This window comes from Mesorhizobium sp. C268A (assembly GCF_040324475.1).
GTDB lineage: Bacteria > Pseudomonadota > Alphaproteobacteria > Rhizobiales > Rhizobiaceae > Mesorhizobium.
In genome coordinates this window covers 1,582,101-1,639,771 of the sequence record NZ_JAMYVX010000001.1, presented here as the reverse complement: position 1 = coordinate 1,639,771, position 57,671 = coordinate 1,582,101, and the positions used below count along the sequence as shown (strand labels likewise).

The 57,671-nt window shown below is 64.5% G+C and carries 46 protein-coding genes and 1 pseudogene (2 of these 47 cut by a window edge); 14 read left to right on the top strand and 33 right to left on the bottom strand.

Annotated elements, in window-relative coordinates; genetic code table 11:
- The 8 genes from NKL06_RS08120 to tagH (NKL06_RS08085) all read right to left on the bottom strand — a co-directional run.
- On the bottom strand, nt 1-851 hold the 5' portion of the coding sequence (locus NKL06_RS08120; RefSeq protein ID WP_245267101.1) for a caspase family protein. It extends 754 nt beyond the left edge of the window; only the first 851 of its 1,605 coding nucleotides appear in the window; its start codon is at nt 849-851; the stop codon falls past the left edge of the window.
- 265 nt (nt 852-1,116) lie between these two features.
- Nucleotides 1,117-3,513, bottom strand: a complete 2,397-nt coding sequence (locus tag NKL06_RS08115) for a M23 family metallopeptidase (RefSeq protein WP_023692198.1) — start codon at nt 3,511-3,513, stop codon at nt 1,117-1,119.
- Complete coding sequence (locus NKL06_RS08110; RefSeq protein WP_023667922.1) at nt 3,510-3,971, bottom strand: DUF1036 domain-containing protein; 462 nt, start codon at nt 3,969-3,971, stop codon at nt 3,510-3,512. Before NKL06_RS08110 ends, NKL06_RS08115 begins: the two co-directional genes overlap by 4 nt.
- Before the next feature lie 11 nt (nt 3,972-3,982).
- Nucleotides 3,983-6,394 (bottom strand): serine/threonine-protein kinase, encoded by a 2,412-nt coding sequence (locus tag NKL06_RS08105; RefSeq protein WP_023692197.1) that lies wholly within the window; start codon nt 6,392-6,394, stop codon nt 3,983-3,985.
- Nucleotides 6,391-7,149, bottom strand: coding sequence for a PP2C family protein-serine/threonine phosphatase (locus NKL06_RS08100; RefSeq protein WP_023692196.1), 759 nt, complete (start codon nt 7,147-7,149; stop codon nt 6,391-6,393). Before NKL06_RS08100 ends, NKL06_RS08105 begins: the two co-directional genes overlap by 4 nt.
- Nucleotides 7,150-7,306: 157 nt before the next feature.
- Complete coding sequence (gene tssM / locus NKL06_RS08095; RefSeq protein WP_023692195.1) at nt 7,307-10,828, bottom strand: type VI secretion system membrane subunit TssM; 3,522 nt, start codon at nt 10,826-10,828, stop codon at nt 7,307-7,309.
- Complete coding sequence (tssL, locus tag NKL06_RS08090; protein WP_023692194.1) at nt 10,825-12,351, bottom strand: type VI secretion system protein TssL, long form; 1,527 nt, start codon at nt 12,349-12,351, stop codon at nt 10,825-10,827. The genes tssM (NKL06_RS08095) and tssL overlap by 4 nt, the downstream gene beginning before the upstream one ends.
- A 249-nt stretch (nt 12,352-12,600) precedes the next feature.
- A complete protein-coding gene (gene tagH / locus NKL06_RS08085) occupies nt 12,601-13,623 on the bottom strand; it encodes a type VI secretion system-associated FHA domain protein TagH (protein ID WP_023692193.1) in 1,023 nt (340 codons plus the stop codon).
- Between the two features lie 376 nt (nt 13,624-13,999).
- On the opposite strand from tagH (NKL06_RS08085), the gene NKL06_RS08080 reads away from it, so the two are divergent.
- The 3 genes from NKL06_RS08080 to NKL06_RS08070 are packed head-to-tail and all read left to right on the top strand — an operon-like array spanning nt 14,000 to nt 17,940.
- A complete protein-coding gene (locus NKL06_RS08080; protein ID WP_023692192.1) occupies nt 14,000-16,333 on the top strand; it encodes a type VI secretion system Vgr family protein in 2,334 nt (777 codons plus the stop codon).
- A 1-nt stretch (nt 16,334) separates the two neighbouring features.
- Entirely contained in the window at nt 16,335-16,769 is a 435-nt protein-coding gene (locus NKL06_RS08075) for a DUF6484 domain-containing protein (RefSeq protein WP_023692191.1), read from the top strand.
- Nucleotides 16,747-17,940 carry a hypothetical protein gene (locus NKL06_RS08070; protein ID WP_156933885.1) on the top strand — a complete coding sequence of 398 codons (1,194 nt, stop codon included), beginning with the start codon at nt 16,747-16,749 and terminating at the stop codon, nt 17,938-17,940. The genes NKL06_RS08075 and NKL06_RS08070 overlap by 23 nt, the downstream gene beginning before the upstream one ends.
- Before the next feature lie 30 nt (nt 17,941-17,970).
- On the opposite strand, the gene NKL06_RS08065 is transcribed toward NKL06_RS08070, so the two are convergent.
- The 18 genes from NKL06_RS08065 to tssA form a co-directional block, all read right to left on the bottom strand.
- A complete protein-coding gene (locus NKL06_RS08065) occupies nt 17,971-19,023 on the bottom strand; it encodes a hypothetical protein (protein WP_023692189.1) in 1,053 nt (350 codons plus the stop codon).
- Complete coding sequence (locus tag NKL06_RS08060) at nt 19,011-20,096, bottom strand: DUF2169 family type VI secretion system accessory protein (RefSeq protein ID WP_023692188.1); 1,086 nt, start codon at nt 20,094-20,096, stop codon at nt 19,011-19,013. Before NKL06_RS08060 ends, NKL06_RS08065 begins: the two co-directional genes overlap by 13 nt.
- Before the next feature lie 6 nt (nt 20,097-20,102).
- Nucleotides 20,103-20,591 (bottom strand): hypothetical protein, encoded by a 489-nt coding sequence (locus NKL06_RS08055; RefSeq protein ID WP_023692187.1) that lies wholly within the window; start codon nt 20,589-20,591, stop codon nt 20,103-20,105.
- A complete protein-coding gene (locus tag NKL06_RS08050) occupies nt 20,591-20,983 on the bottom strand; it encodes a hypothetical protein (RefSeq protein ID WP_023692186.1) in 393 nt (130 codons plus the stop codon). Before NKL06_RS08050 ends, NKL06_RS08055 begins: the two co-directional genes overlap by 1 nt.
- 3 nt (nt 20,984-20,986) lie before the next feature.
- Nucleotides 20,987-21,796: a DUF4150 domain-containing protein gene (locus NKL06_RS08045; protein ID WP_198024917.1), complete on the bottom strand. Its 810-nt coding sequence runs from the start codon at nt 21,794-21,796 to the stop codon at nt 20,987-20,989.
- A gap of 29 nt (nt 21,797-21,825) precedes the next feature.
- On the bottom strand, nt 21,826-22,368 hold the full coding sequence (gene tagF / locus NKL06_RS08040) for a type VI secretion system-associated protein TagF (RefSeq protein ID WP_023692184.1): 543 nt from the start codon (nt 22,366-22,368) through the stop codon (nt 21,826-21,828).
- A complete protein-coding gene (gene tssM, locus NKL06_RS08035) occupies nt 22,350-25,889 on the bottom strand; it encodes a type VI secretion system membrane subunit TssM (protein ID WP_023692183.1) in 3,540 nt (1,179 codons plus the stop codon). The genes tagF and tssM (NKL06_RS08035) overlap by 19 nt, the downstream gene beginning before the upstream one ends.
- Nucleotide 25,890: 1 nt before the next feature.
- Nucleotides 25,891-27,216, bottom strand: coding sequence for a type IVB secretion system protein IcmH/DotU (gene icmH / locus NKL06_RS08030; protein WP_023692182.1), 1,326 nt, complete (start codon nt 27,214-27,216; stop codon nt 25,891-25,893).
- 4 nt (nt 27,217-27,220) lie between these two features.
- A complete protein-coding gene (gene tssK / locus NKL06_RS08025; protein ID WP_023692181.1) occupies nt 27,221-28,555 on the bottom strand; it encodes a type VI secretion system baseplate subunit TssK in 1,335 nt (444 codons plus the stop codon).
- A gap of 158 nt (nt 28,556-28,713) precedes the next feature.
- Nucleotides 28,714-29,166 carry a type VI secretion system lipoprotein TssJ gene (gene tssJ, locus NKL06_RS08020; RefSeq protein ID WP_023692180.1) on the bottom strand — a complete coding sequence of 151 codons (453 nt, stop codon included), beginning with the start codon at nt 29,164-29,166 and terminating at the stop codon, nt 28,714-28,716.
- 3 nt (nt 29,167-29,169) lie between these two features.
- Nucleotides 29,170-30,639 carry a type VI secretion system-associated FHA domain protein TagH gene (tagH, locus tag NKL06_RS08015; protein ID WP_023682614.1) on the bottom strand — a complete coding sequence of 490 codons (1,470 nt, stop codon included), beginning with the start codon at nt 30,637-30,639 and terminating at the stop codon, nt 29,170-29,172.
- Complete coding sequence (gene tssG, locus NKL06_RS08010) at nt 30,636-31,679, bottom strand: type VI secretion system baseplate subunit TssG (RefSeq protein ID WP_031208428.1); 1,044 nt, start codon at nt 31,677-31,679, stop codon at nt 30,636-30,638. Before tssG ends, tagH (NKL06_RS08015) begins: the two co-directional genes overlap by 4 nt.
- On the bottom strand, nt 31,643-33,517 hold the full coding sequence (gene tssF, locus NKL06_RS08005) for a type VI secretion system baseplate subunit TssF (RefSeq protein WP_023682613.1): 1,875 nt from the start codon (nt 33,515-33,517) through the stop codon (nt 31,643-31,645). The genes tssG and tssF overlap by 37 nt, the downstream gene beginning before the upstream one ends.
- Nucleotides 33,518-33,520: 3 nt before the next feature.
- Nucleotides 33,521-34,276 (bottom strand): type VI secretion system baseplate subunit TssE, encoded by a 756-nt coding sequence (gene tssE, locus NKL06_RS08000; protein ID WP_023692179.1) that lies wholly within the window; start codon nt 34,274-34,276, stop codon nt 33,521-33,523.
- Nucleotides 34,263-34,712, bottom strand: a complete 450-nt coding sequence (locus NKL06_RS07995) for an Hcp family type VI secretion system effector (protein ID WP_023673716.1) — start codon at nt 34,710-34,712, stop codon at nt 34,263-34,265. Before NKL06_RS07995 ends, tssE begins: the two co-directional genes overlap by 14 nt.
- A 52-nt stretch (nt 34,713-34,764) precedes the next feature.
- Entirely contained in the window at nt 34,765-36,270 is a 1,506-nt protein-coding gene (gene tssC, locus NKL06_RS07990) for a type VI secretion system contractile sheath large subunit (RefSeq protein WP_023682611.1), read from the bottom strand.
- Between the two features lie 3 nt (nt 36,271-36,273).
- On the bottom strand, nt 36,274-36,810 hold the full coding sequence (gene tssB / locus NKL06_RS07985) for a type VI secretion system contractile sheath small subunit (protein ID WP_023673718.1): 537 nt from the start codon (nt 36,808-36,810) through the stop codon (nt 36,274-36,276).
- 6 nt (nt 36,811-36,816) lie between these two features.
- Nucleotides 36,817-37,995 carry a type VI secretion system protein TssA gene (gene tssA / locus NKL06_RS07980; RefSeq protein ID WP_023692178.1) on the bottom strand — a complete coding sequence of 393 codons (1,179 nt, stop codon included), beginning with the start codon at nt 37,993-37,995 and terminating at the stop codon, nt 36,817-36,819.
- A 324-nt stretch (nt 37,996-38,319) separates the two neighbouring features.
- On the opposite strand from tssA, the gene tssH reads away from it, so the two are divergent.
- Complete coding sequence (gene tssH / locus NKL06_RS07975; protein ID WP_023692177.1) at nt 38,320-41,139, top strand: type VI secretion system ATPase TssH; 2,820 nt, start codon at nt 38,320-38,322, stop codon at nt 41,137-41,139.
- A 27-nt stretch (nt 41,140-41,166) separates the two neighbouring features.
- Here the strand turns inward: tssH and NKL06_RS07970 are convergent, their stop codons facing one another.
- Complete coding sequence (locus NKL06_RS07970) at nt 41,167-41,706, bottom strand: Lrp/AsnC family transcriptional regulator (protein ID WP_023687041.1); 540 nt, start codon at nt 41,704-41,706, stop codon at nt 41,167-41,169.
- A gap of 48 nt (nt 41,707-41,754) precedes the next feature.
- Here NKL06_RS07970 and NKL06_RS07965 point away from each other — a divergent pair, with 48 nt between their 5' ends.
- The gene (locus NKL06_RS07965) at nt 41,755-42,933 is read left to right on the top strand and encodes an MFS transporter (protein WP_023692176.1); all 1,179 of its coding nucleotides are present in this window, start codon (nt 41,755-41,757) and stop codon (nt 42,931-42,933) included.
- A gap of 60 nt (nt 42,934-42,993) precedes the next feature.
- Nucleotides 42,994-43,413, top strand: a complete 420-nt coding sequence (locus tag NKL06_RS07960) for a GNAT family N-acetyltransferase (protein ID WP_023692175.1) — start codon at nt 42,994-42,996, stop codon at nt 43,411-43,413.
- Here NKL06_RS07960 and NKL06_RS07955 read toward each other — a convergent pair.
- Nucleotides 43,410-44,525: an anhydro-N-acetylmuramic acid kinase gene (locus NKL06_RS07955; RefSeq protein ID WP_023709179.1), complete on the bottom strand. Its 1,116-nt coding sequence runs from the start codon at nt 44,523-44,525 to the stop codon at nt 43,410-43,412. The genes NKL06_RS07960 and NKL06_RS07955 overlap by 4 nt on opposite strands.
- A 213-nt stretch (nt 44,526-44,738) precedes the next feature.
- On the opposite strand from NKL06_RS07955, the gene NKL06_RS07950 reads away from it, so the two are divergent.
- The 5 genes from NKL06_RS07950 (at nt 44,739) to NKL06_RS07930 (ending at nt 49,501) form a co-directional block, all read left to right on the top strand.
- Complete coding sequence (locus NKL06_RS07950) at nt 44,739-45,422, top strand: SDR family NAD(P)-dependent oxidoreductase (protein WP_023668581.1); 684 nt, start codon at nt 44,739-44,741, stop codon at nt 45,420-45,422.
- 172 nt (nt 45,423-45,594) lie between these two features.
- Nucleotides 45,595-46,449, top strand: a complete 855-nt coding sequence (locus tag NKL06_RS07945; RefSeq protein ID WP_023668580.1) for a MetQ/NlpA family lipoprotein — start codon at nt 45,595-45,597, stop codon at nt 46,447-46,449.
- A gap of 83 nt (nt 46,450-46,532) precedes the next feature.
- Nucleotides 46,533-47,621, top strand: a complete 1,089-nt coding sequence (locus tag NKL06_RS07940; protein WP_023687042.1) for a methionine ABC transporter ATP-binding protein — start codon at nt 46,533-46,535, stop codon at nt 47,619-47,621.
- Nucleotides 47,602-48,258 carry a methionine ABC transporter permease gene (locus tag NKL06_RS07935; protein WP_023668578.1) on the top strand — a complete coding sequence of 219 codons (657 nt, stop codon included), beginning with the start codon at nt 47,602-47,604 and terminating at the stop codon, nt 48,256-48,258. The genes NKL06_RS07940 and NKL06_RS07935 overlap by 20 nt, the downstream gene beginning before the upstream one ends.
- A 136-nt stretch (nt 48,259-48,394) precedes the next feature.
- The gene (locus NKL06_RS07930) at nt 48,395-49,501 is read left to right on the top strand and encodes an isopenicillin N synthase family dioxygenase (RefSeq protein WP_023687043.1); all 1,107 of its coding nucleotides are present in this window, start codon (nt 48,395-48,397) and stop codon (nt 49,499-49,501) included.
- A gap of 161 nt (nt 49,502-49,662) precedes the next feature.
- Here NKL06_RS07930 and fba read toward each other — a convergent pair whose 3' ends face one another.
- The 3 genes from fba to mtnK all read right to left on the bottom strand — a co-directional run bounded on the left by fba (nt 49,663) and on the right by mtnK (nt 53,401).
- Nucleotides 49,663-50,727 carry a class II fructose-bisphosphate aldolase gene (fba, locus tag NKL06_RS07925; protein WP_023687044.1) on the bottom strand — a complete coding sequence of 355 codons (1,065 nt, stop codon included), beginning with the start codon at nt 50,725-50,727 and terminating at the stop codon, nt 49,663-49,665.
- 314 nt (nt 50,728-51,041) lie between these two features.
- Nucleotides 51,042-52,136, bottom strand: coding sequence for an S-methyl-5-thioribose-1-phosphate isomerase (mtnA, locus tag NKL06_RS07920; RefSeq protein WP_023668575.1), 1,095 nt, complete (start codon nt 52,134-52,136; stop codon nt 51,042-51,044).
- Nucleotides 52,133-53,401 (bottom strand): S-methyl-5-thioribose kinase, encoded by a 1,269-nt coding sequence (mtnK, locus tag NKL06_RS07915; RefSeq protein ID WP_023668574.1) that lies wholly within the window; start codon nt 53,399-53,401, stop codon nt 52,133-52,135. The genes mtnA and mtnK overlap by 4 nt, the downstream gene beginning before the upstream one ends.
- 137 nt (nt 53,402-53,538) lie before the next feature.
- Between mtnK and NKL06_RS07910 the strand changes: the two are divergent.
- The 3 genes and pseudogenes from NKL06_RS07910 to NKL06_RS07900 all read left to right on the top strand — a co-directional run bounded on the left by NKL06_RS07910 (nt 53,539) and on the right by NKL06_RS07900 (nt 57,217).
- A pseudogene (locus NKL06_RS07910) lies at nt 53,539-55,048 on the top strand (sugar ABC transporter ATP-binding protein).
- A 74-nt stretch (nt 55,049-55,122) separates the two neighbouring features.
- Nucleotides 55,123-56,118 carry an ABC transporter permease gene (locus NKL06_RS07905; RefSeq protein ID WP_023668572.1) on the top strand — a complete coding sequence of 332 codons (996 nt, stop codon included), beginning with the start codon at nt 55,123-55,125 and terminating at the stop codon, nt 56,116-56,118.
- Between the two features lie 46 nt (nt 56,119-56,164).
- Complete coding sequence (locus NKL06_RS07900) at nt 56,165-57,217, top strand: substrate-binding domain-containing protein (RefSeq protein WP_023692173.1); 1,053 nt, start codon at nt 56,165-56,167, stop codon at nt 57,215-57,217.
- A 70-nt stretch (nt 57,218-57,287) separates the two neighbouring features.
- On the opposite strand, the gene NKL06_RS07895 is transcribed toward NKL06_RS07900, so the two are convergent.
- Nucleotides 57,288-57,575, bottom strand: a complete 288-nt coding sequence (locus tag NKL06_RS07895) for a type II toxin-antitoxin system RelE/ParE family toxin (RefSeq protein ID WP_023692172.1) — start codon at nt 57,573-57,575, stop codon at nt 57,288-57,290.
- Nucleotides 57,568-57,671: the 3' end of a ribbon-helix-helix domain-containing protein gene (locus tag NKL06_RS07890; RefSeq protein WP_023668569.1), read on the bottom strand. The gene runs 172 nt beyond the window's last position; the window shows 104 of its 276 coding nt (coding positions 173-276); its start codon lies off the right edge, out of view; the stop codon is at nt 57,568-57,570. Before NKL06_RS07890 ends, NKL06_RS07895 begins: the two co-directional genes overlap by 8 nt.

The following is a 57,671-nucleotide window of genomic DNA, read 5'->3' as shown; positions in this document are numbered from 1 at the left end:
GGCGGTTCTCTGGTGACGGGGGCAGGGGCGGGCGCTGTCGCGGCGTTAGCGTCGTCGGCGGCCACCGGCACGGCTTCGGCGGCCGGTTTGCCAAGGAAGACCTCGCGGCCCAGCGATGCGTTGTGCCATGGCCGCTGGCGGCCTTGCGTGGTCTCGGCCACTTCGCCGCGCACCCGCGTCAGCGCGCTCTGGATCTCGACGCCGGGTTCGGTCAGGTGCCTGGCGAGCGCGGTCGAGTAGGGGCTGTCGACGCCGTTGCCGTCAAAGGCGATGGCGCCCGGGTCGGTGGCATAGGCAATCAGGATGCCGCCGGTGCCGACGCCCTCTGATTTAGGGTCGATCGGCGCCAGGCCGGTGCCCAGCGCGGTGGAGCGGGTCTTCGGCATCGCGGCCGCCAGTGTGCGTGCCAGCGGATTGTCGCGGCAGGCATCGAGGATGATGACGCCGACCGCCGGGTCGGGTGGCAATGCGGCCATGAAGTCGTCGATCTGGACGGTGCGGGTCCTGAGATAGGCAGGTGACGTCAATTCGGCGTCGACCGGGATCAAAAAGTTCTTGCCGTCCACCTGCATGCCGTGGCCGGCGTAGAAGATGACGGCGAGGTCGGCATCGTAGGACTGCTCGGTGAATTTGCTGATCAGGCTGTGCATGCCGGCATTGTCCTGGTCGACACCCTCGATCACCTCGAAGCCGGCATTGCGCAGCGTCGATGCGATGAGATGCGCGTCATTGGCCGGATTGGGCAACTCGACGGAATGGACGTATTTGCTGTTGCCGATGACCAGCGCGACGCGTTTGACGCCACCGGCATCCGGCGCCGCCGCCTGGACGGTGCCAAGCGCGGTCAGCATTAACAGAAAAAATCCGCTCAAAAGGACGGCAAACGCTTTCATGGGATCGGCCCTCCGCCCCAATGGGGCGCGTTATTGATGGCTGTGCATGCTAAATTTCACCAGCGACTGTATCGCTTCTGCCAAAATGGCTGTTGGGCGTATGTGATCCCAGCCACAGTTTTGGTTCACAAGGACCCAAAAACCTTCCCAAATATCCGCAAACATACCATTCGCCGGCCTCAGAACCAATCGGCTTGGCGAAAGCCGGGGCGAACTGCCAGCTCTAGCCCGGCTCAAGAGTATTTTGGATCGAGCCGACCATTGCCGTTATCGCCTGCTTGTATTTTTCGAACTCCGGCGATGTCTGGCGGACTTCCGTCGTCGTCTGCTGGCCCGCATCGGTGGTGGCGGGCGTCGGCAATTTGCGGCCCATCTTCCGTTCCGCCCAGTCGACGACGTAGCTGGCGGTCTTGCCGGCAAGAAACGGGTTGGCCTGGATAACGGACGAGCCGAGCACGGCGCTCAACTGCGCCGATCCCGGCGACGCCAGCACCTGATGGGCGCCTTCCATACCGAGGAAATGGCAGAGATAGAGCCGGCCGGCGGTGATCTGGTGGCCACGCGCCTTGAGATAGGCTTCGCCCTCGCGCGCCAGATTGCGCACCATCTCACGCGAGATGGTGGCGTCGTAGCGCAAAGCGAGCAGGTCTGCGGTCGACAGCGAGCGCGCCAGTTCGGGACGATAGGTGTTCATCATCCGGATCCAGGTCTTGGATATGAACTGGCCGGCGCCTGTCGCCGAAGACAGCGGGTTCTTGGCCCGCGCGCTACCGCCCGATTCGACGTGGACGATACGGTCGGTCAGCGTTTCGACGGCGGGATCGCTGGAAGTGACGGCGATTGCAGCGGTCACTGTTCCGAGCGGATCGATCGCCTGACCGCTCTGATAGAGTTCGAAATGCAAATGTGGCCCGGTCGACAGGCCGGTGGTGCCGATATAGCCGATAATGTCGCCGGCCTTCACCTTGGTGCCGACACCGCTGGCAATGGCGAATTTCGACATATGCGCGTAGCGCGTCTCGCGGCCGCCGCCATGGGCGATCTTGACCACATTGCCGTAGCCGCCGCCGTCGCCCTGGAAGATGATCTCGCCGTCGAAGGCTGCTGCGATCGGGGTCCCCACGGGTGCTGCCCAGTCGACGCCCTTGTGGATGCGAACAACGCCCAGGATCGGATGCTTGCGCGGCCCGAAGGTCGACGTCATGACACCGTTGACCGGCGTCACCATGCCGTTGGCCACCGTCAGCGAGCGCACCTGGTCATCGCCCGAGACGCAGGAAAACTGGCCGTCGCTCTGCTGGAAAACGAAACAATCCAAGCTCTTTTGCGTGCCTTGGATACCGACATAGAGCACCCGTCCGTCGGTCTCGTTCTTGCCGCGCGGCGTCTGCGAATAGATCAGCACAAGACGCTGGTCCTCGCTGGCGAAAGCATCCAGATCCTGTCCCCGCGACAGATACATGATGGCTTCGCCGATGATGCCGCTCGGCACATTGTTGCGGGCCGCCGTCGAATAGATCGCGTCGAGCAGGCGGTATTGCCGTTTCTGCGTGCCTTCGGTCTCGGCGCCCGAATAATTGAACAGGTCCTCGCGCACCCAGGGGTCGACGCCCGACACGAAGGCGCCGGCCGCGTTGCGTGTCAGCGTGCCGACAAAGACGTTCCTGGCATAGATCGAGACCTGCATCAGCGACATCGTCGTGGTCTCGCGCGTCGGCCTGAAGCCGCGCATCGCCACGACATAACCAGGCTGCAGGCCGTCCTTGTCGAACAGCGCCTTCAGCGCCTCGCCGGCAAGCTTTGCGTCGTCGGCGGAAAAATGCGCATCGAGCGCCACGCTGTCCAGGCTGCGGTCGTTGAGGATTTTCACGAAAATGTCCTGGGTCGCCTCGAAGCGCTGGTATTCCGAGCTGACGGTGGCAACGCTGGTGTTGTTTTCGACCGGTGTCTTCTGAAAGGCGGGGAGTGCTGCTTCGCCCTCATCGATGGTCTCGCCCCAGCCGGCCTCGGGGTCATCGGCCGCCGCCGATGCACCCGGAGCGGCTTGCGGGTCAGGAGCTGGGCCGGAGGCCGCCGGAGCCCCGTCCGCGCCAGGCGATGGTTGAAGATCGTTCTGCAGGTCATTCTGCGGATCGCTGGGTTCGGCGGGTGGCGCGACCGCGGTCTTCCGCTGCGCCTGAAAGAAAGCGAAATCCTCTTGCGTCGAGGGGATCGTCGTCATGAATTTTTCGCTGGCGCTCAGCATCACGTCGGAGAGAACCATGATCTGAGGGGAGATACCGGCCTGGTCGAGCTCCGCCGGGCGCGGCATCCCGCTGCTCTTCGCGGCGCCGGCCTCCGGCGCCAGTGTGATCCACATCGGGTCGCCGGCAAGGTCGATGATGGCCGGCACGTAGACCGATGCGTCGGCCGGCACGTCGTCCGAGCCTTCGACGGCATGCAGTTCCTCGTCCTCGTCGCCGAACGACCAGTAGTCGGCGGTAAGATAGAAGCCGGTGGCAATCGCGGCGAGGACGATTGTCGCCAGGCCAGCCGCCAGCCCGAGCCAGATCCTGCGCCTGCGCAGCGCGGCGCGCGCCTGCTTCTTTGCTTTGAAGCTGGTGTCGATGCTGTGCGTCACGGCGCGCTTCCGGTCAGGAAGAAGGTCCAGCGCACCTGTTCCTGGGTGTCGACTTCGAGAAACTTCGCCGCGATATGGCCGCGCTGCCAGCATTCATCGATGCCGCGGATCGAGAACCGCCGCCGCTCGATGCACATGTCGGTGGAGCCTGCCAGAATGGCGTGGCCGAACACATCCGTCGCGTAGATGTAGATGTAGCGGTTGGTCAGCTCCTCGCGGATGACGTTGACGCATTGATTGGCGCCGATGGTCCACCAGCCATCGGTCTGGTCGGCATCGTCGACCTTTTGGCCGACGGCAAGATTGACGACATCGAGCGTCTGGTTGCAGACGGTGAATTCGGCGCGCGCTTGCCCGGTGGAAAGAAGCGCCAGCAACAGCGTCGCGACCGCGCTCGCGGCGAGCTTCACCCGCACGTTCCGGGCAAGCAGGACGGGATCTCGGCGACGACGTTGCATCGGCGTCGGTGCTAGCCGCCGAGGCGGAAATATTTGGCGGTCGCCGAAAATGCCGAACTCCTGGCGCCGATCTCGTCGAGTATCCTGGGCAACAGCACCGAGGCCGGCGTCGGCGTTGTGAAGTCCGCCGCCTTAATGTCCTGCGGCCCGGTGATCACCATGATGATCTGCGGCAACGCCTTGCCTGCCGCCTTGTCGGCGGCGCCGAGCCCGATCGGGATCGAGAAGGTCGCCTTGTCGGCTTGTACGACAACATGATCGTCGAGGTTGAAGGCGATGCCCCTGTGGTCGATCAGGAACACGCTCGACACCAGCCCGCCATGCGTCATCAGCGTGCCGTCGATCGGCGAGCCGTCCGGCACCGATGTCTGGTCGAGGACAAGCTGCGGCCTGTCGGCCGTGCTCGCGCCCATGAAACGCAGGAAGCCGGTGATCCCGCATTGCGGGGGCTGGATAAGGCGGACGCTGATATCCGGCTCGACATGGAACTTCGCCTGGAATTCCCCAAGCAACTGTTCGAAGGGTGGCACCGACGTGCCGAAGCCCTCGATCGCGACGCCCTTGTCGGCGGCCGACGTCACCGTCGCAAAAAAACAATCACCACCATTGAAGGCGCGTACCCAGGTGACCCGCTCCGCGGCCGCATCGGCCGGTGGCGGCACCTCCGGCTTGGGCACGTTCATGGCAATGTCGGGCTCTGCCGGCTTGTCGGCCTGCTCACCGCTGGCGATATCGGGCTGGCTCGGCTTAGGCTCCGCGGTCGGTTCAGGCGCCTGCGTGTCCGGCTTGGGCGCCTGCGCGGTCGGTTCAGGCGCCTGCGCCTTGGGCTCGGGCGCTTGAGCGGTGGGTTCCGGCGTCGGTGCTGTGGGTTTGGGGGCCTCGGCCGTCGGTTCAGGTGTTTGCGTGGCTGGCGCTGTCGCCTTGGGCTCTACCGGCGGACTGACAGGCTCGGGGTTCTTCGCGGCATCGGACTGTGACGGGCCGGATGGCGGTTGCAGCGCGACGGTCTTGTCGGTTGGTGCGGCCGGCAGCGGGGCCGTGGCGCTCGACGCGACTGGCGGCGTCGGCTGCGGCTCGACCGGCGCTTTGGCCTGATCTTCAGCCGGAGTCTCCGCTGGTTGCGGCTTTGGCACCGTCTTCTCGACCGGCGCAGTGTCCGAAACGGGCTTGTCAGCGACGATCGGCTTTGTCAGTTCGGGTTGGAGCGGCTTGCCGGTGTCGGTGACGCGAGGCCGGTCTCCGAATCCCACGATACCCGATGCATAGAGCCCTCCAAGCGATACCACGGCCACCGCCGACAGCACCGCGATCGTCAGATTTCTGCCTGTAGTAGCACGCTTCGGTGGTGTGCTTGCTCGCTTGGGAGTTTCAGCAGCCGGTTTCGGGTGCGACAGGTGCGCCGGGCGCACGTGCGGCACGAAAGACGGCTCCGCCGTGCCGCTTGGCGGGGCCGAACCGAAGCCTTGGGCCGGCGAGTCCCCGACCTTCGAGACAGGCCCTGCGGTCTGCCCGGTTCGCGGCAGACCGGGCCGGGGCGCGAGCGATGCCGGCGGCAAGGTCGCGTCGCTGTCGTCGCGCGTCAACCGGGCGATTTCGGCCATGCTGGCCGGTCGATCATCCGGGTCAGGCTGCAGCATCGCTTCGACAATGTCCCTGAAATCGGCATCGATGCCGGAGAGATCAGGGACGGTCCGCCGTTTTTCGACGATCTCGTATTGCGAGCCGCCCATATCGATCGGCTTGCCGCGCAGCGCCGCCGCCAGCACCAGCCCCAGGCTGTAGATGTCGGACTGTTCGCTGACCTCGCCGCCATAGAGCCCGAGTTGCTCGGGGGAGACGTAATTGTATTTTCCGGCAAACTTGCCGCCGATCAGCGTCTCGCCACCGACCGCGGCCGATCGCGCAATGCCGAAATCGATGATCTTTGCCCGCTCGACCCGGCCGCCCGGCAGGATGATGTTGTCGGGCGACAGATCGCGGTGGATGGCGCCGGCCTGGTGCACGGCGCTCAGGCCCGAGGCTAGCCGGTGGCACAGTTTGCGCACATCCGGAGTCGCCATCGCCCCGCCGCGCATGACGTCGTACAGCGACTGGCCGTCGACGAATTCCATCGCCAGATAGGGCCGCCCGATGCCGGGATCTATGGTGAAGACGTGGTAGCGCACGACCGCGTCATGCGACAGATGGTTGAGGATCGAGGCTTCCTTGCGAAACAGCGACAGGATCGTCTGATCGCGGGCGAATTCCGGCAGCACGATCTTGATCGCGACATGATCGCCGGTCTGGATGTTGTGGCCGCGATAGACTTCGCCCATGCCGCCCGACGCGATTCGTTCGTCGAGCTCGTAGATGCCGCTGAGCTGCGTGCCGACGCTGGTATCCGCCATGTTGGGCAATAGCCGGGTCTTGTCGTCGGAGCTCATCGGTCGCGGCCTTCTGCTCGGGACAGGCCATTGCCTTTGTCTCTGATCTTGACCAGAACGATGGTGACGTTGTCCGTGCCGCCGCGCTCAAGCACCATGGAAAGCAGCTTTTCGCAGGCAGCCTGCGGCGCTGCCGAGAGCACTGCAGCCGCAATCTCCGCGTCACTGACATGCGCCGTCAGGCCGTCCGTGCTGAGGATGAAAATGTCGCCGGCAAGGGTCTCTCCCTGCTGGAAGTCGATGGCGATTTCGTCGTTGACGCCGATGGCGCGGGTGATGACGTTGCGGCGCGGCCAGTTCTCCGCTTCGGCCGCGCTGATCGCGCCGCTGTCGAGCAGTTCCTGGACCTCGGTGTGGTCGCGCGAAATCTGCGAGATCGCGGCGTTGCGCACGAGATAGACGCGGCTGTCGCCCGACCACAGGCAGGCGAACCTGCCGTCCATGGCCAGCAGTGCGGCAACGGTGGAGCCGATGGTCACGCCGCGTGAGCGCGAAATCCGGCGGATCTCGGCATGCGCCCGGTTCAGCCGATCCTCAAAGCGGGCGCGCAGATCCGGCGCCGAACTGGCGATGCCGATCGTCGCCAGATGCTCGACAATGCTTGCCGAAGCGACTTCTCCGGCCTCGTGCCCGCCCATGCCGTCGGCCACCACCCAGAGGCCGATCCGCGGCTCGACCAGGAAGCTGTCCTCATTGTGGTCGCGCACGCAGCCCTTGTGGCTCACGCCGTAGCTCTCAAAGGCGGCATCGTTCACTTGCCTACGCTCCGCAACGCCTTGGCTGACGTGCCTGGCCAGTCTGCCACAGCCCCATTCATTAGAGTATCGAAATCTAAGCCGCTGATGACGGACCGTGTGGTGCCGCCGCTGTCTCTGCGTCCTGCAATCGCTGGTCCTGCCATGCAATTCCCCATCAGAAAGCCTTCGGACAGCTGAACGCGGAAAGCGCCGGCAGCGTGAATGGGTTGCCGTCCTCCCCGGTCTTGATCGTGTAGGCGACATCCCGTCCGCCGATGACGAAATGCGCTTCGAGACTATCGCCATTGGCGGTGACCTGCCCCTTGTCCAGCAATCGTTTCAAAGCCCAGGGACCGTCGAACTTGATTGCGGACTCGCGGCCGGGCAGCTCCGGCGTCAGGCTGAGACTGGCCGAACCGGTCTTGCCCGGCCACGGAATCAGTCCCGGCGTGTTGCCGGCCTGGGTGGCCTGCAGCACCTGGCCGTCGATATTGAGCAGCGCCATGTCGGCATCGCCATGCAGCGACAGCGGCGTGAAGGTGATGTTGATCGACGGCACCGGCCCGCCGAGCGGAAAGAAAGCCGCGCGGATTTGTGCCGCGAGCTGAAAGTTCTTCAGCGTCGATTTCGCCAGATTGCGGCCGAACCTGGTGTCCTGCTTCCAGTCCCAGTCCTGGCCGCTCATGTCGACCAGCGACGCCAGGTTCTGCGCGAAGAACCGGTCGAGAACCCCGCCTGGAGAAAACAATCTGGCAAAATCCGCCATGGCGACATCGTCGGTACCGGCGGGGGCGAATGGAAAGCGCCCGGCAATCATCTCTTCGCACGGACGGCCGACGGTCTCCTCCAGCATCTCGTTGAGATGCGTGGTCGATGTTTCGGCGACGGTGCCCTCGAAATCGTCCGCCGCCGCGCTCACCATCCTGGCCAGCGCCTTCGGCAGCCGCGAGGCGTTGGCGCGTAGAGTCGATATCTGCAGCTGCAGATTGGCGTTGGCCTGGTCCGTCTGGGCGGGGACATCGGCGGCCAGCCGCACGCTCTGATAGATTTCGCGGAAATTCTGGGTCAGGGCGTCGAGCGGCCGCTGCCCCGGCGCCCCGGCCACCAAAGCCTGGAAAGACCGGAACTGGGCTTCGATGTTGGCGCCGGGATCCTGGTTTTGGGTGCTGACAAAGGCGGTCCCGGCCCTGCTCTGCGATTTGCGCGCCGCAATCTCGATGCCGATGCGGGCGAGGCCCTTGGCGCGCGCGGCGATTTCCTGGTGGCTGTCTTGAGACGGCGCAGCCGGATTGCGCTCTTGCGTCAAAGCTGTTTCGCGCGCGATCGCCTCGAACAGCTGCATCAGCGGCGAACTCGGTGATCCCGCTGCGGACAGCGCCAGATATTGCGGTTTGTCGGCGGCCATTGCCTTGAACTTCAACCTGTCGAGCACCTCGTTCCACGCCGCCGCAAAACTCTTGCCATAGCGATCGAGCAGCTCCGGGCCGAGCTTGAGCAATTCCTGGTCGAAACCGCCTTGCTCGCCGCTCGAGCCGATCACCCATTGATCGTCGACCAGCGCCTGCGCGCTCCTGGCAAGTTGCGCCAGATAGAAGTCGAAGCCGGCATGGGTGTAGAGACCGGGGACGCGAAGGCCGGCGAGATCGTTTCCGTCATTGCGCTCGAACAGCATCGGCGCCTCCGCGCCGGCTTGCGATGACACCGAAAAATCGTCCAGCGCCGCCGCATAGGTGGCCGACTGGATGAGCGCGGTGGCGCGATCGGCAAGGCTCATGCGGCCGAGCGAGCGCTGGGCGGATTCGACCAGCGCGCGGTTGAGTTCGAACGAGGGATCCTGGTCATCGTCGAGCGCCAGCATGGCGCGCAAATGCTTCTCCAGTTGCGCCCGGCCGTCGCGATTGTGGGCGCCGGGATAGCGGTTCTGTTCCCAGTCCCGCTTCAGCCAGGTGACGACCAGCTCGTCATCCACTTTCGGCGCCTTGCCGCCCAGCATCAGGTAAATCTTCAACGGCTCGTACAGCGCCATCGGATCGGCCATCCTGGCCTCGATCGTGCGTTCGAGCTGGAACAGCAGGCGCGAGCGGAACATCCGCTCCAGCCCCTGCCGGTAGGCGGTCTCGGAGGCCGAAAGGATACGCTCACGCTGGCTGAGGCCGAACGTCGCCGTGGCCGGGGTGGGCTGGTCTCTCGTATCGTAGCCGGCCGGCAGGCCGCGCAGCGCATCGAGCGCGCCGATGACGGTTTCGAGGTCGGCATCCGACACCGTCGTGCTGGCCAGCAGCGGCGCGGCTGTCGCGCGGTATTGGCCTGCCGCCTGGCCGGTCGCGGCGACCAGCGATTTGTTGGTCGTAAAGCTCAGGCCGAGAACGCCAAGCGCGGCGATCGCTATGGCCGCGATCGCTGTCAGGCCGGCGTAGCGGGCGATCGCAACGCGCCTGTCGGCCGCCCTGTCATAGGACACCCAGCCGGACTCGGCGAAAATGACGCGGCTCAACAGATCGTGCAGGAAGAAGCTTTTGCCGGTGCCGGAAAGATGCGCCTGGGCACTCCTGCCGAAACTGCGGCCTATGCTGCCCAGCAACTGGTCGATCGGCGTGCCTTCCTGCGTGCCGGAAGAAAAATACAGGCCGCGCAGGGGGGCGTTCAGCTGCTTGCGCGTCGGCTCGAAAACGCCCTCGAGGAAATGCACGATCCGGCCTTTCAGCGCGCCGAGCTGCGCGGCGAAGCCGAAAATGGCGATGCGCGCGACCGGATCGGTCTCCGCCTGCAGCCGCTCGCTCATCTCTTCGGTCAGGCGCTTCACCAGCGCGTCGAATTCGGCTGGCGCTTCCGCGACCATGTTCAGGCCGCGCTCGGCGGTCTGGAAGGTCGCGCCCCACACCTTGCGCCGGCGTGCTTCGTCGAAACCGCCGAAATATTCCATGAATCCGGAGACCAGGTCGGCCTTGGTGAACAGCACATAGACGGGAAAGCGGACCTTCAGGACCTCGTGGATTTCCTGCAGGCGGCTGCGGATCTCGGCGACACGGGCCGCCTGCTCGCCGTCCGCCATCAGATCGGCAAGGCTGATCGCCAGGATGACGCCATTGATCGGCTGACGCGTCCGGTGCCGCTTGAGCAGCGACAGGAACGCCAGCCAGCTTTTGCTGTCGGTCCGTGCATGGGAATCCTGCGTCGTGTAGCGCCCGGCCGTGTCGATCAGCACCGCCTCGTCGGTGAACCACCAGTCGCAATTGCGCGTACCGCCAACACCCGCCACCGGCTGCGCCTGGCCCGACCCGGCAAGCGGAAAGTTCAGGCCGGAATTGACCAGCGCGGTGGTCTTGCCGGCGCCCGGCGGGCCGATGACGATGTACCAGGGCACGTCGTAGAGGAAGTTGCGCTTGCCGCTCGATTGCCTGAGCGTCGCGACCGCTTCGTTCATGCGAGCTTCCAGCACCTTTGCATCGCTGCCGTCATCCTCGGCGCTGGCCATGGCGGCCTCCAGCGCCTTCTGCGCCTTGCGCCTGCGCCGGAACCGGATTGCATAGATGATCGCCACCGTTCCGACGACGATGCCGATGATCGCTGCCCGCAGCCAGATGGGATCCAACGGCCGGGCGCCGGCAAAGCGGATCAACGGGCCGGCGTACCAGACCGCGGCTGCAAAGCCGGCGAGCGCGAGCGCGCTGAAGATGCGCAGCAGCCAGCCGGTCACAGCATCTCCTCCCGCGGGATCATTACATCGACACGGCGGTTTTTGGCGCGGCCGTCCGGCGTTGCATTGTCGGCGATGGGCTCGTCCTCGCCCTTGCCCTCGACCTTTGTCCGCGACGGATCGCTGAAATGCGCTGCGATCATCTTTTCCACCGACTGGGCACGTGCGACGGAGAGGTCGAAATTCGATTTGAAGGCGCTGGTCTTCTTCGGTTTGACGTTGTCGGTGTGGCCGACGATCCGGATCGGCCCGCGCTCCGCGTCGAGAGCCGCCGCGATGCTGGCGGCCACCGGCTCGAACTCCGGCTTGACCTCGGCTCGTCCCGACTGGAACAGCAGGGCGTTGCTGATTTCCACGATGATGAAATCACCCTTGGTGCCGACGCTGACGCCGCCGCCTTCGATCTCCTTGGCCAAGGCAGTGCGGATGCGATCGACCTGCGCAATCGTCGTTGGCGCTGCGACGACTTTCACCTCCTCGGTCAGCGGCACGAAACCGGTGCGCTCGATGGTGACCGGCGTCGCCGGATTGAGCGCCAGCAACTCGCCGGCAACAGCCTCGCCATCATTGGTGATGAGCACGCGCAGCGTGAAAAAGGCTGCGGTCAAAACTGCCGCGGTTGCAGCGGCTATGGCCCAGAGCGGAACCCGCCTGGAGCCTTGCGCCGATGTGACCGACAAGCCTTGCCAGCGCGGCGAAATGTCGTCGTCACCGAGGACGCGGAAATAGGCTGATGTCTCGTAGGCGTCGCGGCGGACCCGTTCGAGGCTCTCGCGCGGCTGGCCGCGATACTGGCCTTCGAAGCCAAGCGACAGGCAGACATGCATCAGCTCGATGAGATTGCGATGAGGTTCCGGCGTCGCCAGCACCGTGTTCAGCGCCTGGAAAAAACCGGCGCCGGTGGGTTTGACCTGGAAGAAGCGCTGCAGCATGGCGTGCTGCGCCCACGCATCCCGGCTGGAACCGGGCAGATTGGCGACGATATCGTCGGCGGTTTCGCAAAGCACATAGCTGGCGATGCGCGCATCCTCTTCCGAGGTATCGGTCCTGGCGATCTTGCGGTCGAAATCCTCGATCAGGCCGGCGACATGCTGCGCCAGCGGCTCGGCCGGTCTTTCGACAGCCATCAGCCGCAGATGCCCAAGCAGTATCAGCAAGGGCGCCGCGGCAGCGACGATCGGGTTGGCCGCGCCATAATCGACGGCATCGCTGGCGCCGTGCAGCGCATCCCATGGCGTTTTCCCCGCCGTCCCGGCTGAGCCGTGAACGGGCGGATCGGCCGGCGCGTTGGCGAAGGGCGTTCCCTGATAGATCACCGTCCCCGTGACGTCGGGTGGCGGCTGGCGGCCGGCGTTGGGATCGAAAACCGTGGGTTCCGGGACGCTGGCAGGGGCGATCACCGTACTGCCGGGGGCCGGCGCATCGCGGGCGAGAACCGTCTTTTGCTTGCGGCCGGGATTGGGGCGGCTGGGGCGGATGACGGTTTTGCCGGTCGGATCGAAAGGATCATCCTTCGAGCTCATCGCCGATCCCTGCCTCTACGCCCGCGCGCCGCGACGCACAGCGCCATGTCCGCGCAAACGCGGACCGCAGGACGCTATCTCGCCGTGACATGACATGTGCCGCAGACCCCCGAGGTCGACCAACCGTACCCGCGTGCTCAATCGTCGTATGTGATCGTAGTCTCAGAAGGTTGCGATGGAAACCCGGCGCAATTTGGTGGCCGGCCCGTGCTCGGGTCGCCTTCACGGTGTCTTCAGCGGTGCGCGGGCTTAGCCCTTGCCGGTCTTCTGTTTGGCGGCCTTGGCATAGGCTTCACTGAAATAGGTGAGGAATATGTCCAGCATGCCGTTCTCGTGCGCTTCCTCCTTGGCCCGCCAGGTCGCGACCAGCGCGTCCCAGGCGCGCGTCTTCTTCGAGGCAAAGGAGGATGGCGGCAGTTTTTTCGCAATCGCCTCGGGCGACAGATCGTCAAGCAACCGCGACAGCGCTGCCTGCATGGCGGCGAAGGTGGCGAATTCATGTGTTTTGAGGTCGTGGAAAGCGTCTTCGATGCTGTGCCTGGCATCGAGATAGCCGGCCCTGCGCCGCGCGAACATGATGTCGAGGATTTCGTCTGTCCCGGGCACGAACTTCAGCGGATTGTTGTCGGCGGAATTGATCATGGTCCGGTCGCTGGTCTTGGCCAGGACTTTTGCAGCGGCGCGCGCCTTCAACAGCAACACCAGCTCGTCGACGACGATGCGCAGCACCGCGCCGATCTCGCCGGCTACCTCCTGCGGTTGGCGCAGCAAAAGCACCTCTGGCGGAATGCCGGCGCCGGCGGCAATCGCGCGCAGGATCTCGTCGGCTTGCTGCGGCCGGCTGGAGACCGAAGCGGGTGGCGCGGTCGGTGACCGTGGCGATGCGACATGGTCTGGAAAGGATCCGGCAACTGGCATCTGCCGTTGCGTCGAACCATGGCCACCGAAGGCTGGGTTCCCGTCATCGATCGACACCGAGACGATATAGCGGCCGATCCGGAGCCGGTCACCTTGCGCCAACCGATGCGGGCCGGTCAGGCGCTGGCTCGACCCGTTGACGAATGTGCCGTTGCGCGAGACGTCGTGGAGAAAAAAGGCGCCGCCTTCGTAGCGGATTTCGCAATGTCGGCCGGAGATGAACTTGTCCGGATCGGGCAAGGTCCAGGCGCAGTTCTCCCGCCCGATCTCGAAGCCGCGGTCGCGCGATGCGTAGCCGGGCGGCAGCCCGGCAGGCAGGACATCGACATTGCTGATCTGCAGACTGATGAACATGCGCTATGGACCGTCGACCGCTGCCGTTTCCATTGATCCGATGTGCCACAGTCTAGCAGCTTGCGGGCACAGCGGGAGAGCGGCGTTTCACACTGGCGAAAGCGGCGCAAACAGCAACGGCCTGCCGCTTGTCCTCTTTGGTCTGCCATAGAACATGTGGTAGGCTCAACATGGCTTGGGTGGCAAGTTGCGAAATATCCCTGAACGTGAGGTCGTTAACACAAGAAGGGCTTCGAACCTGCCACACTAGAGCCTGTTCCATCCCGACAGATCGGGAGGGGGTTCTATCTGTTTGTTCGAGCATGATCTTGTCCGAAAACCGGTCCCACTTCTAGGGATCATGCTCTAGAGGCCGCGTCCAGGAGGGGCACGACCCATGCCGAGTGAACAACGCGCCGCGCTTGTGCAGACGCCGGTCGGCGCCGAGCTGTTGACCTTTACGCACCTCGTCGGCCGCGACGAGATCAGCCGTTGTCTGGCTTATACCGTGGGATTTGTCTCGACGAATACGGATATCGATCCACTGAAGATGCTGGGCGGCGTCGTCTCGATCGAAGGCGAGGCCGACCCGAAGCGCTGGTTCAGCGGTCTCATCGCCGAGTTTCGCCTGACCCGCATCGAGGATCGGCTGGCTCACTACGAAGCGGTCGTCAGGCCGTGGCTGTGGTTCCTCGGCAATACCACCGACTGCCGCATCTTCCAGGACAAGACCGCCGTCGAGATCGTCGAGGAAATTTTCTCCAAATATGGCGGCATCGCCAAGTTCGAAAAGCGCCTGCAGGGGTCCTATCCGCCGCGCGAATATTGCGTGCAGTATGACGAGAGCGACCTCGATTTCGTGCAGCGGCTGCTCGAGCATGAAGGCATCATGTACTTCTTCGAGCACGCCGAGGGCGAACACACGCTGATCCTGGCCGACGCCATGAGCAAGCTCAAGCCGGCGCCGGGCTATGAGACGGTGCTCTATCAGTTCGAAGGGCAGGGCTCGCGCCGCGACGTCGAGTACATCACCGACTGGATCCCAGGCAGCGCGGTGCGCCCCGGCGCCTATGCCCACACCGACTATGACTTCGAAAAGCCCGCCGCCGACCTGATGGCGAAGTCGGCGCAGCCCTTCGGCCACAAGCAGGCCGCCGGCGAGAATTATCGCCACCCCGGTGCCCATCTGGAAGTCGGCCGCGGCGACAGCCTGGCGGCGGTAAGGCGCGAAGAAATCCAGGCGCCGCACATGCGCATTGCCGCTGTCGGCACCGTGCGCGGCCTGTTCTCAGGCTGCACCTTCAAGCTCGACGGCTTTCCGCGCAAGGACCAGAACAAGGATTATCTGGTCGTCAGCGCCGAATACCGGCTGTTCGATCCGGGCTATCGCGCCGGCGTCGACACCGACGGCGAGAATTTCAAGGTGGTGCTCGGCTTGGCGCCGACCTCAGTTGCCTATCGGCCGCCGCGCATGACGCCAAGGCCGATCATGCGCGGGCCGCAGACGGCGACGGTGGTCGGTCCGTCCGGCGAGGAGATATTCACCGACAAGTATGCCCGGGTGAAGGTACAGTTCCACTGGGACCGCCTCGGCAAGAAGGACCAGAAAAGCTCCTGCTTCGTGCGGGTGTCGCAGACCTGGGCCGGCAGCGGCTGGGGCTTCATCCAGATCCCGCGCATCGGCCAGGAAGTCATCGTCGATTTCATCGAAGGCAATCCGGACCTGCCGATCATCACCGGCCGGGTCTACAACGCCTCGCAAATGCCGCCCTACGGCCTGCCTGGCAACGCCACGCAGTCGGGCTGGAAGTCCAATTCGTCGAAAGGCGGTGGCGGCTACAACGAACTGATGTTCGAAGACAAGGCCGGCTCGGAGCTCGTCAACTTCCAGGCGCAGAAGGACCATCACCTTCTGATCAAGCACGACCGCAACAAGACGGTGCAGCACGACCAGTCCGACCGCATCGACCACGACGCCAAGCACTCCGTCGGCCACAATCTCGACGAGGACGTCGGCAACAACAAGACGGTCAAGGTCGGCGTCGATCAGACGACGAATATTGGCTCGAACGATACAGAGACGGTGGGCAAGAATCGCTCGCTGACGGTGGGGGTCGATGAAACGATCGGCATCGGGTCGAACTCGACGGAGACCATCGGCGCCAATCACACGCAGACCGTGGCGATCGTGCAGACGATCACGGTGGGCGCGGCCCGCGTCGACAGTGTCGGCGCGGCAGAGACCAGAAGCGTCGGTGCGGTGCAGACGAACCAGATCGGCGCATCGCGCTCGATGACGGTGGGCGCCGGACAGACGCACACAATAGGCGCGGCGGACAGCTGGACAATCGGCGCCGCCCAGAGCGTGACCGTTGGCGCGGACCAGAGTTTCGCTATCGGCGGTGCGCAGTCGTCGCAGATCGGCAAAGCCAGGTCGGCAAAGATCGCCGCCGACGATGCGACCGATGTCGGAGGTGGGTACGCGCTCAAAGTCGGCAAGGGCAGCGGCATCCAGGTTGCCGAAGACAGCACCATCAAGGTCGGCAAGAAGCTGATGATCGATGCCACCGACGAGATCACGTTGGTATGCGGCGATGCCTCGATCAACATGAAGAAGGATGGCACGATTTCCATCAAGGGCAAGGACATCCGCATCCAGGGCAGCGGCGATGTTCAGGTCAAAGCTGACGGCGACGTCAAGATCAAGGGTAGCAATGTCTTCAACAACTGAAATGACTGGACGCGACGAATCGGTTGAACGCATCGACGGGGTCGTCATCGGGCTGTTGATCGGCTTCGAGGATGGCGCGCCGCTGGTGGTGTTCGTCGGCAATCCCGGCGAGACGGCGCTCAGGGCTCGCAGCCTGGCGAGGCTCGACTCCTCGGCAGTCGGCGCGGAGGTGGCGCTGCTTTTCGAAGGCGGCGATCCGAGCCGCCCGCTCGTCGTCGGGCGCATCGTGGAACCGACACACACGAGCGAACAAGTGCAGGTGGTTCGCGACGGCGAAACCGTGACGCTGAAGGCCAAGGAGCGTATCGAGCTGCGTTGCGGCCTGGCCTCCATCATCCTGGAGAAGAACGGCCGCATCTCGATCCGCGGCAGTCAGTTGAGCAGCCAGGCAAGCGGTGTGAACCGTGTGCGGGGTGCGGCTGTTCATCTCAACTGAGACGTCCATGCAGCAAATTGCGACAATCCCGGCGATTATCGAGCAGCATGTCGAGGATGCCGCGTTCCTGTGGCACCGTCGTGCAAAGGAGATCGACGGTCCCGTGATGGGCGCTTTCGACATCGGCCGTATTGACCAGCGGCTCGACGCCAATCTCGATGGGCTGTTCGCGGCGGGCCAGGCAGCATGGGATCTCGCGGCGGCACGCTTTGCCGACTACCAGGAGCCGCCCGAACTGTTTCTGCTGGGAGCTCTGGCATTCGAATGGCAATCCGCGCCCGCTATCAAGTTTGTCCTCGAGAGTGCGGGGCCGCTTGGCAAGCGTGGGCTGTCGGCGCTGTCCGGCGCGGTTGCGCGCAGCTCGCCTGACAGGTTGAAGCCGTTCGTTGCGCGCTGGCTGGATTCGCCAGTCGCAATGGAGCGTGCGTTGGGCGTCGGCGCACTGCATCACCACAGCGTCAATCCCGGACCCAGGCTTGCGCAGTTGCTGACCGACCGTGACGCCGAAGTGCGTCGCCGGGCGTTGAAGCTTGCGGGTGCGCTGCGCCGTCGCGATGTGGTCGGCGAGGTTGCGGCCTGTCTGCAGGCGCGGGGCGCCGACGAACGGCTGGAGGCGGCGGTAGCGGCCTGCCTGCTGGGCGAGGCGCGGCTGGCGCAGCCCGTGCTCGACAAGATGCTTGTCAGCCACCCGAAGCTTGCGGGAGCCGCCATGGAAATCCGGCTGCTCACCACACCATCGATTGCGGCGCAGTCTTGGTGGCAGCAATTCGCATCCTCTCCAGCAACGCGGCAGGTGGCAGTCGCGACGAGCGGACTGCTGGGTGACAAGACGATAGTGCCGTGGCTCATCGAGAAGATGCAGTCGCCGGAACTTGCCTACGCTGCAGGGCTGGCGCTGCGCGACCTGATCGAGATTGATTTTAACGATACAGATGTGTTCGTCACGGACGCGGCCAAGCTCGGGCCGGAGTTCGAGACTATTGAGGCGACGCCACTGCCCTCTGCTTCGCAGGCACAGGCTTGGTGGGACAATGGCAGGGGTCCGGCGAGGTTCGAAAAATTCCAATCCATGCGGCGGCTGAAGGTGGATGCCATCAGGGGAGCGCTTGCCAACGCGGAGATCGCGCTGACCAACTGGCGGCGTTCACAGCCAATTCCGGCGTGGATGTGAAGATCCGTCCAGCTCCGCGGGGAGACGCGATCAGCCGCGCCGGACCGCGCTCACAAGCGCGGCAGCGCGCATGCCGGCTTCCGAAGTGGCTTCGCACATGGCGACTTTGCCAGGGGCATAGGCCTTGGCGAAGCTGTCGGCGGCAATGAGCAGTGTGAGCGCGCCGGCACCGGCGCCGATATCGCCTATCGTCATCGCGGGATAGGCCATTGGAAGGGTCTCGCGGCGCGTCCGGTAGAAGCGTGGACGTCCGATCAAACCCTCCCAGGCGCTATACCGTTCACCATTGTCGTTGCTGACGATAAACTTGATGTCGGGCTCGGTCGGCCCCTTGCCCTCGATTGCGGCGCGGCAGGCAGCTACCAAAGCTCGACCCTGGCTGTGATTTTCCGACAGCACGGAGTTTTCCTCCAAAGCAGCGCCGACGCCGTGAATAACGCATTGGGCCGGCAAATCGCGACCGGGCGAACGGCGCAGGCAGACGATGGCGGCGCCTTCGCCCGGCACAAGGCCTTGCGCGTTATCCTCGGCCTTCAGGCGGTTGGCGGCCATGAGGCGGGCGATATCCTTGTCGTTCACCAGGCTGTCGACGCCACCCAGCAGAACCTGCTCAACACCCGGCGTTGCAAGGAGGTCCGCCGCCTTGCCCAGCAGTCCGATGCAGGCCGCCGCGCCACCGTCGACCACGCGCGAGGTGGGATGGAACCTTTCGCCCAGCGTGTCTTGCAGGTCGGTGAGAAACACGCTGGCCGGCCTCTCCGAGAAGGCCAGATGTTCCCGGAACGCCTCCGGCGTCACCAGCAGCAAAGCGCTGGCGCCAGCTGCGACACCACCCTTTTCCAGCGCCTCGCTCACGGCGCGTGCAGCCATGCTGGTGAGCCACGCGTTTTCGGTGAGGCGAAGGGAGTAGTGCGAGGGAATGCGGGAAACGGTCTGATCGTCGCCGAACGGGTCGACGAGGGTACGCCGCTCGAACGCGGAAAGGCTGGCCCGAATCGCCGCCAGTGTCTGGCGCGCATTGAGGCCGGCCGGTGTAACGGCGCCACCGCCCATAATGTAGATCGGAGCCTTCAGCCCAGCCATGTCGCCCTCTCGGCAATCAGTCCGTCGTCGCCGCGCGGGCTGAGATAGGCTTTGCGCTTGCGTCGAGCGAGGAGAAAGGCTGGCGTCACATGGCCGAAGACGATCTCCCTGAGTGCGGGTGTGTTGCGCCTGGTGACCATGGACAAGCGCGACTTCAGCGTAACGCGGCGCAAATCCGGCTCGATGATGACCGTGTCGATGCGGAAGGGACGATCCTCCGCACGGTCGTCGTAAAGCAGGCGGATTGGCGCCACGACGCGCGGCAGATGGAAGTTCCAGCGGCCATCCGGCGTCATGCCGATGACGCTGATCTCCTCGCCTTCGTTCAGCTGCTGTAACTGCTGATCGGCGGGCGCGCAGAGATTGTAGCGCGCATCGAAATCCCTTGGCGGAAGAGGCCATTGATTGTCGATCCAGGCCTGATCGTAAGTACCCGCCAATGGCAGTCTTGGATGCCAGCCGCGGCCAACCACCCCAAACCCGGCCGGCCTTGACTGATCGGATGGGCTACGGAACGGCTCATTGGCATAGGTGACGTTTGGTGCGTGTGTCTTCACGGCTTTGTCCGCAGAGCGGGCATGATGGAAGCCGACGCCAAGCGGATTGCGTAGATCGGTCCTGCCGTTATCGTCGGTTCCGCCATATGCACGCTCGTAGACGATCGGCATCCTGGCGAAGGGATGCGGCTGGCTGTAGCCGCCCGCATCGTAGAGGCGATCGCCGGTCACGTTGAGCACCTTGCGGATGCTGGCGAGCTTCAACCCGACCTGCATTTCAGCGACGCGCCCTTCGCGCGGCGCGTATGCTTGGCCGTTCAAGATCACGTCGATCCCAGGCTTGGTCCACGCAATCTCACCTTCGTAACGGGTTGACGAGCAGGCAGGGTCGCCGAACGGTACGTCTCCAAAGCTCACCGGGAGTTGCTCCGCGGCCGGCTGAAATTGCCTGGCATCTTCCGACATATCGAAGCTGGCCGAGAAAACGGCTAGGAAAACCTCATTGCCGTCCGCATTTGCCTGGACAAACGTGCCGGCAACGAATGGCGTACGATTCTCGATCCAGATCGCAAACATTATGGTTCAGCACCAATTGCCTTTTTCGTTCTGACCGATGGGCCAATAGGGCATGCAGGCGACAAGCTTGACCAACTCCTGCTCGCCGGCGTCGATCAGCCATTGCAGCAGGAAGGTCTCGGCCGCGACCCCAGCCTCTTCGCCCGCAGTGACGTTGACCGTGACGCATTTCAACCAATAGCGGCGTATCACCCAGACCACATTCGGACTGGCTGCGGCACCTGCTACGCGGTCGTTGAAGGCTTTCTCGAGGGCCTTCTCGCGGCTGCCCTGAAGCTCTTCTTCGGTGGAGATGATGTCTGTCCACCACTCAACCGCAATGTCGTAGGCATCCGTCAACTCCGCCACATACTCGGCGAACAGGGTTTTGTGCATCGGGCTGGCCTCGTCGTGCCCGCGAGCGACGCGGATGTCAGACGACGGGGCGACATCACGAGGCTGCGCCAGCAAACGCCTGATACCGAGTTCGGGACTGTAGCGTGTGATCAGTGCCACTATTCAACCTCGTCGTCGGGATTCATGGCCATCGGCACGAAGCACAGGCCATCGATGATAGGTTGGAGTTCCGGGGCGAAATGCCGGATGTTGATGATGAGGATTTCGACAGGCCACTCGAAACTCTGGCTTCGGCCGCTGCTGTCAATGCCCCATTTCTCCTCCGGCTCGTCGCCCTCAGCGACTTGCGCATTGTTCCAGGCAACAATCTCAAGATAATGCTTGCGGAAGATCGCCAACACCCGCGGATGCCCCGCGATACCCGTCGGCCAGCGCTTCCAGACTGCCTGCCCCTCATCTGCGACCATGTCGTCCCACCAATCCTCCAACTCAGGCTGGATGGTGAGCAGTTCGCCTATGTAGCTGTCTCTGATTTCTTCTATGTCACGCATCGCTCATCGCCCAAGTTTCACAGGCATATCGTCGATAAAGTTCTTGGCATAGCTAGCGGCTGGAGAGCCTTGCGATGTTGAGCACCTGCCACAATGCGGCTTGACCGACTGCGGCGTCGAAAAATGAGCCAAAAATGCGTCGGGCGATATCTTCATGTTGCAGCCACCCATCTCCCACGCGACGCAAAGCGGCGGTTGATGATCATGGACCATCTCCTGCTTCATCTCGCCCTTGGGAGGAGTTGCAACCAGCTTCGAGTGGCGACCCCTTCTGGTCTTTTTGCATTGCCAGCAGGCCTTGCCATTCACCTTGGCCGCCTGGTCATCGTTGCGCTTGGGGCGGTGTGCGACCCGGTCGTATTTTTCCGCACACTTCGTGGTCTTTTGGTCTTTGGTCAACGTCGCCAGAAACTTGTTGAACGCGGCCGGGTTGACGCAATTGGGCGGCGGGTCGCTGGCGGTATTCTGGTCCATCGTATCGCCATGACGGTCGACGCCTTTGCCTTCCGCCTTTACCGTGAACGACCATAGCTTGAAGACGCCCTTGCCCTTGATTTTGTGAGTTATGACCCCCGCGCCGAGGCCTTGGGTGGCCGGCTCGTTGCCGGTGCTGGTGGAGATTTCCGAGGCATTCTCGATGGCTGTCGGTTCGCCATCGATCTTGACGCTCTTCGTGCCCTTGGTCAGGTCGGATGACGACAGCATATTGACGTAGGGTACCGGAACCGGACCCGCGGGCGGGGATGGCGGCGAGAGGCAGACATCGCCGGGCGCAATGCCTTGGCCGTTGCTGCCCTTGTGGAAAAAGCCCATCTTCTCGGCATAGACAGTGAGCCCCATGGTCAGAACTCCTGCGGCACGGCGCGCGCCGCGCGCATCGCCGGCAGCGCGTTGTCCGCGAGGTCATGAATGTCAGCAAAGGCGAGTTCACGCACCTCCCAGTCATCCGTCCAGAAGACTATGCGCTTCACAGTGGAGAATTCCCTTGGCGGTTCCAATGCCCGCAGGTGCGCCGCGATATACTCCTGATCCCAACGTTCGTTCACAGTCAGTTTGGCGATGTTGGCCATGCCCTCGAACCATGGATCCGTAGCCTCTGGCATCGCGCCAACGCCTACGACAGCGAACGGATAGCGGCGGCCGACACGGTCCTGACTCATACGCCAGGCGCCGGCGCAGGGTTGTTCGCCGAAAATCGCGTCCTGAACGATGAAACGCCAGACTCGGTCGTCGATATCCTCGTGCTCATCGGGCCGGTCGCGCAACTCCATCGACATCCAGCGGTCCCAGCGGTCGATGAAAGTCCGCGGCAGGTTTACGGCGACGAAGTCCCCGGTCGCTGGAATCTTGCCGAAGAAGCCGGTGTTCAGATCTGCGGCGGACATGAGAATTTCTTGAACATCTGGAGGTTGTAGGGATTTTCCACGCTCGCCGCCTTGAGCTTGAAGTCGGCGTACATGCCTTTCGTTCCGAGCCGCAGGCTGTAGACGTCGGACAGCGACGTGCCGGTGAAGCGGCCTGCGCGCAGCATCCTCAGCCACGCCCAGCTGCCGGTCTCGTTGAGCATGATTTCGGGCGAGCCGTCGATCGGCTGGAAGGCGAGCGAGATGACACCGGTGCCGTCCTTGCCGGGCCAGGTCATCGGCTGCGGCCGCGTCGCATTGTTGAAATAGACCAGGTTCTGGCCGTCGAGATTGAGCGTCACGCGGGTGACGTTGGGCGACAGGTCGGTCGGCTCGAGCGTGAAGGCCATCACCGGGCCCTGGCCGCTAGGGAAGAGATCGTCGCGGATCCGCCGTGCCTGTTCGAAGGCGGCAAGTGCTGACGGATCGAGGCCGAAATCGGCGCGCCATTTCCACGGCTGGGCGGAAGTGTCGACATAGCCGATCAGATGGTCGTTGATGAAGGCGTCAATCATGCCCGCCGGCCCGAACAGGCGGGCGAAGTCGCGCACATTGACGTCGACCGCGCTCTCCGGACTGAACGGATAGCGGTCGTTGAGCGCGGCCTGGCAGAAGGGCAGGATGTCGGCGCGCCAGATGGCGTTGAGCTCCGAGGCCACGGCCTTTTGCGTCAGGCCGCTGGTGTCGCCGGCAATGCCGCTCAGCCAGGTGTTGACCGGGTCGGGCAGGATCTGCGCCTGGCGGGCGACGGCGCCGGTCAGTTCGGCCAGCCCGCCCTGTTTCTTGATCGCGTCCTGCGGGTCGGGATTGGCGGTCACCGTCTGCAGCACATTGGACAGCGCCGTCAGCGCGACGACCGCGGCATCGAGCGCCGGCGGCTGGCCGTCGACCTCGGCAATCGTGCTCTTGAGCGGCTTGAAGTGTTCGGCCACCAACGTGCCGGTCAGGTCGACTTCGCTGGCCGATCCTGCGCGCGGCAACAGCTTGGCGCCGGTCTTGACGATCTTGCCCAGTTTGCCGAGCTTGCCCAGCAGTTTCGAGCCGCCCTTCGCCGCCGCCTTGTCGTCACCGGCCGGCGCGTCGTCCGAGCGGGTGAGGTCGACCTCCTGGACCACCGCCGTCAACAGCCGCTTCAACGCGGAATCGGCACTGGAAAGGTCTTTCAGATTCTCGCTGGCAATGTTGAGGTCGCTGAGCGGCGCCAGCCGCATGTCGCGCAAAAAACTGTCCCACTGCGCGATATAGTCGTCATAGTAGAGCTTCAGGATATCTTCCGACAGCGCCGACACCGACGTCTCGGAATTTTCCGAGCAGCCGCCGGCAAACACGGCGCGGTCGAGTGCCGCCTGGGCGGCGACATCCTCGACCCGGTCGAGGATCGCATCGTGGAAGCCGTCATAGGTGAAGGCGCCTGATATGCCGACGCGCAGCGTCTTGTCGGAGCGGCGGGCAAACACCTTGGCACCGTTCGGCCCGGCGAAATTGGCGGGGATCCATTCCTTCAATCCGGCCACCGCCGGATCGGCCAGCAATTGCTTGTAGGCGCGCGCCGGCAGCGAGATCGTGCACACCGTTTTCAGCGCTTCGGCGATCAGCGCCTGGTCGGGCGTGATGTAGCTGTCGTCGACCGCCATGCGCCGGATCGCGGCCAACTGGTGTTCTTCCGCATCGGCGGTCGGGAAGGGCGCGGCCGGCGCGAATTCGGGCAGGTCGTTCACCCACCAATTCTCGACGAAATCCGAATCCATCTGAGACAGGCCGGTCATCATGCGGTAGGTCTTGAGTGCGCCCAGCATGAAGTCCGGATCGCGGATCTGCCGCCACATGGTCGCTTCGAGCAGCGCCACCATCCGCGGCTCCAGCACGTTGCGCAGAGCGTGGTCATAGGTGTCGGTCTGCGCCCGCATCATCTCGGCCGAAGCCGATGGTCCGAGCAGGTCCTGTGCCTTGTTCGGAGGCGCAGTCCTGGCATTGACGACTTCGTCCATGGCGGTCAGGGCAACGTCCATCGCCGGCTGCAGCACCGAGGCGGGCGTCGCCGCGGTCGACGTCAGCGGCGCCTGCAGCGCTTCGAACTGGCCGGCTTGCGCGGCGATGGCGTTGCGATTGTCGTAGTAGGACCAGGTGAACAGGCCGCCGGCGAGTATGGCCGCAGCCGCGCTGGCAGCGGCGGCACCGCGCCAGATCCAGCTGCGGCGGCGCTGCGCCAGCGGATCGAAGGTGCCGAGCCCGGCCTCCTTGAAGATCACCTCGGTCAAAAGGTTCTTGAGGAAGAAGCTGCGCTTCTCGAAGCGCTGCGGCGGCATCGTGCGTCGTGCCGGCAGGCCGAAGGAGGAGGCGAGCGCCGCGGTCAGCCGGTCGATCGGCGCGCCTTCCTGGGTGGCCGAGGTCAGATAGAGGCCGCGCAGCCAGGCCGCCTCCTCGTAGCGGCTCTCGCCGAACATCGCCTCGACCAGCACCTGGATCGGCTCGGACAGGCTTTGCAGCTGTGCGGGAAAGCGGAAGATCTCGGCCCGTTCGGCCAGCTTGTCCTCGTCTTCCAGCCGCGGCACCAACCGCTTTTCCAGCTCCCTCGACAGCGTCGTGATTTCGCCCGCGATCGTCTTGGCGTCGACGCGTGCATCGAGCGGGAAGGTCGTCCCCCATACCTGTTCGCGCGCCGCCGTCGACAGGCCGCTGAAGAAGGCCTCGAAGCCTCTGATCAGATCGGCCTTGGTCAGCATGAGATAGACCGGCAGGCGGATTTCCAGCCGCTCTTCGAGCTCGGCCAGGCGCCTGCGGATCTTGCGGCCATGCGCCTTGACGGCTTCGTCGCCCTCGGACAGCGCGTCGATCCCAAGCGCAACGATGACGCCGTTGAGCGCACGACGGCCACGATGCTTCTTCAACAGATCGAGGAAGCCCAGCCATTCCACGGCGTCGACATCGGGCTGGCTTTCCTGCTGGACATAGCGGCCAGCGGTGTCGATCATCACTGCGTTTTCGGAGAAGAACCAGTCGCAGTTACGGGTACCGCCGATGCCCTGCAGATCGTCGGTCAGGTCGATCGGAAGGTTGAGGCCGGACTGGCGCAAGGCCGTCGTCTTGCCGGTCGCCGGCGGGCCGACGATCACATACCACGGCATCTCGCGCAGGAACTTGCGGCCGCCGAGCTTGCGGCGCTTCAACTCGACCATGACGTCCTGGAACTTGGAGCCGACCGCGGCGACGTTTTCCTCGCCCGGACTGAGCCGCTTTTCCTCGACCGGGGCGGAAATCTCGGCGACGAACATGCGGTTGGCGCGGATTGCCCGGCGCTGCGCGACGATCAGCCAGATCAGCCAGAAGATCACCAAAAGAGCGATGATGACGATGCGCACCGTCTCCGACGCCATCGGCACATAGTCGCCGACCCGTACGATCGGGCCGAACACCCAGATGATCAGCGACAGCAGCGCCAGGCCGATCAGCGTCCACAGGAAACGCGAAGTCAGGACCGCCCAGAGGAAGCGCAGGATGAACATGTCACAGCCTCTTTTCGACCAGCACTTCGACGCGGCGGTTCAAGGCCCGGCCTTCGCGTGTGCCGTCGTCGGCCACCGGATCGGTGGCGGCCCGGCCTTCGGAGCGCACGCGCTCCTTCGGCACGCCGTTCTGAATCAGAATATCGGCAATTTCCGCGGCGCGGGCTTCCGACAGCCGCTGGTTGGTCGACAGTGGGTTGGTCTTTTGCAAGGGAACGCCGTCGGTGTGGCCGACCACCGTGATATCGCCGATCAGCTCCTGGTTCTCGAGGATCACCTTGGCGACCGAGGCGATGAGCGGATCGAAGCCGTCTGTCAGCTGCGCGCGCGACGACTGGAAGAGTTCGGGATTGGAGGCCTGGATGACCAGCCGCGCCAGCGACACGCTCTCCGTGCCGCTCAGCGCCCTCTTGAGCTCATCCGGCGCCGCCGCCTGGAATTCCGGCAGCAGCGCGAAATCCACGGCCACCGGCGGCGGCGCGTCGACCTTCGGCGAAGCGCGGGTGACATCCGTACGCGTCGGCGGCGGCAAGGCGCGAACCAGCGCCGAAAGCTCGACCGCCTGGCTGCTCAGGCTCATCGACAGGCCGATATGGATGGCTGTCGCCATCACCGCCGCTGCCGCAACCATCACCCAGATCGGCACGATGAAGCGCTGCGGTTCGTCGGAGGCGATCACGCCCTTCCAGTTGGGCGACAGCGGTGCGCCTTCGGCGTCGCTGTCGCGCAGGAAACGCGCGGCCGCCACACGCACGGCATTGAGCGAACGGTCGCCGGAGCGGCCAGGTACGCGATATTTGCCGCGGAAGCCGAGTGCCATGCAGTGATATTGCAACTCCAGCATTTCGCGGTCGCGGTTGGGATGGCGCTCAAGCTCTTCGAGACGGGCGAAGAACTGCGCGCCGGCATCGACGTCGCCGCGCAGCATCACCACCAGCGGCTGGCGCGGCCATGCGCTGGCGCCGCCCCACGGCGTATTCAGCGCCAGATCATCGAGCAACGCAGCCACCAGCCACGCCGCCTGGTCGGCTCGTTCGAGCGACGACCCTTGCGCCATCGTGGCGTCGCGGCAGCGCACGAGTTCTTCCAGCAGCTTGGTGCGAAGGGCTTCCGGGTTCTCCGGCGGCTGCGCGTTTTCCAGTTCGGGTGCAAATTCCAGCAGCGGCGAGAACGCATTGACGAGCACGTTCGGATGCGCGCGCGCGGAGCGCTTCGCGGTGACGCCCGACGCCGGCAGTGGCATGGCGCGCGGCGTCGGCGCTCCGCTCAGCCGAATGCGCGTCCGCTCCCGATCCTCGGACAGTCCGAATGGATCGTCCCTGCTCATCATCTCACCTGTTGACCGAGTAGCAGTCGACCTGCGGTTCGCTGGGCAGCACGCCCGAAACGCCGATCACAAAACCGGGCGCTTCGAGAAGCGAAGCCCAGTGCTCGCTTTTCTGGTCGAGTTCGAGGCACAGCCGGTCGCCGTCATAGGGAATTTCGCGCGGCTGCGAATGCAGTGGCTTTAGCGGAATGCCGGGCAGGCGTGACTTCCACAGCCCTTCGAATTCGCTGGCCGAGCCGACCGTCGCCTGGTTGACGAAAATCTTGCGCAAGGCATCCTCCGACAGTTCAGAGCCGATCCGCACCACGATGCGGCTCGCCACCAGAAGTTTCGGGTTGTCGATGCGGATCTTCCACACATTGGTGGCATGGCGCATGACCGGCAGGGCGCGCGATTTTGGCTCGATGTAGCGCAGGCTGAGGATCAGCGAACGCAGCGCATCGGCCAGCGCCGAATAGGCGGGGCCGGGCGCCATATGGTCGTAAACAGGCAGTTCGCCGAGCCGCCTTGCGCTCGAGCCATAGGTCGCCATCGAGCCGGCAAGGCCGGCCAGCTCCATATAGACCTCGGCCGGATGGAACACGTCCTGCGCCAGCATGTGCGCCAGCCGCGGCCGCGCGGCGTTGACTAAATTGAGGATCAGAAGATCCTCGACGCTGCGCCCGGGGCCGCCCAGCACCATCTTGCCATGCGCCTCGGCGATCTGGTCGAGGCCGGTGACCACTTCCTGCAGCAGCCGGCTGTACCAGGACGCCGCGCCGATGACCAAGGTCGGCGGCAGGAAGGTGTCGTCCAAGGCCACGCCGCCATCGGCGCGCACGCCCTTGAGTTCGGCCACCGGCAGCGCGGTGTAGCCGCCGACGGCCGTGCCCGGCGTAAGCAACAGCGCCTGCGGCCGTGCGATCTCGATTTCCTCGGGATCGGAGCCGCCATGCACGGCGTCGCGCACCGACACGATCCGGCCGCGATAGCGCGCGCCGGACGGCTCGGCGTGAGCGGGGTCGAAGCCGACGCCGCCGGGCGGCTCGAGCGGCAGCGCTATCAGCACCGGTCCAGCGCCCATCTCCGGCGTCACCGCCAGCGGCCGCGGCGCATCCATCGTCTCGGGGATCGCGAACGGCGTCCCGTCGGGAAAGATGCCGCGCGCCGAAAGCACCGAGATCTGGCCGGCATCGAGCTGTGCCTGATCGAGCGTCAACGTTCGAAAGCCGAACGTATGCAGATGCCCGGCCTGCAAGGCGCCGCGCACCGTCGCTTCGAAGAAGCGGTCCTGTTGCTGGAAATGCTGGGTGCGAAGGAAAAGCCCCTCCGACCACAGCACCCTGTTTGCATCGCTCATGCCGGCACTCTCTGCTTCCTGCTCATCATGTTGCGCGGCTTGCGGACTTTTGCCGCCCATGCATGTCGCTCAAAAGTGGTCACGGTTTTGAGAGAACGACATGCATAAAAATAAAGATCTAAAGCGCGTCGCCTGAATCCGTTCAAACGCGACGCGCTTTAGGCGGAAATCCCGCCGCTGCCGAGCTTCACATTGACGGTGAATTTCGATCCCGACGAAACCGATTTGGTGGTACGCCAGTTGCGTCCGGTGGGTTCCCTGATCAGCGCGACGAAGCCGAGTGCGGCCACTTCCGGTTCGACCGTGATGGTCTTCGATGCGGTCTTGCCGGGTCCGACCGATATCGTATCGGAGCCGATGAGATCGCCGCCAAGTGCCGCGCCGGCGCCGCCCTGCAGGGCGAAGTAATCGGCCGAATTGAAGGCGCCGGTGCTCTTCAGCCGTAAGACCATTACCGTTACCGGCCTGTCGCCGCCGCCCGGTCCCGGGTTCATGCCGGCCCCACCGGCCAAATTGACCGTTATGACGGACGGTTTAGGCGGGCCGCTCTGGCAAGCCGTCAGCAGTCCCGTAGCCCCGATGGCCAGAATGAATTCGCGTCTGTCGATCATGTCTCAGTCCTCCTCATATGCATCACGAAAATCAGCGCCGATCTCGCCCAGAAAACGCGTCTCGGCGCTGTGAGCGATTTCACGGTGGCGTTTCTGGTACAATTCCCAGAGCTTGGCGCCGCGCCCGCCGGTCAGCAGATTGCCGATCGCCGAACTCGACTTCAGTTCCTGCTCGATCGCCGCCGGATCGAAGCGGTCGATCATGCGCTTGAGCGCGCCTTGCACGCCGCGCCAGGCACGAACGTGGTGCTGCGCCAGATCGCGCACCGCGTCCTTGATCGCCGCTTCGGCGCCGAGGAAACCGGGGCTGCGCTCGGCCAGCATGGTCACCAGAGCATCGTCGACCGAGGGCAGGAATTTGAGCGGGTTGACCTCGGACGCGCCAACCACGGTCTGCGCGACGCGAGCGTTGCCCTTCTCTTCGGCGCGCTTGCGCAAAAGCTGCATCAGCCCATCCATCATCAGCCGGTACTCGCGGCCGAATTTCTCCATGTCGGCAACCGGATTGCGGCCGGGAAAGCCGGCCTCGTCCATACCCATGCCGCGCAGGAAAGCAGCGCGAAGGCCCGCGTCCGGCTGTCCGGTCGATGGCCGTGCTGCAGCTTGCCGGACAGGAGGGCGGGGCGGTGGTTGCGGGGTTGGCTTTGGCGATGGCTCGGCCGCGCGAGCCGGCAGCTCCCACGGCGCCGCGGAGGGAGCAGGCGAGGCCGCATCGATTGCGCCGCCATCCGTCGCGCCAACGTCGAGGCTGGTGGACTCGGCCGGGCCAAAACCAAACCCGTCATCGTAGGCCGGCGGCTGCTCGGAATTGGATCTGCTAGGCTCTCTCGACAGCGGCGCGGAGTCGAGGCCGAAGGGGTCGTCGAACAGCGGCTTGCCGCCGCTTTTGTCGGTGACGGCCTCTGGCGCCGGCGTCGCCACCGGGTCGAGGCTGAATGGATCGTCGAACGCCTGCGAGCTGCGTTCATCCGCACGCGCGAACGCGCCGGGCACCGGCTTTTCGAACGGATCGGGCAGGTCGGCAGGGCGTGGCCGTCCCGGCTCTTCTTGGGTCGTGGACGAAAAGAAATCGTCGCCACCGAGACTGACCGGCGCCCGCGACGCCACCGGCTTGCTGGCGGGCATCGAAGGCCTCAAGGCCGGCGCCTCGGTCTTCGCCGTCTGCAAATCGACGCACACCACATAGTCGCCCAACCGCAGCCGCATGCCGCTTTGCAGGCGCTCGGTATTTCCCGCGCCGAGTGGGCTGCTGGCATCGTCGATGAACAGCCCGCTGCTGGAAGTATCGGTGACGAAATAGCCGCCCTGCTTGCTGGTGATCTTGCAGTGGGCGCGCGAGACGAACATGTCGGGATCGTTGATCTGCCAGTCGGCGTCGGCGCTGCGGCCGATCACCAGCTCACCCTCGTCCAGCCGCGCCTGCCGCGTGACTTGCGCGCGGGGTCCCTGTTCGAGCGTCAGCAGCAGGCTCATGCCGCCACCTCTTCGCGCCAGCCGACGATGGTGCGCAGCCGCATGTCTTCGGCATCGCCTCGCGCAGGGTTGCGCGCCAGCCAGGTGGTGCGGGCAAGCTGGACGGTGCCGAGCTTCGCCGGCGGCACTGCCTTTGCCGCAAGCACGATCCTGAGATCGACATCGATGGTCTCGCCGATCAGGTCGCGCACCGCCTGCTTCAACAGCTTCAGCCGCTCACCGCCCGGCAGGAAGGCCTTGTAATCGATATAGCTGAGCGCGCCGATGCGCAGCTCGATGCGGCTCTGCCGGCTGAAGCTGCGCGGGCCGATGGTGGCGCTGCGGCCGAGCGTGGCATAGCTGCCGGCAAGCCGCGTCTGCAGCGCCTTGGGGATGGTCATCCAGGCCGCGACGAACTCCTTCAGCACCACCGGCACTTTGAAGGCTTCGGCCAGGAACAGCGTCAGTCGCTCGGGGCCGTCGACTTGGGCAGCGACCGAGGCGGCCTGGCGAAGTTTTACTGTATCGAGTTCGGCATCCTGCGTGCCCGGCAGCCCGATGCCGGCCATCGCTTCCAGCATGGAACGGACGCGGCCGCCGACACCGCGTTCGACCTGCACAGCCGGATGCGCATCCGCCCAGGCCCGATAGTAGAGCGCGATCATCCTGTGCTGCAGGATATTGACAAAATCGACGAAGGTCGTGTCGCTCGTCTGCCGCGCCTCGGCGCCGGCATACCAGCGTTGCGACAGGCGATCGAGCACCCAGCGCGTCAGATGCAGTGGCATCGGCCCTTCGGGTCCGAGCAGGCCGAGATTGTTGACCGTGACGCGTGCCGGCGACTTGTCCGTCGGCTCGCGGAAATCCACCACGTCCTGCACTGCGAAGGACAGCCGCACATTCTGGCCGAGCCTTGCCGGCTCGCGGTCCGGCCGGCCGGAATGGCCGAACAGGCCGCCTTGCCGTTCGAGCCGGCGCAGCAGTTCGAAAAAGTCGAAACTCTCGGACAGGGTTGCGGCTCGCTCTAGATCAGGTAGCGATTGCCGGGCGTCATCGGCCATGGCACATCCTCCTGTTTCTGGAGCAACCGCGTGCGCGTGCGCACGAACCCGTTAATGCCGGCATGGCGGGCAAACAGCCGCGACAGCAGGCCCGACAGCAGCAGAGTGCTCTGTCCCGCCAGCACCGACTGGTCGACATGCAGCGTCACTTCCGTGCCGCGGCCGAAGCACATCGGCCCTTCGATCGCCAGCCTTTCGATCACCGCGCGCGAGTCGATGCGCACGATCGAGCGCACATTGCGGGCGAGCCCGGGGTCGCCGCGCTCGGCATAGAGATCGAGCAGCGCGTGCAGCGGATCGACGCCGCGGCCTTCCTTGGCCAGGCTGAGGAAGTTGAGCGCCAGCTGTGACACCAGCCGCCAGGCCAGGTCGTCGGCGCGCGACTCGCCGTCGGCGCCGGTCGGCAGCGCTGCCGGGATCGCCGGCTGCGGCGAACGCAATGCGCCGAGCAGCCGGACCGTCTCCACAGGGTCGCCGGCTTCCAGCGTCAGGGTCGGCGTGTCGTCGAGGATGGCCAGGTCGCGATTGGTGCAAAGCGCCATGATATCGACGCGCTTGAGCGGCCGGTTGGCCTGACTGTTGACTGGGCGCGACACCGCCAGGAAGACGTCGTCGCCGGCATAGGAGGTCCGCGTCACGCCCTGGCGCCGCTCGTCCTCGGTCGGCCGGCGCGGCCGCCGCTCCGTCGAATAGACCCAGCCGCTGCCGCGATTTTGCCCAAGGCTGAAGAGTTCCGGTATCTCCGCGTCGGGTCCCTCGGCATCGGCGTCTTCGACGCGGATGACGCGGTAGATTTCAAAGTCGCGCGCCCGCGTGCGGTCGGCATGCAGCACCTGGCGTGTCTTGCGCTGGTCGAGCTCGACGATGTTGCACTCGCGCTCGAAGAGATTGATGATCGGGGTGGCGAAGAGATCGAAATCCGCCGGCGTCAGATCGGCGAGTTCGGGCACCGGACGCCGGAACAGGAAGATGATTTCGAGCCCGGCCTGGCATTTGCGCACGACCGGCAGCAAGCCGGTGACGCGCCCATAATGGAAGCGCTCGGGCATCATGAAATATTCGCGCAGCAGGCGGTAGCCTTCGAAGGTCGGCCGCGTGCGCGGCATCAGCGCCTCGGCATCGGCAATGCCGACCATCTCCGGCGGCGGTAGCGGCGACAATGGATTGGTCTTGCCTTCCGGTCGAGCGCCGACACCAGAGCAGACTCCGAAGATGGCGTCGAAGATTAGCGGCGCCTTGGTGCGGTTGGCGAAATAGAAGTCGAGCCGGTCGAGCGCCAGTTCGTCGAGCTTGCCTTTGCCGGTCCGCGCCAGCGTGATGCGAAGTGCCGCTTCGCCGGCCTTGCCGGCGATCGGGCCGATGCCGGCGGCGGCAAGCGCGCTGCGGTCCTGGAAATAGCCGACCGAACTGATCGCGATCGGAAACAGCGTCATGTCCTGCGCGGTGGTGAAGGTGCAGCGTGTCGACAGGCCGGCCTGCAGGCTGGAGACCAGCCGCGTGCCGCGCTTGACGACGTGGCCGGCAAGCATTGTCTGCACCTGCTGGCCGGGCTTCAGCACCACCATGGCGGTTGCCGGCACCGGCGTGACGAGATCGGGATAAAGCACGTCGAGGATGCTGCGCGAAAACCGCGAGCGCTCGGCATCCACCTTCAGGCGCGTGCGCGCGGCGAGGAAGGCGACGCCGTCGAGCAGCCGCTCGACATAGGGGTCGGGACACGGCACCGTATCCAGCGACAAATTGCGGGCAACCGCCGGATGCATGTCGGCGAACTCCGCCGCCAGCCCGCGTATGTGGGACAGTTCCTCCTCGTAATATTCTACGAAGACCCGGTCCATCTCTCAGGCTTCCCTGAACTCGGTGCGCGCCAGTCCGTTGTCGAGATTGATCGTCGTGCGCAGGCGCATGCGCTCGGGCGTCGGCGTCATGATCAGCACGGCGTCGATCTCGATCTTCAGGCCGGTCTTGTCGCCGAGGTTGACCGTGACTTTCGTCGCGCTCTCCTTCAGCCGCGGCTCGAATGCGGCGAGCACGGCGCGGATCTCGCGTGCCAGAACATCGCGATCGAAGTCGCGCGACGACCGGCCGGAGAAGGACGGCACGCCATAATTGACAACGCTGCGGCGCACCTCCGGAAAGTCGGCCAGCGATGTCGGACTGTCGGTCATCTGCTCGGCCTCGAGATCGGATAGCAGCGGCGCGGATTCGAAACGCTCGGTGTTGAACAGCGCCTCGATGTCGCGCCGCACGGCCTCGCGCAGCACATCGGGCGACACCACGATGCCTCGGCTTTCAAGCTCGCCACGGTGCCGGTTCTGAAACGCCAGCCTTTGCAGCCGGCGCTTCTGATCGGGGTTCAATGCGTCATCGGCGTCGATGCGCCTCGGTCCGTCTGCCAGCAGCTCGTCCAGGCGCTCTGCGCCAAGCTCCTCCTGCAGAGCCTGCCTGAGCCCGTCTATCTCCGAGCTCAGGCCCGGCAGATCGTTGACGAGGCGGTCCCACAGCGAAGGCTGTACCGCCTCGCGCTTGGCCCGTGAACCGCCCGCCTGTACCTTGTCGGCGGCAGGGCGCTTTGCTCGCCCCTCACTTGCCGACATAGACATCCATTTCGGCTTCGTCATTGTCGTCATAGACGAACTTGATCTTCTTGTAGGCGAAGGAGACTTCCTCCTGGATCAGGTCGGCTTCATCATCGGCCTGCGACATGTCGTATTCCATGATCGAGGCGTCGGTCAGGGTAACGACCAGATAGTCCTTGCTCTCGCCGTCGATGGTCCGCCGAGCGGAGAATTTGACCTCGTCCAGCGCCTTGTTTTCGAACAGGGCCTTGGCCAGATAGGGTGAGGCCTTGTCGTAGTGCTTGGTGAACTTGATCATGCCCATCGACACGCGGCCTCGGCGCGAGAGGGAATTGGGGTCGTAGGGCGCGACCATCTTGTAATCGACGCCATGGATTTCGATCTCGTCGTCATGGCCGTCGCGCGTGCTGGGCCCCTTGATATCCGGAACTTTCAGAAAACCGTCGATCTTCATTGTGGGCATTTTCGTTCTCCACCGCTTTCAAACAAAGGTTTGGTTGCTGCAATCAGGTCTTAACGGACGGCAATTCCGACACCAGCCTGAGCGATGCGTTGATGCCCTCCAGCTGGTAGTGCGGGCGCAGATAGAAGCGGGCGTTGTAGTAGCCCGGCCGGCCCTCCACGCTGTCGACCTGCACCTCGGCGGCGGCAAGCGGACGCTTGGCGCGCGCCTTGTCGTCGGCGAAGGCCGGGTTGGCCAGTACGTACCGGTTGATCCATTCGGTCAACCAGATCTGCATGTCGGTGCGTTCCTTGAACGATCCGACCTTGTCGCGCGCAATCGCCTTGAGGTAGTGCGCAAAGCGCGAGACCGGGAACAGGTAGGGCAGGTTGGCGGAGAGCCGCTCGTTGGACTGGGCGTCGGGGTCGACCAGGCGGCCCGCCCGCGTCTCATCGTCCTGCAGCGAATGGGCGCCGATAAAGGCCGCGAGATCGGTGTTCTTGCGGTGCAGGATCGGCATCAGCCCGAGCTTGGCCAGTTCCGCTTCGCGCCGGTCGTCGATGGCGACTTCCGTCGGGCACTTCATCGCAATCGAGCCGTCATCGGTCGGGAATGAGTGCACCGGCAGGTTGAGCACCGTGCCGCCATTCTCGACGCCGCGGATCTGCGTGCCCCAGCCATAGAGCTTGTGGCTGCGGTTGATGTTGACGCCCATCGGGAAGGCAGCGTTCATCCAGACATATTTGTTGTGATCGCCCTGCACTTCCTCCTCGAAGGAGAAGCCCTTGACCGGGACTGTCTCCGAGCCGTAGGGCAGCCGCGCCAGCACGCGCGGCATGGTCAGCCCGATATAGCGCGCATCCTCGCTCTCGCGCAGCGATTGCCACGAGGCGTAGGCCGGGTTGGAGACGATCTGCTGCAGGTCCTGCGGGTTGGGCAGTTCCTGCCAGCTGTCCATGCGGAACAGCCGTGGCGAGGCGGCGGCGATGAACGGCGTGTGCGCCGAGGCGCAGATGCCGGAGATGTTGCGCAACAGGCCGACGTCGCGCGGGTGGTTGGAGAACTCGTAGGCGCCGATGACGCAGCCGATCGGTTCGCCGCCGAGCATCGAATACTCGTCGGTGTAGACTTTCTTGAAGATCGGGCTCTGGTCCCACATCTGGCCTTCATAGTCTTCGAGCGTATCGGCCAGCTGCTCCTTGGAAATGTTCATCACCCGGATCTTCAGCTTCTGATCCGTCTCGGTGTTGTTGATGAGGTACCAGAGGCCGCGCCAGGTGCCTTCCATCTGCCGCACTTCCGGCGCGTGCAGGATTTCGTTGACCTGGGTCGTCAGCATCTTGTCGATGCCGGCGATCAACGACTTGATCGACTTGATCGAGTTGGACGAGATCGTCGTCGTTTCGGAGCGCGACTGCGCCGCCAGGGCCAAGTTGCGCACCAGCTGCTGCAGCTTCTCGCTGTCGTCCTTCTTGACCTTGAAGTCCTTCTCCAGCAGCTGGCTGAATTCACCGAGATCGACGGCCTCGGCCTCGGCGACGGATGCTGCGGTCTTTTGCTGTTCGGCCATGATCTATTCCTCACCCTTGTCGTCGGACAGCGCCTGGGCGGCGATCTGGCCAAGCAACGGCTGGTTGTTCAGCAATTGGGCTATGCGCTTTTCGGCATCGACGCGGCCGTCCATGAAGCCGAGCAGCTCCTCGAGCTGGCGCCGCATCTTGAGGATTTCGGCCAGTTGCGGGACCTGTTCGGCGATCTTGTCGGGGGCGAAATCGCCCATCTTGGTGAAGGTCAGGTCGAGCGCCAGTTCTTCGTCGCGCTCCTGTCCCTCGGCCTGCGGCAGCGTGTTCTTCACCCGCGCCTTGACCCTGGGTCCCAGCGCTTCCATGAATTTGGGGAAGCGGTTGGCATCGGTCTCGACAAAGGAACGGTCGAGCACCGTCTTGGACGCTTCCCTGGTCTGCGATGCGCCCGACAGGTCGGCCATCACGCCCATGACGAACGGCAGTTCGATCGTCGTCGGGCTGCCGTAGGTTTCGACATCGTAGGCGATCTGCACGCGCGGGGCGCGATTTCGCTCGATGACCTTCGCTTTGCTTTCGGCTGGCATGTGTTGCTACCTTTCATCCTTCTGGGCAGTCTTCTTGGCGTCGGGAACGCCGGCGAGCAGCCGGAATTCCTTGAGCCCCGACGGGGCGAGGTCTTCCATCAGTTCAACGAAATCCATGTGCACCATCCTGCGCACCCGGCGGGCGAGATGCGGGATCGGACTCGAGGGCTCGGTGCGGTCGTAGAACGCGACCACAAGGTCGAGGCACTTCACCACATCGTCGCGCGAGGAAATCCTGTCCGGGAGCCCCGCACCGGTCTCCGCGTAGCTTGCCATCGTCTCGGCTCCATGACCGTTTCTGACCGGCGCGGCCGGGCTTGCCGGGGGAGCAGCCGGGCTGGCAGCCCCCTTCGTCGCTGCCTCTTCCGTGGTCTCGACCGCCGTGTTGCGTTCCAGCGTCGTCAGCACGCGCTGCAAAAATCGTTTCAGGTCCGGGACGGCAGCCCCGTTGCCGTCAAGACGGGCATTCAGGGCCGTATCGACCGCGTCGAGCGCCTCGATCGCTGCGTGCGCCCCGGCGATGAGCGCTGTCATCTGTTCACCGGCCTGGTCCTGATGGGCGGCACAACCGCTGCCCACCCGGTTCAGGAGCTGTCCGTGCGCGCTGACCAGCGCTGCCTTCTCCGTGGCATTCAATCCCGACGCCGCTTCCTGAAGCATGACGCGATCGTCGAGCGCACCCTGTTCGAGATCGCGTCCGCTGATCGGCCCGATGGGACGCGGCGCGAAGAAGACCATTTGCCTGAGGTTCGCCAGCAGGCCTTCCTGGCCGTTCTGCAGGTCGGCGAGCGCGTTGAGGCGGCGCAAGGCGGCCTCGCGTGGTTGGGGGCTGGCCCGCAGCGCCGGGTGCATCGTCTCCCAATGCGTCTCGAAGGTCCTTGCAATCAGGGTCAGGCCCTGTGCCAGTCCGGCCAATCTCTCTTCATTGGCCAGCGCCCGGGCGACAATGACAAGCAGGCGCAGGTCGCGGCCATGCGAACGCAACTCCTCGGCCTTGCCGAGCACGGCAGGCCAGTCGACCGGAATGGTCGATTGCGCGGCTGGCTTGTTGCGCCCGTCATGGACGACCTTGACCTGCGGCTCCGTGAGCCGCTCCAGCTCATGAAAAGCCGGATCGTTGCGCAAGTCTTCGCCTGACGGATTTTCACCGTCCAGCGGAGCAAGCCAGAGTGCGAGATCGATCACAGATACCCCCGGCGACCGGCTCTAAAACCGTACGTGACCCAACGTTAGCACACGGTTGCATATTCCCACAATTCGCCATCCGCTCAAAAGTTAACGAGCGCTAATGAATGTCGGTGCAACTGCGTCTCGGATGGCGCAATTCATGGCGTGCTTGGCCAACCTCGTATGTGAAGCGCATCGCATAGGATTAGAAAAAATCGTGGTTGTCTGCATTTGGCGGCGCGGGACTCTCCACAAAGGGAAAAGGCCGGCTGCATCAAGCGCTTTGTCAAGCGGCTGCTTATGTGGCAGGCTGTCGACGGGCAGATTGCAGGAGCACGTTCGATGGAACAGCGCCGGTCGTCGCAGGGGTTCAAACGCAAGGAACTGGTTTGCAAGCTCAATCCGGTCTGCCTGCGCGCCTTCAAGGCCGCCGCCGACAGCGCCAAGCTGCGCGGCAATCCTTACGTCGAACTCGTCCATTTCATAGAACAACTGGTGCTGTCCGAGCGTTCGGATGTGCAGATGATCATTGCCGATGCCGGCGTCGATGCCAGCCGGCTTACCAGCGACATGACCCGCGCCGTCGACAAGCTGCCCTACGGCGCCACCTCGATCGAGGAATTTTCCGACCACATTTTCCACGCCATCCAGGAGGCCTGGAACCTGGCGACGCTGGAATTTGGCATGGAGGAGGTCCGCAGCGCCCATATCGTGCTCGCCTGCCTGAAGACGCCGGTGCTGGAAGGCCTGGTGGCGAAGATCAGCGGCGAATTCGACAAGATCGACGCCGACGGGGTCATCGCCCGCTTTGCCGAGGTGGTGGAGGGCTCGCTCGAAGCCGGCGCCATGGCAGCAGTGGCTCCCACCGCGGAGGCGCCGCGGCGCGCTCCGGGCGGGGATTCGGCGCTGGCCAAATACGCCACCGACCTCACCCAGCGCGCCCATGACGGCAAGATCGACCCTGTCGTCGGCCGCGACCCGGAGATCCGGCAGATCATCGATATCCTGATGCGCCGCCGGCAGAACAACCCGATCCTGACCGGCGAGGCCGGTGTCGGCAAGACCGCGGTGGTCGAGGGCTTTGCCCTGCGCATCGCCCAGGGCGACGTGCCGCCGCCGCTGCAAGGCATCAGCGTGCGCATGCTCGACGTCGGCCTGATGCAGGCCGGGGCCAGCGTCAAGGGCGAGTTCGAGAAGCGCCTGAAGGCGGTCATCGACGAGGTCCAATCCTCCGAGACGCCGGTCATCCTGTTCATCGACGAGGCGCACACGCTGATCGGCGCCGGTGGTGCCGCCGGAACCGGCGACGCCGCCAATCTCTTGAAGCCGGCGCTGGCGCGCGGCGAACTGCGCACCATCGCCGCAACCACCTGGGCCGAATACAAGCAGCACATCGAAAAGGACCCGGCGCTGACCCGCCGTTTCCAGGTGGTCAAGATCGACGAGCCGTCGGAAGCGGTCGCCGTGCTCATGCTGCGCGGTGTTGCCGGCGTGCTCGAACAGCATCACGAAGTGCAGATCCTGGACGAGGCGATCGAGGCGGCGGTCGGCCTGTCGCATCGCTACATCCCGGCGCGGCAATTGCCCGACAAGGCGGTCAGCCTGCTCGACACCGCTTGCGCCAGGGTGGCGATCTCGCAGCATGCGACGCCGGCCGAGGTCGAGGACATTTTGCGGCGCCGCCAGGCGCTCGAGGTCGAAAGCGGCATCATCGGCCGCGAGGCCGCGATCGGCATCGAAGTAACTGACCGGCAGGCGCGGGTCGAGGCCGGGCTCACTGAGACGGGGACCATGCTCGCCGCCGCCGAGGAGCGCTGGGAGCGCGAAAAGGCGCTGGTTGCCGAGATCCTCGAACTGCGCGCGCGGCTGCGCGGCGACGGCGTGCCGCTCGATGCGGTGGCGACAGCCGAGACCGATGCCCAACCGGCAGCGCCGGACGAAGAAAAGATAAAGGTACCGAAGGCCGAGACGCCCAAGGCCGAGACGCCCAAGGTCGGAACGTTCAAGCCTCAAAAGCCGAAGGCCAAAGCGTCCGAGACCGAAGCGCCGGCTGCCGAAGCTGCGCCGTCAGATGCTGTCGCCGATCTGGCGCGGCTGCGTGAACTCATGGCCGAGCTTGCCACCGCGCAAGGCGAGACGCCGCTGATCCTGCCGTCGGTCGACCGCAATGCGGTAGCTGCCGTGGTTCAGGACTGGACCGGCATCCCGACGGGCAGGATGCTGTCCAGCCAGACCGAAAAGGCGCTCAAGCTGGCCACCACGCTGTCCGAACGTGTCGTCGGCCAGGATCACGCCATGGAGATGATTGCCAAGCGCGTGCAGACCAGCCGCGCCGGGCTCGGAGCGCCGGAAAAGCCGGTCGGCGTGTTCCTGCTCTGCGGCCCCTCGGGAGTCGGCAAGACCGAGACGGCCCTGGCGCTGGCCGAGACGCTCTATGGCGGCGAGCAGAACCTGATCTCGATCAACATGTCCGAATTCCAGGAGGCGCACACCGTCTCGACGCTCAAGGGCGCACCGCCCGGCTATGTCGGCTACGGCAAGGGTGGCATTCTCACCGAGGCCGTGCGCCGAAAACCCTATTCGGTGATCCTGCTCGACGAGGTCGAGAAGGCCCATCCCGACGTCCACGAGATCTTTTTCCAGGTCTTCGACAAGGGCATGATGGATGACAGCGAGGGAAGGCGCATCGACTTCAAGAACACGCTGATCCTGCTGACGTCCAATGTCGGCTCCGAAGTCATCATGGAGCGGACGCAAAACGGCACGGTGAGGGCAGGGCTCGACGGCCTCGATGCAGCCTTGCGCGCTCCACTGCTGAAAGTCTTTCCGGCAGCGTTCCTCGGCCGCGTCGTGACCATCCCTTACTATCCGCTCTCGGATTCGATGATCGAGGCCATCACCCGCCATCAGTTCGGCAAGATCGCGCGGCGGCTGCGCGCCAGCCACGACGCCGAACTGGTGATCGGCGACGGCGTCATGGCGCTGGTCAAGGCGCGCTGCACCGAAATCGAATCCGGTGGCCGCATGATCGACGCCATCCTCACCAACACGCTGTTGCCGGAACTCAGCCGCGGCGTGCTGAACCGGTCGCTCGACGGCGAGAAGATGACGAAAGTGACCGTCAGCGCGTCAGCCGACGGGTTTGCCTATTCGTTCGAATAGTCAGGCCTGACCTGAATATCGCGCAGATCAGTACAACGGCGTGGCCATATGCCGGGGCGTCGGCCATTGCGCCGTGATCTCGGGCTGCACCGGGCGCTCGAGATAAGTCGACAGCACGACATAGCTTCGCGTCGAGGTGACGCCGGGCGTTTCGTAGAGACGCGCCAGCAGGCCTTCGAGCGCCCTGGTGTCCTCGGTGCGGACCTTGAGAAGCATGCAGGTGTCGCCGGCCACCGAATGGATTTCCTCGACCTCAGGATATTGGGAGACGGCCATCAGCTCCGGTGTCTTGCCCCAGCCCTTGGTATCGATATGCACGAAGGTGAGCAGCGGCTTTTTCACCGCCTTCGGGTCGATGATCACAGCCGTGCCGCGGATGGCGCCGCTGCGCCGCAGGCGCTTGACCCGCTCATGCGCCGCCGGCGGCGACAGGCAGACGCGTTCGCCAAGTTCGGCGTAGCTGATCGTCGCATCCTCGACCAGCACGCCTAATATTTTTCGGTCGATTGCGTCGAGCTCTCGGGGAGCTACCTTGTTCTGCAGAACCCCATCTGTTTCTTCATCCATATCGAAATTCCTTGTTGTCGCGGAATTCAGTTCGGCCATTATGACCCGATGACGAACGCGCATCAAGCTGCAACGCTCCATCAGCCGATCCCGGCGCTGGCCTATCTCCTGACCGGCTGCATCGCCGTCATCGGCTCGAACTCGCTGGTCCTGGGTCCAATTGCTCCGGCAGTCGCCGCATCCTTCGGCACCAGCGTGCCGGCGGTGATTGCCGCGTCGGCCGCCTTCGGCCTCGGCACTTCGGCCAGCGCGTTGTTCCTCGCCCGCTATATCGACGGCGTCGGCGCCCGCCGCATGCTGCAGGGCGCGCTGCTTCTTCTGGCCGTCGGGCTTCTCGCCAGCGCGCTGGCGCCGACGGTGATCATGCTGGTCGCGGCCCAGGCCGTCGCCGGCATCGCCGCCGGCGTCGCCATGCCGGCCATCTATGCCAGTGCAGCGGCAATTGCGCCGCCCGGCCGCGAAAGCGGCACGATCGGCGTCGTGCTGACCGGCTGGACGGTCTCCATGGTGGCCGGCGTGTCGCTGTCGGCCGTGCTTGCCGATCTCGTGCACTGGCGCGCCGTCTTCGCCGCCGTCGCGGTGCTTTCCGCCATTGCGCTTGCTGCCTTGTCGATGACCTCGCTCAGCGACGTCAGGAAGGGCGGCCCGGCGCCGTCGCCGTTCGTTGCGCTGGCCATTCCGGGGATCGTGCCGCTGCTCATCGCCTGCACCGCCTTCATGACCGCTTTTTACGGCGTCTACGGCTATCTCGGCGATCATCTGCACCAGGATCTGGGCGAGCCCGTCAGCGCCAATGCGCTGGCCGCGCTCGCCTATGGCGCCGGCTTCGGCGCCGCGGCCTTCCTCGACGGCGTCATCGACCGCATCGGCGCACGGCGCGTCATGCCTTTCGCCTATCTGCTGGTCGCCGTCGTCTATGTCGCGATCGCGCTCGCAAGCAGCAATTTCGTGCTGATCCTGGCTATGATCGCCATCTGGGGCCTTGCCAATCATTTCGGCCTGAACGTGCTGGTGATGCGCCTTACCGCGCTCGATCCGTCGCGCCGCGGCACCATCATGGGCCTGAACAGCTCGGTCACCTACCTCGCCGTCTTCATCGGCACCACCAGCTTCGGGCCGCTTTATTCGACATTCGGCTTTGCCATCTGCGCGATCGTTGCCGCCGTGCTGATGCTGGTTGCGGCAGCAGCGGGGTCATGGCGGTCGCCGCCGCCCATCAAGCCGTAAAGCTTGCGTCCTCATCCCGTCCTTCGCTAGAGCTTGGCTTGCCATGCGAGCCCCGCCCGGATGAAGACGACGCTTGAAACCACTGCCGACCCCTCGTCAGACGACCTCGCCTTCCTGGCCGAGCGGCTGACGGCGTTCAATGACGGCGATGTCGGCCCCTCCGGCCGCAAGCCGATCGCGGTCTTCGTTCGTGACGAGCACGGCGCTGTCGTCGCCGGCATTTCGGGATACACCGCCTGGGGCTGGCTCTATGTGCAATGGCTGTGGGTCGACGAACGCCTGCGCGGCCAGCATATGGCCGGCGACATGCTGGACGCTGCCGAGCGCGAAGCAGTCGCCCGGGGCTGCCAGACCGCCTGGATCGACACGTTCAATCCGACAGCGGCCAAAGTCTATGAGCGGCAAGGCTACCGGCGTTTCGGCGAGCTGCCTGACTTTCCCATCGGCCGCAGCCGCATCTTCCTGCAGAAGAAGCTCTAACCTGCCAGCCGCCCGCCTTGCATCGGCCGCGGCACGCCGGTGGTGCTGGGAAAGCTGATCGGCAGGCCGCGCAGCACGCGCACGGCAAGGAAGGCAAAGCATTCGGCCTCCACCGCATCGCCTTTCCAGCCCAGTGTCTCGGCCTGCACCACCTCGACGTTGGCGCGCCTCGCCAGCATCGCCATCATCGTCGGGTTGCGGCGGCCGCCGCCACTGACCGCTAGGCGCTTCGGCCGGCGCGGCAACAAATCGAGCGCCTTGCCGACGGCCGAGACGGTGAAGGCCGTCAGCGTCGCCGCCCCATCCTCTGCGCTGAGGCCGTCGGCCATGGCGGCGCCGAAGTCGAAACGGTCGAGCGATTTCGGATAGGGCTTGGTCAGATACGGATGCTGGAGCAATTTGGCCAGCCGCACTTCATCGACGGTGCCGGCCGCGCCCAGTGCGCCGTCGCGGTCCATCTCGCCGAGGCCGTTTGCCTTGATGAAATCGTTGAGCGGCGCGTTGGCCGGGCCAGTGTCGAAGGCGACGATGTTGTCCTTGCCGTCCCACCAAGTGACGTTGCCGACACCGCCGAGATTGAGCACAGCGGTGTCCCCGCTGGCGTCGGCTTCCCTCAAAAGCGCCGCGTGGTAGGCAGCCGCCAGTGGTGCGCCCTGGCCGCCAGCGCGCACATCGTCCGAGCGGAAATCATAGGCGACCTTGGCGCCCAGGATCGAATGCATCAGCGCGCCATCGCCCAACTGGCGCGTATCGCCGCGCCGCCCGGGTTGCGGGGCACGATGCAGCACGGTTTGGCCGTGAAAACCGACCACGCCGATATCGCCTATGGTCAGGCCGTAGCTTTCGACAAGGTCCTTCACCGCCGCCGACTGCGCCCGCGTCAGCGCCTCCTCGGCTTCGGCAAAGATCGCCGGCTCGGGCCCGTCGAAATTCCACACCCGGGCCTGACGCAGCGTCTCCTCCAGCAAGGCACGGATCGCTGCGGGGTAGGGGGCCAGCGTATAGGTGCCGAAATCGGCGATCCGCTCGCCATCGGTCTTGATCAGCGCCACGTCGATATTGCCGTCAAGCACGGTGCCGGTCATCAGGCCGACGGCCCAGATTGGTTCCACGGTCGACTCCCTTGCGACACCGTTTGCGATTCCAACGCAATCACCTGTCGGACGGATTGTCTCGCCAGGCAAGACCCTGGCCGCGGTCGATTGCTCCGAACCTGCCGGCAGGGTTTTTCACCGAACAGCGAAAATCGAGCAACGCCGTTCTTGCGTCTCGCCGCTCAAGACGCCAGCTATGAGACGAACACGTCATCGCCAAGGAGAAACGACATGGCATCCGAAGTCGCAGTGATCGCCGGCGCGGGTGCGGGCCTGAGCGCCTCTTTGGCACGCCTTCTCACCACGGAAGGCTATCGTGTGGTGCTGGCCGCCCGCAACACGGCCAAACTCGCGGCGCTGGTCGGGGAAACCGGCGCGCTGGCCGTCGAAACCGACGTCGCCGATCCGGCCTCCGTCGCCGGCCTGTTTGACGCCGCCGACAAGCAAGGCCCGCTGGCCCTTGCCGTCTTCAATGCCAGCGGCCGCACGCGCGGCCCGATCGCCGAGGTCGATCCCGATGCGGTCAAACAAGCCTTGCTTGTCGGCGCCTATGGCGGCTTCCTGGTCGGCCAGCAAGCGGCGCGGCGGCTGCTTGCGCGCGGCTCCGGTTCGATTCTTTTCACCGGCGCCTCCGCCAGCATCAAGGGCTTTCCCAACTCCGCCGGCTTTGCCATGCCGAAATTCGGCCTGCGCGGTCTGGCTCAGTCGATGGCGCGCGAACTCTTCCCGAAGAACATCCATGTCGCCCATTTCATTATCGACGGCCAGATCGAGCCGGTCGGGACGAAGCCCGAGCGACCGGACAGCCAGCTGTCGCCCGATGCGATCGCGCAGACCTATCTCGCGACCCATCGCCAGCATCGCAGCGCCTGGAGCTTCGAGGTCGAGCTGCGGCCCTTTGTCGAGACATTCTGACCGGTCCGGCGTGACCGTTCTCGCAATTGCGAAATCTTTGAGAGAATATTCCCGGCTTCGTGTTTGAGAAGAAATGCGGTTCTTTGATCCGGCAAGCAGCATTGCCGATGATGTCGTCAAGGCTTGGTATTCCACCTCGCCGCAATGACTTCAGGATTACGAGGGATCGACAATGTCCGAACGCGGAAACGCTTCCAGCTCTCTTCTTTTTTCAGCCATCAGCCGGCGAGCTGCCCTTGCGGCACTTTTTGCCTCGGCCGTCACGCTTGCCGGTCTGGCTCAGCCGACGCCGTCCTTCGCCGAGGACAAGAAGTCTATCAAGGTCGGCATCATCAGCGGCGAGGATGAGGATGTCTGGCGCGTCGTCGTCGCCCAGGCCGCCGAAAAAGGCCTGACCGTCGAGACCGTGGTGTTCAACGACTACACCCAGCCCAACGAGGCGCTCGAGCGCGGCGAGATCGACGCCAACGCCTTCCAGCACCAGCCCTATCTCGACAACCAGATCAAGACCCAAGGGTACCACATCGTGCGCGTCGGCTACACCGGCGTCTGGCCGATCGGCCTCTACTCCAAGAAATACACCAAGGTTGCCGACCTGCCCGAAGGCGCCGTCATCGGCTTGCCCAACGACCCCTCGAATGAGGGCCGCGCGTTGCGCGTTCTGCAGAACGAAGGCGTGATCAAGCTGAAGGACGGCACCGGCATCCTGGCGACCACCGCCGACATTGCCGAGAACCCTAAGAAGGTCGTCATCAAGGAACTGGACGCCGGCATTGTCGGCCGCTCGGTCGAGGATCTCGACGCGGCTGTCGTCAACACCGACTGGGCGCTGAAGAGCGGTCTCGGCCCGGACAACCGCATCGCCCAGGAGCCAGTGGCCGACAACCCCTACCGCAACTTCATCGCCGTGAAATCCGGCAACGAGAACGAGGCGTGGGTGAAGACGCTGGTCGCGTCCTACCAGAACGAGGCGGTCAAGGCCGAGTTCGACAAGGTCTACAAGGGCACCGGGATCAGCGCCTATTGATTGGCGCCTGGTTGTCAGGAGCAGGCGGCCCGCTGTTGAGCGGGCCGCTGTCGCATTTGTCGAGCGTTGAAACGGACAGTGAGATGAACCAGCACGTCACGGCCGAGGCATCCGGTCCGGTCAATATATCGGCCGGGCAAGAAGATGTCGTACGCCTGGTCGACCTCAAGCGCCGCTTTGGCGCGACGCCTGCGCTCGACGGCGTCTCGCTGACGGTGCGCAAGGGCGAGATCCTCGGCATCATCGGCCGCAGCGGCGCCGGCAAGTCGACGCTGATCCGCTGCCTCAACGGGCTGGAGCGGCCGGACTCCGGCGACGTCTTCATCGAGGGCCGCGAGATCGGCCGGCTCGGCGAGCGTGAATTGCAGCCGCTGCGGCGTCGCATCGGCATGATCTTCCAGCACTTCAATCTGCTGTCGGCCAAGACCGTGGAGGACAATGTCGCGCTGCCGCTGAAGATCGAGGGCCGCCCAAAGGCCGAACGGCTGGCGCGCGCCGCCGAATTGCTCGACCTCGTCGGCCTGTCGGAGAAGGCGAAGGCCTATCCGTCCTCGCTGTCGGGCGGCCAGAAGCAGCGCGTCGGCATCGCCAGGGCGCTGGCCGCGCGGCCGGCGCTGCTGCTGTCCGACGAGGCGACCTCAGCGCTCGATCCGGAGACGACGCGCTCCATCCTGGCCTTGCTGAAAGACATCAACCGGCAGCTCGGCCTCACCATCCTGCTCATCACCCACGAGATGGAGGTGATCCGCTCGATCGCCGACCGCGTCGCGGTGATCGATGCCGGGCGCATCGTCGAACAAGGCCCGGTGTGGTCGGTCTTTGCCGAGCCGCGTTCCGAAATCACCAGGAGCCTGCTCGGCGGCATCCGCCCGCAACTGCCGGCCGAGATTGCCGGCCGGCTTGCTCCCGGAGGCGGCGCCGAGCTCATCCTCAGGGTCGACGTCGCAGGTGAGGCCGCGCGCGGTCCGCTGCTGTCCGATCTTGCGGTGGCCGTGCCGGGACGGTTCCGCCTCGTCCATGGTGGCATCGACCATGTCCAGCAGCAGCCGGTCGGCACGCTGTTCCTTGCGGTCGCGGGCAACGATCCGAAACATCTGTCCAAAGTAATCGCATTCCTGAAGGCCCGCGACGCACGGGTGGAGGTGCTTGGCCATGTCGCCGGTTCTGTTTGAACTTCTGCTGCGCTCGATCTGGGAGACGGTCCTGATGACGGCGGCATCGGGCCTCATCTCGCTCGTCTTCGGGCTGCCGCTCGGCCTGGCATTGATTGCCACCGAGCGCGGCGGCATTGCCGAAAGCCTGTGGGTGAACCGCGCGCTCGGCGCCGTCATCAACGGCTTCCGCTCGGTGCCTTTCATCATCCTTCTGGTGGCGCTGATCCCGGTGACGCGGCTGATCGTCGGCACCTCGATCGGCACCTGGGCGGCGATCGTGCCGTTGTCGATTGCGGCGACGCCCTACTATGCCCGCATCGCCGAAGTGTCGCTGCGCGAGGTCGATCGCGGCCTGATCGAGGCGGCGCGCGCCATGGGCGGCAACCGCTGGACGATCATCCGTGAGGTGCTGGTGCCCGAAGCTTTGCCCGGCATCGTTGCTGGTTTCACGGTGACGCTGGTGACCCTGATCGGCGCCTCGGCCATGGCCGGCGCCATCGGTGCCGGCGGGCTTGGCGACCTCGCCATCCGCTACGGCTACCAGCGTTTTGAGACCAGCGTCATGGTCGCCGTGGTCATTGTGCTGATCATCCTCGTTTGCGGCATCCAGTGGGTCGGTGACCGGCTGGTCGCCAGGCTGGACCGGCGCGGATGAGCGCCACGAACGTTATTTGCCGGCAGGCTGCCAAACGCAGCGCCGGCTTTCTCTATCGGCGCCGAGATTGGATTGCGCGTTGCTTTGATCGGACCGGCCTGCGTGCCACCGTGACAGCGGAACAAGGAGCTTGACCATGCCCAGGATCGTACCCGTGCTTGATCTCGGCCGTCTCGAACAGGGCGCTTCCGAGCGGCGAACGTTTCTCTTCGACCTGCGCACGGCCGCGCGCGATGTCGGCTTCTTCTATTTGACCGGCCACGGCATATCGGCTGCGGATACCGCAGAAGTGCTCGACGCCTCGCGCCGGTTCTTTGCCTTGCCGGAAGCCGACAAACTGGCGATCGAAATGGTGAAGTCCTCGCAGTTCCGCGGCTATACGCGCGCCGGCGGCGAGCTGACCAAAGGCAAGGCCGACTGGCGCGAACAGCTCGACATCGGCGTCGAACGCCCGGCCATCGAACAAGGCCCCGGCGTGCCCGCCTGGACGCGGCTGCAAGGGCCCAACCAGTGGCCGGCCACGCTGCCCGAGCTGAAGCCGGCGCTACTCGCATGGCAGGCCAAGGCGACGGCGGTGGCGATCCGGCTGCTCCGGGCCTTCGCTTTGTCGCTCGATCAGGCCGAGGACGCCTTCGATCCCGTCTACCGGGCCGAGCCCAACCATCGCATGAAGATCGTGCGCTACCCCGGCCGCGACGCCACCGGCGACAACCAAGGCGTCGGCGCGCACAAGGATGGCGGTTTCCTGACGCTTCTGTTGCAGGACGAGAGCAAGGGGCTGCAGGTCGAATATGACGGTGCCTGGGTCGACGTCGATCCGCTGCCCGACACGCTGGTGATCAACATCGGCGAACTGCTCGAGCTGGCCTCCAACGGGTATCTGAGAGCAACGGTCCACCGCGTGGTAACGCCACCGGCCGGTGTCGAGCGGATTTCGGTGCCCTTCTTCTTCAGCGCCCGGCTCGACGCCACGATCCCGCTGCTCAACCTGCCCGAGGAACTGGCGGCCGAGGCGCGGGGTCCGGCCAGCGATCCCGACAATCCGCTGTTTCGCAATGTCGGTACCAATGTGCTGAAGAGCCGCCTGCGCTCGCATCCCGACGTGGCGCGCCGGCACTACGCCGATCTCCTGGAAACCGGCGCTCAGCCGGCTGAAATCTTGGAAGACAAGAACGAAATTTCCGCATCCCGCATTGTTTTAGAAAGCCGTTCGTCGCCAACCGCAGCGAATGCGCGCATATAGGAATTATCGTTCGGCGGTTTCCTCCCATTCCACCGAACGGTGTTCCCCTCTGAAGGTTCTTGACCTTCTTTTGGCCGGGCTGCTTTCGCGCCCGGCCTTTTTTATGTCAATAGCTCTTCTTTCTTCCCCACAAGGGGAGAAGGAAGAGGCGCCAGGGGACTTCACCCAAACTTCGGATCAAGGCTGCCCGACTTGTAGCGCTTGGCCATCTCAGCTACCGGCAGCGGCTTGATCTTCTGGGCATTGCCGGCGGTGCCGAACTGCTCGAAGCGCTCCTTGCACAGTTTGCGCATCGCGGCCATGGCCGGCGTCAGGTATTTGCGCGGATCGAACTCGCTCGGGTTTTCGGTCAGCACCTTGCGGATGGCGCCGGTCAGCGCCATGCGGTTGTCGGTGTCGATGTTGATCTTGCGCACGCCGTGCTTGATGCCGCGCTGGATCTCTTCCACCGGCACGCCCCAGGTCGGCTTCATCTGGCCGCCATATCTATTGATGATTTCCTGCAGGTCCTCGGGCACCGAGGACGAGCCGTGCATGACCAGATGCATGTTGGGCAGGCGGCGGTGGATTTCCTCGATGACGTTCATCGCCAGCACCGCGCCGTCCGGCTTGCGTGAGAATTTGTAGGCGCCGTGGCTGGTGCCCATGGCGACAGCCAGCGCATCGACATGGGTGTCCTTGACGAACTCGACCGCCTGTTCCGGATCGGTCAAGAGCTGGTCGTGGCTGATGGCGCCTTCGACGCCGTGGCCGTCTTCCTGCTCGCCGCCGCCGCTCTCAAGCGAACCGAGCACACCGATCTCGCCTTCCACCGACACGCCGCCCCAATGCGCCATGTCGACGACGCGCCGGGTGATGCCGGAATTGTAGGCATAGTCGGCCGGCGTCTTGCCGTCCTCTTTCAGCGAGCCGTCCATCATCACCGAGGTGAAGCCGTACTGGATGGCGGTGACGCAGGTGGCTTCGTTGTTGCCATGGTCGAGATGCATGCAGACCGGGATGTCGGGGTGGATTTCGACCAGCGCGTCGATCAGCTTGGCCAGCACCACATCATTGGCGTAGGCGCGGGCGCCGCGGCTGGCCTGCAGGATGACCGGCGACTTGGTCTCCTCGGCCGCCTCCATGATGGCGAGGCCCTGTTCCATATTGTTCATGTTGAAGGCGGGTACGCCGTAGCCGTATTCGGCGGCGTGGTCGAGCAATTGTCTCAGTGTTATGCGAGCCACCCAATAGTCTCCCGTATCTGGTTTCAAGCGCAACGTCGCGGGCCGGCCGGTTGCCGGCCTAGATGCTTCTGGCCGGATTTCGCCAGAACCGCAACCGTCAGCGGCCATCGAGGCCGCAATTCTTGTTGCATGGCCGAAATTCGGTAGCCAGCCGGTGAGGCGCTAATCTCCCCCCATGAGGGGAGATGGCCGGCAGGCCAGAGGGGGTCGGTTCGACTGGGTGCGACCTCCTTGCGGCAGATGAAAGTCAACGCTTCAGGACGCACCGACCCCCTCTGTCGCCTTTGGCGACATCTCCCCTTCAAGGGGGGAGATTATCCGCGTTCGGGGAACATCGCCTTCAACCCTTCGCGCGAAGCCTTGGCCACACCGCGCTCGGTGATCAGCCCCGTCACGAGCCGTGCCGGCGTCACATCGAACGCCGGATTGGCCGCCGGCGTCGCTTCGGGCGAAACCCGCACCTGCGCAATCTTGCCGTCCGCCGTCTTGCCCCAGACCAGCGACACCTCGTCACCGGAGCGTTCCTCGATCGGGATTTCGGTCAGGCCATCACCCACCGTCCAGTCGATGGTCGGCGAGGGCAGAGCGACGTAGAAGGGCACCTCATTATCGGAGGCGGCGAGCGCCTTGAGATAGGTGCCGATCTTGTTGCAGACGTCGCCATTGGCCGTGGTGCGGTCGGTGCCCACGATCACCATGTCGACCGCGCCACGCTGCATCAGATGGCCGCCGGCATTGTCGACGATCAGCGTGTGCGGCACGCCGTGGCCGGCCATCTCCCAGGCGGTCAGCTGGGCGCCCTGGTTGCGCGGGCGCGTCTCGTCGACATAGACATGGACCGGAATGCCGGCCTCGACGGCGAGATAGATCGGCGACGTGGCGGTGCCGTAATCGACCGTCGCCAGCCAACCGGCGTTGCAGTGGGTGAGGATGTTGACCGGCTCGCCCGGCTTCTTGCGTGCCGCGATCTCCTTGATGATGGCAAGCCCGTTCTCGCCGATGGCGCGATTGAGATCGACATCCTCGTCGGCGATTTCGGCAGCGCGCTTATAGGCCGCCTCCGCGCGCTGTCCCAATACGATCGGCCTGAGGAACCGCCGCATCTCGTCCAGCGCCCAGCGTAGATTGATCGCAGTCGGCCGCGTCTTGTGCAGCGTCTCCCAGACCGCGTCGAGCGCTTCGTCAGACGGATCGTCCGCCATCTGGATGGCGACGCCGTAGGCCGCGGTGACGCCGATCAGCGGCGCGCCACGAACCCACATGTCACGGATCGCGGTGGCGATGCCGGCAACGCTCCCGATCGTCTCGACCCGGAACTCGTGCGGCAGCCAGCGCTGGTCGATGATCTCGACCGAACGCTGGTCGTCGCTCAGCCAGATGGTGCGGTAGTGGCGCTCGCCGACGTTCAAATCCTGCTCTCCCGTTCGATCAAAGCGGCCAGATTATTGACCTCGTCCATGCCGTGAATCTGGCGCCGGTTGACGGCGATGTGACGGCCGAATTTCAGCGCCTTGGCCTCGCAGGAGGCTCGCAGATCCTCGTCCTCGATGGTCTCGAAATCGGCATTGTGGGCGAGGCCGAGGATGCGCCGGTGCACCTCGATGCCGGCAAAGCCCAAGAGGTCGGTCCAGATCTGGTGCAGCACATGGTCGAGCGCCTGCTCCGAGGCGAGAATGTCGCCCTGATCCTCGAACAGGCTCTTCTGGTAAAGCATGCCGGTGCGCTCGGTGCGCCATAGATGCGAGAACTCGGCGCGGAACACCGTCCAGGTGTCGTTGGTCACCCCGAGCAGATAGGCACGCATGGCGTCACGCTTGCCCTTCTGTTCATGGCCGCGCTGCGAGAAGTAGGACATCCAGAAATTGGCGAGCAGCATGCCGACGTCGAAGGCCATCGGACCGTAGAAGGCGAATTCCGGATCGATCATCCGCGTCTCGGTGTCGGTGACCATGATCGAGCCCGAATGCAGGTCGCCATGCAGCAGCGTCTCGGCATTGGCGGCGAAGATATGCTTCAGCCGCTGCGCTTCGACCTTGAGGTCGCGGTCGGCACGCAGTTCGGCAACCAGGCCGTCCAGTTGCGGCGACGTATGCCGGTTCAGCTTGGCATCGAAATATGGGTCGGAAAACACCAGGTCTTCGGTGATGCCGCAGAGCTCGACATTGTCGGCAAACAGCGCCAGGTCGGCCTTGCGGTCCTTGGTGGGCATGGAGAGATCAGAGCCGCGGAACAAAGTGCGGGCCATGAACAGGCCGATGTCGCGGGCGATATTTGGCAACTCGCGGCCGTCGATCAGGGCACGGCGCAGGATGATGTGCGGCGGCGCCAGATATTCCATGATGATCAGCGCCTGGGCTTCGTCGAAATGGAGGATCGCCGGCACCGAACCCGGCGCGCGCGCCTCTTGCCGCGTCAGCGCGTGATATTCGAAGAAGGAACGTTTCAAGGGCAGCGGCCAGCTGTCGCCGACGAGGCGAACATAGGGCAGGGCTTGCTTGACGACCGCCGCACCCGAGCCGCCTTCGACGATGAAGACGAGGTTCAGATTGCCGTCGCCGACCTCGCGCACCTTCCAAGGGCCCTTGCCGATTTTGGCGCACAGCGCTTCGTTCGTACCGAGGCGCGTTGCAAGCGTCTCCACCGACAGTGCTTCAAACGGCAATTTCGCAGTCATTCCTCACCCTCCCGCTTGCTCGCTCCAATCATAGTGGAGCGATGGCGGTGAGGCCAAGCTAGGAAGCTGACTGGCAATTGTCAATCGAGTTGACAATTGATGACGTAGCCCATAGCGTCATCGTCAGGGAGGAACGAATGGGCAATGATGCCGTGTTCCGCGTGGACGGGCTGAGGAAATCCTTCGGCCATATCGAGGTGCTTGGCGGCGTCTCGCTCGAATTGCATGCCGGTGAGATCACTGTGCTGATGGGCGCCAACGGCGCCGGCAAGTCCACCCTCGTCAAAATCATCAGCGGCGTCTACGACCATGACGGCGGCATCATGCACCTCGCTGGCGGCAACTTTGCGCCGAACACGCCGGCAGAGGCGATCCGCGCCGGTGTCGTTACCGTGCACCAAACAATGACGGCGTCGTCGCCGATCTCGATGTCGCCACCAATCTGACGCTCGACCGGCTGAGCGGCAAGGGCGCGCCGCTGCTGTTCAACCCCGGCCGGGTGCGCCGCGAAGCCAAAGCGGTGGCCGACCGCATGGGGCTCGCCATCGACCTCAAGGCCCGCATCAGCGACCTGTCGCTGGCCGATCGCCAGATGGTGGCCATCGCGCGCGCCATGGCGCACCAGCCGAAAGTGCTGATCCTCGACGAGCCGACCTCGTCGCTGTCCAGCGCCGAGGCCGACCGGCTGTTTGCGCTGCTCGACCGCTTGCGTGAGCAGGGCGTCGCCATCCTCTACATCTCGCATCGCATGTCGGATATCAGGCGGCTGGCCGACCGCATCGTCTCGATGCGCGATGGCGTCATCTCAGGCGTCTTCGACAGCAAGCCTCTCGACTATGAGGGTGCCGTTAACGCCATGCTCGGCCGCAAGATCCATCTTGACCGCATCGAAGCCAGGAGTTCTGCCAAGCCGATCCTGACCGTCGATGCCTTGCGCATCGCCCCTGGTGCCCGGCCATTCTCGCTGACGCTCGGCGACGGCGAGGTCGTTGCCATCACCGGCCTCGTCGGCGTCGGCAAGACGGCGCTCGCCGAGACGCTGTTCGGCCTGCGCAAGCCGCTGTCCGGCACGATGACTTTATATGGCAAGCCCTATGCGCCCGCGTCGACCGGCGAAGCCATCGCGCTTGTGGAAGGGCAGGCTGATGTTTTCCTGGATGTTGAAGCCGCCGACGATGCCGTTTTCGCCACGGTCCTTGGCGACCAGAAACACGCCGGCGGCGCATGTCGCGCTTTTCAGTTCTCAAACGCGGCCTTGAACGCACTATTGCCCGCCGGCAGATCGAGGATCTCGGCATCGTCTGCCGCTCGGAGAAGGACGAGATGACCACTCTGTCGGGCGGCAACCAGCAGAAGGTGATGGTGGCCCGCTGGATGGCGCAGGACGCCCGATTGTTCATTCTCGACGAACCGTTCCAGGGCGTCGATATCTCCGCCAGGCGCGACATCGCCGCCAAGCTGAGGGCAAGCGCCAATGGCCGCGCCACGCTGCTGTTCGTCACCGAACTCGACGAGGCACTGGAGACGGCCGATCGCATATTGGTGATGTCCGAGCAGACCATCGTCGGCGAACACCGCAACGCCGATGTCGATCTCGACCGTCTGCTGGCCGAAGTCGCGGGCGGGCCGTTGCACAGTGCGGCCTGAGCCACGATGATTGAAGAACTGAGGGTTGGAATGGAGTGCACGGGTTTGAGTTGGGTATTGACGGCGGGCGCTGAATGACGCTGCGCGATTACGCTATCCGCTACGGGTTCATCGTGCTTCTGTTCGGGCTGATCGCGTATTTCGCCATCGCCGCCGACGGGTTCGTCTCGCCGCAAAGTGCCGTCTTCATTTTCCAGTCGGTCGCCATCACCGGCGTGCTGGCGCTGGGCGTCACCGCCACACTGGTTGTCGGCGGCTTCGATCTCTCGATCGGCTCGGTTGCCACATCGGCCATGATGGCGGCTGCCTATGTCATGGTGGTGCTGGAGCAGAACGTTGTCGTCGCTGTCCTCATCTGCCTGCTCATCGGCGCCCTTGTCGGCCTCATCAATGGCTGGCTGATCGTCTATATGCGCGTGCCCGATCTGCTGGCGACGCTCGGCATGATGTTCCTGCTCGTCGGCCTCCAGCGCATCCCGACTGAAGGACGCTCCATCGCCACCGGTATGACAATGCCGGACGGCTCGGTCGCCAACGGCAAATTCTCCGACGCCTTCCTGGCGCTCGGCCGCCACCGCTTCGACTTCTTCATCCCGAACCTCATTCCGGTCTCGGTGGTCGTGCTGATCGTGCTCGCCGTGCTGATCTGGTTCTTCCTCGAATACACACGCTTCGGCCGCATGATGTATGCCGTGGGCAGCAATGAACGGGCCGCCGAACTCGCCGGCGCGCCTGTCAAGGCATACAAAATCTGGGCCTACGTCATTTCAGGAGTTTTTGCCTCGATCGGCGGGATTTTGCTGGCCGCACGGCTTGGACGCGGTGACATCGCGTCGGGTAATAATCTGCTGCTCGATGCGGTTGCCGCGGCGCTGATCGGCTACGCGGTGCTCGGCGCCGCCAAGCCGAACGCCTTCGGCACCGCCATCGGCGCGCTGTTCGTCGGCATCCTGCTGCAAGGCCTGACGATGATGAACGCGCCTTACTACACGCAGGATTTCGTCAAGGGCGTGGTTCTCGTCGTCGCCCTTGTCTTTACCTTCGCCCTTTCCGGCCGGGGCAGGAGATAGAATGGCTGCCGGGACAGTTTTGGGTTCAACAAACGGAGGAAAGAACGTGAACATCACAAGACGACTTTTGGGGAAGGTCGCGCTCGGATTGGCCGGCGCAACAATGCTGATGCAGGTCCCGGCCTTTGCCGCCGACAAGCCGGCGCCGTTCGACAAGCCCGGCGTCAAGATCGCGCTGGTGCGCTATCTCTCGACCGGCGATTTCTTCCAGGCCTATCTCTCGGGCGTCGAGTCCCAGTCCAAGGCGCTCGGCATCGATCTGCGCGTGCTCGACAGCCGCCAGGACGCCGCCCTTCAATCCGACATGGTCGACCAGGCCATCGCACTCGGCGTGCAGGGCATCATCATCCAGCACGGCCTGACGGAATCGATGAAGGACGCCGCCCAGCGCGCGGTCGATGCCGGCATCAAGGTCGTCGCCTTCGACGTCAATGTCGAAAACCCCAAGATCCCGCAGATCGAACAGTCCGACAAGGACCTTGCGCGCCTGGCGCTCGAGCAGGCGGTCAAGGACAATGGCGAGAGCTGGAACGCCGGCTATGTCTATGTCGCTGGCATCGCGCCGCTCGACCGCCGCAACGAGACCTGGGTCGACGTGAAGAAGAAACATGCCGGCATCAAGGAAGTCGCGATGTTCGGCACGCTCGACAACCCGATCGCCAACTCGGTCGCCAACCAGGCGCGCTCGGTGCTGCAGGCGCATCCCGACATCAATGTGATGTTCGCGCCCTATGACGAGTTCGCCAAGGGTGTGAAGATCGCCGTCGACGAGGCGGGGCTGAACAAGAAGATCAAGATCTACTCCGCCGACATCTCTACCTCGGACATCGCGGCCATGCGCGAGACCGACAGCGCCTGGGCCGCCACCGCCGCCACCAACCCTGCCGTCGTCGGCCAGGTCTCGGTGCGCGCGCTGGCGCAGCTGCTCGCCGGTGAAGATCCCGGCCACAACGTCATCGTGCCGCCGACGCTGATCACCCAGAAGGACCTGATCGACAAGGACATCAAGAACATGGAGGACCTGTCGGCCAAGCTGCCGCAATTCGCCCATGCCGATGTCGCGATGCCGGCCTGGATGCCGAACCCGAACGCGAAGTAGGATCGGACATCTGATAGATGCGAAGGGCGGCATGGGCCGCTCTTTTCATATTGATCGTAAGCCTGCCGGCCTACAACCAAGGGTCTGGATCGCGCATCCCGTGGACAATCGCCACAGCGATAACACCATCGGGCTGCGGCTCGTAGATGATGATATAGCGGCCTTCGACGAGCACGCGGGCCGTTGCGCTTAACTCGGGCCGTGCGCTGCCCATCTTGGGGTGCTGCGCCGCCAGCTCCAGTCTTTCGAAAATTCGCATCAACAGTCTGTCTGCTGCCTTTTCATTGTCGGCGGCGATGGTGTGCCAGATGTCTCGCAAATCCTGCGAAGCGCGCGGTGTGAGCCTATAGCTAGCCACGGGCGCGGCGTTCTGCCTTCAGGCTGCCGATGAACTCGGTGGGGTCGACAGCCACTGGCTTGCCGCTGCCCATCCCGTCGGCATAGGCCCGCTTCA

Excerpts from the sequence above, each read along its gene's own strand:
- NKL06_RS08110 (WP_023667922.1), bottom strand. The coding sequence starts at position 3,971 with ATGCAACGTCGTCGCCGAGATCCCGTCCTGCTTGCCCGGAACGTGCGG.
- NKL06_RS08105 (WP_023692197.1), bottom strand. The coding sequence starts at position 6,394 with ATGAGCTCCGACGACAAGACCCGGCTATTGCCCAACATGGCGGATACC.
- tssL (WP_023692194.1), bottom strand. The coding sequence starts at position 12,351 with ATGAGCTCGAAGGATGATCCTTTCGATCCGACCGGCAAAACCGTCATC.
- tagH (WP_023692193.1), bottom strand. The coding sequence starts at position 13,623 with ATGTTCATCAGTCTGCAGATCAGCAATGTCGATGTCCTGCCTGCCGGG.
- NKL06_RS08080 (WP_023692192.1), top strand. The coding sequence starts at position 14,000 with ATGCCGAGTGAACAACGCGCCGCGCTTGTGCAGACGCCGGTCGGCGCC.
- NKL06_RS08075 (WP_023692191.1), top strand. The coding sequence starts at position 16,335 with ATGACTGGACGCGACGAATCGGTTGAACGCATCGACGGGGTCGTCATC.
- NKL06_RS08065 (WP_023692189.1), bottom strand. The coding sequence starts at position 19,023 with ATGGCTGGGCTGAAGGCTCCGATCTACATTATGGGCGGTGGCGCCGTT.
- NKL06_RS08060 (WP_023692188.1), bottom strand. The coding sequence starts at position 20,096 with ATGTTTGCGATCTGGATCGAGAATCGTACGCCATTCGTTGCCGGCACG.
- NKL06_RS08050 (WP_023692186.1), bottom strand. The coding sequence starts at position 20,983 with ATGCGTGACATAGAAGAAATCAGAGACAGCTACATAGGCGAACTGCTC.
- NKL06_RS08045 (WP_198024917.1), bottom strand. The coding sequence starts at position 21,796 with ATGGGCTTTTTCCACAAGGGCAGCAACGGCCAAGGCATTGCGCCCGGC.
- tagF (WP_023692184.1), bottom strand. The coding sequence starts at position 22,368 with ATGTCCGCCGCAGATCTGAACACCGGCTTCTTCGGCAAGATTCCAGCG.
- tssM (WP_023692183.1), bottom strand. The coding sequence starts at position 25,889 with ATGTTCATCCTGCGCTTCCTCTGGGCGGTCCTGACTTCGCGTTTCCTG.
- icmH (WP_023692182.1), bottom strand. The coding sequence starts at position 27,216 with ATGAGCAGGGACGATCCATTCGGACTGTCCGAGGATCGGGAGCGGACG.
- tssK (WP_023692181.1), bottom strand. The coding sequence starts at position 28,555 with ATGAGCGATGCAAACAGGGTGCTGTGGTCGGAGGGGCTTTTCCTTCGC.
- tssJ (WP_023692180.1), bottom strand. The coding sequence starts at position 29,166 with ATGATCGACAGACGCGAATTCATTCTGGCCATCGGGGCTACGGGACTG.
- tagH (WP_023682614.1), bottom strand. The coding sequence starts at position 30,639 with ATGAGCCTGCTGCTGACGCTCGAACAGGGACCCCGCGCGCAAGTCACG.
- tssG (WP_031208428.1), bottom strand. The coding sequence starts at position 31,679 with ATGGCCGATGACGCCCGGCAATCGCTACCTGATCTAGAGCGAGCCGCA.
- tssF (WP_023682613.1), bottom strand. The coding sequence starts at position 33,517 with ATGGACCGGGTCTTCGTAGAATATTACGAGGAGGAACTGTCCCACATA.
- tssE (WP_023692179.1), bottom strand. The coding sequence starts at position 34,276 with ATGTCGGCAAGTGAGGGGCGAGCAAAGCGCCCTGCCGCCGACAAGGTA.
- NKL06_RS07995 (WP_023673716.1), bottom strand. The coding sequence starts at position 34,712 with ATGAAGATCGACGGTTTTCTGAAAGTTCCGGATATCAAGGGGCCCAGC.
- tssC (WP_023682611.1), bottom strand. The coding sequence starts at position 36,270 with ATGGCCGAACAGCAAAAGACCGCAGCATCCGTCGCCGAGGCCGAGGCC.
- tssB (WP_023673718.1), bottom strand. The coding sequence starts at position 36,810 with ATGCCAGCCGAAAGCAAAGCGAAGGTCATCGAGCGAAATCGCGCCCCG.
- tssH (WP_023692177.1), top strand. The coding sequence starts at position 38,320 with ATGGAACAGCGCCGGTCGTCGCAGGGGTTCAAACGCAAGGAACTGGTT.
- NKL06_RS07970 (WP_023687041.1), bottom strand. The coding sequence starts at position 41,706 with ATGGATGAAGAAACAGATGGGGTTCTGCAGAACAAGGTAGCTCCCCGA.
- NKL06_RS07965 (WP_023692176.1), top strand. The coding sequence starts at position 41,755 with ATGACGAACGCGCATCAAGCTGCAACGCTCCATCAGCCGATCCCGGCG.
- NKL06_RS07960 (WP_023692175.1), top strand. The coding sequence starts at position 42,994 with ATGAAGACGACGCTTGAAACCACTGCCGACCCCTCGTCAGACGACCTC.
- NKL06_RS07950 (WP_023668581.1), top strand. The coding sequence starts at position 44,739 with ATGGCATCCGAAGTCGCAGTGATCGCCGGCGCGGGTGCGGGCCTGAGC.
- NKL06_RS07945 (WP_023668580.1), top strand. The coding sequence starts at position 45,595 with ATGTCCGAACGCGGAAACGCTTCCAGCTCTCTTCTTTTTTCAGCCATC.
- NKL06_RS07940 (WP_023687042.1), top strand. The coding sequence starts at position 46,533 with ATGAACCAGCACGTCACGGCCGAGGCATCCGGTCCGGTCAATATATCG.
- NKL06_RS07935 (WP_023668578.1), top strand. The coding sequence starts at position 47,602 with ATGTCGCCGGTTCTGTTTGAACTTCTGCTGCGCTCGATCTGGGAGACG.
- NKL06_RS07930 (WP_023687043.1), top strand. The coding sequence starts at position 48,395 with ATGCCCAGGATCGTACCCGTGCTTGATCTCGGCCGTCTCGAACAGGGC.
- mtnK (WP_023668574.1), bottom strand. The coding sequence starts at position 53,401 with ATGACTGCGAAATTGCCGTTTGAAGCACTGTCGGTGGAGACGCTTGCA.
- NKL06_RS07905 (WP_023668572.1), top strand. The coding sequence starts at position 55,123 with ATGACGCTGCGCGATTACGCTATCCGCTACGGGTTCATCGTGCTTCTG.